This window comes from Vibrio hibernica, from assembly GCF_015223435.1.
Taxonomy (GTDB): domain Bacteria; phylum Pseudomonadota; class Gammaproteobacteria; order Enterobacterales; family Vibrionaceae; genus Vibrio; species Vibrio hibernica.
On sequence record NZ_VHKO01000002.1, the window covers coordinates 1 to 57671 of the forward strand.

At 39.8% G+C, this 57671-nt stretch carries 55 protein-coding genes (1 of these 55 running past the window's edge); 27 read left to right on the forward strand and 28 right to left on the reverse strand.

Features of this window, described 5'->3' with window-relative positions:
* Positions 1 to 201: 201 nt before the first annotated feature.
* From FH976_RS01280 to FH976_RS01295, 4 genes are all read right to left on the reverse strand, one after another.
* Positions 202 to 702: a YfbU family protein gene (locus tag FH976_RS01280; RefSeq protein ID WP_194089112.1), complete on the reverse strand. Its 501-nt coding sequence runs from the start codon at positions 700 to 702 to the stop codon at positions 202 to 204.
* An 88-nt stretch (positions 703 to 790) separates the two neighbouring features.
* Positions 791 to 1531 carry a pyruvate formate lyase 1-activating protein gene (gene pflA / locus FH976_RS01285; protein WP_194089113.1) on the reverse strand — a complete coding sequence of 247 codons (741 nt, stop codon included), beginning with the start codon at positions 1529 to 1531 and terminating at the stop codon, positions 791 to 793.
* A gap of 227 nt (positions 1532 to 1758) precedes the next feature.
* Positions 1759 to 4035 carry a formate C-acetyltransferase gene (pflB, locus tag FH976_RS01290; protein ID WP_194089114.1) on the reverse strand — a complete coding sequence of 759 codons (2277 nt, stop codon included), beginning with the start codon at positions 4033 to 4035 and terminating at the stop codon, positions 1759 to 1761.
* 596 nt (positions 4036 to 4631) lie between these two features.
* Complete coding sequence (locus FH976_RS01295; protein ID WP_194089115.1) at positions 4632 to 6308, reverse strand: mechanosensitive ion channel family protein; 1677 nt, start codon at positions 6306 to 6308, stop codon at positions 4632 to 4634.
* Positions 6309 to 6684: 376 nt separating this feature from the next.
* Here FH976_RS01295 and FH976_RS01300 point away from each other — a divergent pair, with 376 nt between their 5' ends.
* The 4 genes from FH976_RS01300 (at position 6685) to FH976_RS01315 (ending at position 9963) form a co-directional block, all read left to right on the forward strand.
* Complete coding sequence (locus tag FH976_RS01300) at positions 6685 to 7455, forward strand: ABC transporter ATP-binding protein (protein ID WP_194089116.1); 771 nt, start codon at positions 6685 to 6687, stop codon at positions 7453 to 7455.
* Between the two features lie 232 nt (positions 7456 to 7687).
* Entirely contained in the window at positions 7688 to 8458 is a 771-nt protein-coding gene (locus tag FH976_RS01305) for an ABC transporter substrate-binding protein (RefSeq protein ID WP_194089117.1), read from the forward strand.
* A gap of 78 nt (positions 8459 to 8536) precedes the next feature.
* Complete coding sequence (locus FH976_RS01310) at positions 8537 to 9283, forward strand: ABC transporter permease (protein WP_194950280.1); 747 nt, start codon at positions 8537 to 8539, stop codon at positions 9281 to 9283.
* A gap of 2 nt (positions 9284 to 9285) precedes the next feature.
* A complete protein-coding gene (locus FH976_RS01315; RefSeq protein ID WP_194089118.1) occupies positions 9286 to 9963 on the forward strand; it encodes an ABC transporter permease in 678 nt (225 codons plus the stop codon).
* 79 nt (positions 9964 to 10042) lie between these two features.
* On the opposite strand, the gene xthA is transcribed toward FH976_RS01315, so the two are convergent.
* The 6 genes from xthA to FH976_RS01345 all read right to left on the reverse strand — a co-directional run bounded on the left by xthA (position 10043) and on the right by FH976_RS01345 (position 16313).
* Positions 10043 to 10849 (reverse strand): exodeoxyribonuclease III, encoded by an 807-nt coding sequence (gene xthA, locus FH976_RS01320; protein ID WP_194089119.1) that lies wholly within the window; start codon positions 10847 to 10849, stop codon positions 10043 to 10045.
* Positions 10850 to 10973: 124 nt separating this feature from the next.
* Complete coding sequence (locus FH976_RS01325) at positions 10974 to 12134, reverse strand: ribosomal protein uL16 3-hydroxylase (RefSeq protein ID WP_194089120.1); 1161 nt, start codon at positions 12132 to 12134, stop codon at positions 10974 to 10976.
* Between the two features lie 148 nt (positions 12135 to 12282).
* Positions 12283 to 13653, reverse strand: coding sequence for an adenylosuccinate lyase (purB, locus tag FH976_RS01330; protein WP_194089121.1), 1371 nt, complete (start codon positions 13651 to 13653; stop codon positions 12283 to 12285).
* A gap of 88 nt (positions 13654 to 13741) precedes the next feature.
* Complete coding sequence (hflD, locus tag FH976_RS01335; protein WP_194089122.1) at positions 13742 to 14359, reverse strand: high frequency lysogenization protein HflD; 618 nt, start codon at positions 14357 to 14359, stop codon at positions 13742 to 13744.
* Between the two features lie 81 nt (positions 14360 to 14440).
* Positions 14441 to 15565: a tRNA 2-thiouridine(34) synthase MnmA gene (mnmA, locus tag FH976_RS01340; RefSeq protein WP_194089123.1), complete on the reverse strand. Its 1125-nt coding sequence runs from the start codon at positions 15563 to 15565 to the stop codon at positions 14441 to 14443.
* Positions 15566 to 15638: 73 nt separating this feature from the next.
* Entirely contained in the window at positions 15639 to 16313 is a 675-nt protein-coding gene (locus FH976_RS01345; protein WP_194089124.1) for a pseudouridine synthase, read from the reverse strand.
* Between the two features lie 243 nt (positions 16314 to 16556).
* Here FH976_RS01345 and FH976_RS01350 point away from each other — a divergent pair, with 243 nt between their 5' ends.
* Both FH976_RS01350 and FH976_RS01355 read left to right on the forward strand, forming a co-directional pair.
* On the forward strand, positions 16557 to 18800 hold the full coding sequence (locus FH976_RS01350; protein ID WP_194089125.1) for an NADP-dependent isocitrate dehydrogenase: 2244 nt from the start codon (positions 16557 to 16559) through the stop codon (positions 18798 to 18800).
* Between the two features lie 115 nt (positions 18801 to 18915).
* On the forward strand, positions 18916 to 19101 hold the full coding sequence (locus tag FH976_RS01355) for a hypothetical protein (protein ID WP_194089126.1): 186 nt from the start codon (positions 18916 to 18918) through the stop codon (positions 19099 to 19101).
* Positions 19102 to 19174: 73 nt separating this feature from the next.
* Here the strand turns inward: FH976_RS01355 and cspD are convergent, their stop codons facing one another.
* Positions 19175 to 19393 carry a cold shock domain-containing protein CspD gene (gene cspD, locus FH976_RS01360; protein WP_194089127.1) on the reverse strand — a complete coding sequence of 73 codons (219 nt, stop codon included), beginning with the start codon at positions 19391 to 19393 and terminating at the stop codon, positions 19175 to 19177.
* A 355-nt stretch (positions 19394 to 19748) separates the two neighbouring features.
* Here cspD and clpS point away from each other — a divergent pair, with 355 nt between their 5' ends.
* Positions 19749 to 20069 carry an ATP-dependent Clp protease adapter ClpS gene (clpS, locus tag FH976_RS01365; protein ID WP_194089128.1) on the forward strand — a complete coding sequence of 107 codons (321 nt, stop codon included), beginning with the start codon at positions 19749 to 19751 and terminating at the stop codon, positions 20067 to 20069.
* 76 nt (positions 20070 to 20145) lie between these two features.
* Positions 20146 to 22413 carry an ATP-dependent Clp protease ATP-binding subunit ClpA gene (gene clpA, locus FH976_RS01370; RefSeq protein WP_194089129.1) on the forward strand — a complete coding sequence of 756 codons (2268 nt, stop codon included), beginning with the start codon at positions 20146 to 20148 and terminating at the stop codon, positions 22411 to 22413.
* A 156-nt stretch (positions 22414 to 22569) separates the two neighbouring features.
* Here the strand turns inward: clpA and infA are convergent, their stop codons facing one another.
* The 3 genes from infA to aat all read right to left on the reverse strand — a co-directional run bounded on the left by infA (position 22570) and on the right by aat (position 24321).
* A complete protein-coding gene (infA, locus tag FH976_RS01375) occupies positions 22570 to 22788 on the reverse strand; it encodes a translation initiation factor IF-1 (protein WP_005600159.1) in 219 nt (72 codons plus the stop codon).
* Between the two features lie 116 nt (positions 22789 to 22904).
* Positions 22905 to 23597: an arginyltransferase gene (locus FH976_RS01380; protein ID WP_194089130.1), complete on the reverse strand. Its 693-nt coding sequence runs from the start codon at positions 23595 to 23597 to the stop codon at positions 22905 to 22907.
* 13 nt (positions 23598 to 23610) lie between these two features.
* The gene (aat, locus tag FH976_RS01385; RefSeq protein ID WP_194089259.1) at positions 23611 to 24321 is read right to left on the reverse strand and encodes a leucyl/phenylalanyl-tRNA--protein transferase; all 711 of its coding nucleotides are present in this window, start codon (positions 24319 to 24321) and stop codon (positions 23611 to 23613) included.
* 145 nt (positions 24322 to 24466) lie between these two features.
* Here aat and aroA point away from each other — a divergent pair, with 145 nt between their 5' ends.
* The 7 genes from aroA (at position 24467) to pyrF (ending at position 31315) form a co-directional block, all read left to right on the forward strand.
* A complete protein-coding gene (gene aroA / locus FH976_RS01390) occupies positions 24467 to 25747 on the forward strand; it encodes a 3-phosphoshikimate 1-carboxyvinyltransferase (RefSeq protein ID WP_194089131.1) in 1281 nt (426 codons plus the stop codon).
* Positions 25748 to 25950: 203 nt separating this feature from the next.
* Positions 25951 to 26631 (forward strand): (d)CMP kinase, encoded by a 681-nt coding sequence (cmk, locus tag FH976_RS01395; RefSeq protein WP_194089260.1) that lies wholly within the window; start codon positions 25951 to 25953, stop codon positions 26629 to 26631.
* Positions 26632 to 26798: 167 nt separating this feature from the next.
* Positions 26799 to 28469: a 30S ribosomal protein S1 gene (gene rpsA / locus FH976_RS01400; protein WP_194089132.1), complete on the forward strand. Its 1671-nt coding sequence runs from the start codon at positions 26799 to 26801 to the stop codon at positions 28467 to 28469.
* Between the two features lie 72 nt (positions 28470 to 28541).
* A complete protein-coding gene (locus FH976_RS01405; protein WP_194089133.1) occupies positions 28542 to 28826 on the forward strand; it encodes an integration host factor subunit beta in 285 nt (94 codons plus the stop codon).
* A gap of 201 nt (positions 28827 to 29027) precedes the next feature.
* On the forward strand, positions 29028 to 29315 hold the full coding sequence (locus FH976_RS01410; protein WP_194089134.1) for a LapA family protein: 288 nt from the start codon (positions 29028 to 29030) through the stop codon (positions 29313 to 29315).
* A 12-nt stretch (positions 29316 to 29327) separates the two neighbouring features.
* A complete protein-coding gene (gene lapB, locus FH976_RS01415) occupies positions 29328 to 30497 on the forward strand; it encodes a lipopolysaccharide assembly protein LapB (RefSeq protein WP_194089135.1) in 1170 nt (389 codons plus the stop codon).
* Positions 30498 to 30619: 122 nt separating this feature from the next.
* Positions 30620 to 31315, forward strand: coding sequence for an orotidine-5'-phosphate decarboxylase (gene pyrF, locus FH976_RS01420; protein WP_194089136.1), 696 nt, complete (start codon positions 30620 to 30622; stop codon positions 31313 to 31315).
* Between the two features lie 81 nt (positions 31316 to 31396).
* Here pyrF and FH976_RS01425 read toward each other — a convergent pair whose 3' ends face one another.
* Positions 31397 to 31816 (reverse strand): VOC family protein, encoded by a 420-nt coding sequence (locus tag FH976_RS01425; protein ID WP_228767311.1) that lies wholly within the window; start codon positions 31814 to 31816, stop codon positions 31397 to 31399.
* Positions 31817 to 31959: 143 nt separating this feature from the next.
* Between FH976_RS01425 and FH976_RS01430 the strand changes: the two genes are divergently transcribed.
* Positions 31960 to 32766, forward strand: a complete 807-nt coding sequence (locus tag FH976_RS01430) for an alpha/beta fold hydrolase (protein ID WP_194089137.1) — start codon at positions 31960 to 31962, stop codon at positions 32764 to 32766.
* Positions 32767 to 32769: 3 nt separating this feature from the next.
* Here FH976_RS01430 and FH976_RS01435 read toward each other — a convergent pair whose 3' ends face one another.
* The 7 genes from FH976_RS01435 to elyC form a co-directional block, all read right to left on the reverse strand.
* Positions 32770 to 33078, reverse strand: a complete 309-nt coding sequence (locus FH976_RS01435; RefSeq protein WP_194089138.1) for a putative signal transducing protein — start codon at positions 33076 to 33078, stop codon at positions 32770 to 32772.
* A 49-nt stretch (positions 33079 to 33127) separates the two neighbouring features.
* A complete protein-coding gene (locus tag FH976_RS01440; RefSeq protein WP_194089139.1) occupies positions 33128 to 33742 on the reverse strand; it encodes a CDP-alcohol phosphatidyltransferase family protein in 615 nt (204 codons plus the stop codon).
* Positions 33732 to 34391, reverse strand: coding sequence for an ATP-binding cassette domain-containing protein (locus tag FH976_RS01445; RefSeq protein WP_194089140.1), 660 nt, complete (start codon positions 34389 to 34391; stop codon positions 33732 to 33734). The genes FH976_RS01440 and FH976_RS01445 overlap by 11 nt, the downstream gene beginning before the upstream one ends.
* Positions 34388 to 36148, reverse strand: coding sequence for an ABC transporter permease (locus FH976_RS01450; RefSeq protein ID WP_228767306.1), 1761 nt, complete (start codon positions 36146 to 36148; stop codon positions 34388 to 34390). Before FH976_RS01450 ends, FH976_RS01445 begins: the two co-directional genes overlap by 4 nt.
* Before the next feature lie 41 nt (positions 36149 to 36189).
* The gene (locus tag FH976_RS01455; protein WP_194089141.1) at positions 36190 to 37347 is read right to left on the reverse strand and encodes an ABC transporter substrate-binding protein; all 1158 of its coding nucleotides are present in this window, start codon (positions 37345 to 37347) and stop codon (positions 36190 to 36192) included.
* A gap of 140 nt (positions 37348 to 37487) precedes the next feature.
* Positions 37488 to 38492 (reverse strand): HTH-type transcriptional repressor PurR, encoded by a 1005-nt coding sequence (purR, locus tag FH976_RS01460; protein WP_194089142.1) that lies wholly within the window; start codon positions 38490 to 38492, stop codon positions 37488 to 37490.
* Positions 38493 to 38869: 377 nt separating this feature from the next.
* The gene (elyC, locus tag FH976_RS01465) at positions 38870 to 39664 is read right to left on the reverse strand and encodes an envelope biogenesis factor ElyC (protein WP_194089143.1); all 795 of its coding nucleotides are present in this window, start codon (positions 39662 to 39664) and stop codon (positions 38870 to 38872) included.
* 113 nt (positions 39665 to 39777) lie between these two features.
* On the opposite strand from elyC, the gene cmoM reads away from it, so the two are divergent.
* From cmoM to mukB, 4 genes are all read left to right on the forward strand, one after another.
* On the forward strand, positions 39778 to 40563 hold the full coding sequence (gene cmoM, locus FH976_RS01470) for a tRNA uridine 5-oxyacetic acid(34) methyltransferase CmoM (RefSeq protein ID WP_194089144.1): 786 nt from the start codon (positions 39778 to 39780) through the stop codon (positions 40561 to 40563).
* 83 nt (positions 40564 to 40646) lie between these two features.
* Entirely contained in the window at positions 40647 to 41999 is a 1353-nt protein-coding gene (gene mukF / locus FH976_RS01475) for a chromosome partition protein MukF (RefSeq protein ID WP_194089145.1), read from the forward strand.
* 4 nt (positions 42000 to 42003) lie between these two features.
* Positions 42004 to 42774: a chromosome partition protein MukE gene (mukE, locus tag FH976_RS01480; RefSeq protein WP_228767312.1), complete on the forward strand. Its 771-nt coding sequence runs from the start codon at positions 42004 to 42006 to the stop codon at positions 42772 to 42774.
* Positions 42771 to 47231 (forward strand): chromosome partition protein MukB, encoded by a 4461-nt coding sequence (gene mukB, locus FH976_RS01485; protein ID WP_194089147.1) that lies wholly within the window; start codon positions 42771 to 42773, stop codon positions 47229 to 47231. Before mukE ends, mukB begins: the two co-directional genes overlap by 4 nt.
* A gap of 188 nt (positions 47232 to 47419) precedes the next feature.
* Here the strand turns inward: mukB and FH976_RS01490 are convergent, their stop codons facing one another.
* Positions 47420 to 47653, reverse strand: a complete 234-nt coding sequence (locus FH976_RS01490; protein ID WP_194089148.1) for a TIGR02647 family protein — start codon at positions 47651 to 47653, stop codon at positions 47420 to 47422.
* Between the two features lie 310 nt (positions 47654 to 47963).
* Between FH976_RS01490 and FH976_RS01495 the strand changes: the two genes are divergently transcribed.
* Together FH976_RS01495 and FH976_RS01500 are read left to right on the forward strand one after the other, a co-directional pair.
* On the forward strand, positions 47964 to 48869 hold the full coding sequence (locus FH976_RS01495; protein ID WP_194089149.1) for a manganese-dependent inorganic pyrophosphatase: 906 nt from the start codon (positions 47964 to 47966) through the stop codon (positions 48867 to 48869).
* A 97-nt stretch (positions 48870 to 48966) separates the two neighbouring features.
* A complete protein-coding gene (locus FH976_RS01500) occupies positions 48967 to 49356 on the forward strand; it encodes a DUF2750 domain-containing protein (RefSeq protein WP_194089150.1) in 390 nt (129 codons plus the stop codon).
* A gap of 113 nt (positions 49357 to 49469) precedes the next feature.
* On the opposite strand, the gene FH976_RS01505 is transcribed toward FH976_RS01500, so the two are convergent.
* From FH976_RS01505 to pspF, 5 genes are all read right to left on the reverse strand, one after another.
* Positions 49470 to 50258, reverse strand: a complete 789-nt coding sequence (locus FH976_RS01505) for a peptide ABC transporter ATP-binding protein (protein ID WP_194089151.1) — start codon at positions 50256 to 50258, stop codon at positions 49470 to 49472.
* Positions 50258 to 51250, reverse strand: coding sequence for a peptide ABC transporter ATP-binding protein (locus tag FH976_RS01510; RefSeq protein WP_194089152.1), 993 nt, complete (start codon positions 51248 to 51250; stop codon positions 50258 to 50260). The genes FH976_RS01505 and FH976_RS01510 overlap by 1 nt, the downstream gene beginning before the upstream one ends.
* Positions 51250 to 52137: an ABC transporter permease subunit gene (locus FH976_RS01515; RefSeq protein WP_194089153.1), complete on the reverse strand. Its 888-nt coding sequence runs from the start codon at positions 52135 to 52137 to the stop codon at positions 51250 to 51252. The genes FH976_RS01510 and FH976_RS01515 overlap by 1 nt, the downstream gene beginning before the upstream one ends.
* Positions 52124 to 53086: an ABC transporter permease gene (locus tag FH976_RS01520; RefSeq protein ID WP_194089154.1), complete on the reverse strand. Its 963-nt coding sequence runs from the start codon at positions 53084 to 53086 to the stop codon at positions 52124 to 52126. The genes FH976_RS01515 and FH976_RS01520 overlap by 14 nt, the downstream gene beginning before the upstream one ends.
* Before the next feature lie 165 nt (positions 53087 to 53251).
* On the reverse strand, positions 53252 to 54334 hold the full coding sequence (gene pspF, locus FH976_RS01525) for a phage shock protein operon transcriptional activator (protein WP_194089155.1): 1083 nt from the start codon (positions 54332 to 54334) through the stop codon (positions 53252 to 53254).
* A 190-nt stretch (positions 54335 to 54524) separates the two neighbouring features.
* Here pspF and pspA point away from each other — a divergent pair, with 190 nt between their 5' ends.
* The 5 genes from pspA to FH976_RS01550 form a co-directional block, all read left to right on the forward strand.
* Positions 54525 to 55193, forward strand: a complete 669-nt coding sequence (gene pspA / locus FH976_RS01530; RefSeq protein WP_194089156.1) for a phage shock protein PspA — start codon at positions 54525 to 54527, stop codon at positions 55191 to 55193.
* A 76-nt stretch (positions 55194 to 55269) separates the two neighbouring features.
* Positions 55270 to 55488, forward strand: coding sequence for an envelope stress response membrane protein PspB (gene pspB, locus FH976_RS01535; RefSeq protein WP_194089157.1), 219 nt, complete (start codon positions 55270 to 55272; stop codon positions 55486 to 55488).
* Between the two features lie 3 nt (positions 55489 to 55491).
* On the forward strand, positions 55492 to 55878 hold the full coding sequence (pspC, locus tag FH976_RS01540) for an envelope stress response membrane protein PspC (RefSeq protein ID WP_194089158.1): 387 nt from the start codon (positions 55492 to 55494) through the stop codon (positions 55876 to 55878).
* Between the two features lie 133 nt (positions 55879 to 56011).
* Positions 56012 to 56605: a DNA-3-methyladenine glycosylase I gene (locus FH976_RS01545; protein ID WP_194089159.1), complete on the forward strand. Its 594-nt coding sequence runs from the start codon at positions 56012 to 56014 to the stop codon at positions 56603 to 56605.
* Positions 56606 to 56898: 293 nt separating this feature from the next.
* Positions 56899 to 57671 carry the start of a BCCT family transporter gene (locus FH976_RS01550; protein WP_194089160.1) on the forward strand. Its footprint extends 1288 nt past the window's final position, so the window shows 773 of its 2061 coding nt (coding positions 1–773); it begins with the start codon at positions 56899 to 56901; its stop codon lies beyond the right edge, outside the window.

The window sequence follows — 57671 nt, forward strand, 5'->3', positions numbered from 1 at the left end:
ATTATTATGGTCTTATTTCTTTTTTATTTACGAATCATCACAGATTTTTAGTTGCAGATAGGTGGTTGAAAAATGTGGGGAAGGCGAATAAAAAAATGGCCTGTTAATGTATAACAGGCCATGCATGAGTTTAGTTAATTTGTACTATACCTAAGTGTTGAGTATAGGAGATAAGTCATCGCTATTAGGCGTTAAAACTTATTATGCGCTAAAGATTTGGGTAAGCTCTGTCGCCGATAAGTGGTATTGACGAGGGCAGTTACGCCATGTGAGCAGCATGCGTTTATATTTTTCAAGCATTGGCATTTGGGCATTAAAGTAATGGTCTGCTTTATCAAATTGAGGATATAAACCTTCTGAATCGACGAGGAAGCGAACGTAATTAACGGCTTGATGCTCGGTTGCAATGTCAAAGCCTAAAAACTGTAGACGACGTTGATCAACTTGAGCCTTTTCAGCATCGGTAAGCATGTTATTGGATTCTTGCAATGCGTGGTACATTTCCATTATGTCGATAATGACACGGCATTCGTTTTCTTCTATACGACCGTAGTGCTTGATCTGTTCACGCATTTGAAGCTCATAACCACGCTCAACAATCGTTTGTAGGCGTTTATATTTTAGGGCGTTCTCTGGTTCTAATTTTTCCATAATACTGTATTGATTTGAAAGAATTAGACGCTGTGCATTTGTCATTTCCATTGAGGACCTCGATATAAATTAAAAATTCTTTTATACAAAATACTAGTATCGCGGAATACCGATTTTAGTCGTGATCTACGATGTGTAATTAGTAAGAAACGTTATCGTGATATTTACTTAGAATGGCCACAACATTATCCATCATCTCTTTTGATGGAGGATTAACGCCCTCAAGTGGATAATCAAAACCTAAAGCTTCCCATTTATGAGCGCCAAGTTTGTGATAGGGAAGCAGCTCCACTTTTTCAATGTTGTCCATGTCTTTGATGAATTCACCGAGCATTTCAGCCGATTCAGCATCGTCGGTATATCCGGGAACAATCACGTAACGTAACCATGTTTTTTGACCAATTTTATGTAAGTAGCGAGCAAAATCTAATGTTCGGTGGTTGGAGACGCCTATTAGATTTTTATGCACGTCATCTTTCATCTGCTTAATATCGAGCATAACCAGATCCGATACCGCTAAGACTTCATCGATGACATCAGTATGCTTACGAATATAACCATTGGTATCAAGGCAAGTGTGAATCCCTTCAGCGTGAGCGGCTCGAAAAAGATCTCGGACAAATTCAGGTTGCAGCATTGCCTCACCACCAGAGCAGGTAATACCACCGCCAGAGGCGTTCATGAAATGACGATAAGATTTCGCTTCGGTGATGATTTCTTCTACGGTTACTTCTTTGCCACCATGCGTATCCCATGTATCTCGATTATGGCAATACATACAACGCATTAAACAGCCTTGAGTGAAGATGATGAAGCGGATCCCTGGGCCATCGACAGTACCACAAGATTCATAAGAGTGAATTCGACCAGTTGCTGACATTGGATTAATCCTTTGTAATTTTATGTGTTTATTTTATTACAAATGCTAGTTCTAAAATAGGGGAGTGAGAGGATAAACTGAGTTTCTTTGATCTAAGAGGTGTAATTATTTGAAATGAATGAATACAGTTAAGAAAGCTGAAATTTTACATGCAAAGGCGATAAAATTGCCCTACTCAGAAGAGCAGGGCTTTATTATTTTATCAATACTTTGTCTCTATTTTTAGACTATAGAGACTCGGTGAAAGTACGTGCGATAACGTCTTGTTGTTGCTCTGTTGTTAGAGAGTTGAATCGTACAGCGTATCCAGAAACACGGATAGTCAGCTGAGGATATAGCTCTGGATGTTTCACCGCATCTTGTAGCGTTTCACGGTTAAGAACGTTTACGTTAAGGTGTTGACCACCTTCAACAGAGGCTTCATGGTGGAAGTAACCATCCATTAGACCAGCAAGGTTCGCTTTCTTCGCTTCGTCCGTTTTACCTAGTGCGTTAGGGACGATAGAGAAGGTGTAAGAAATACCATCTTGTGCATCAGCAAACGGCAGTCTTGCAACTGAAGTAAGAGAAGCAACAGCACCTTTCTCATCGCGACCGTGCATTGGGTTAGCACCTGGAGCGAATGGAGTACCAGCGCGACGACCATCTGGTGTGTTCCCTGTTTTCTTACCGTAGACCACGTTAGATGTGATCGTTAGGATAGATTGCGTTGGGATTGCATCGCGGTATGTTTTAAGTTTACGGATTTTGCCCATAAATACAGATACAAGTTCACAAGCAATGTCATCTACGCGTGAGTCGTTGTTACCAAATTTAGGATAATCACCTTCGATTTCGAAATCGAGCGCTAGGCCATTTTCGTCACGAATTGGTTTCACTTTTGCGTATTTGATTGCAGATAGTGAGTCAACAGCAACTGAAAGACCAGCAATACCACAAGCCATTGTACGGCGAACATCACGGTCATGAAGAGCCATTAGGGACGCTTCGTAGCTGTATTTGTCGTGCATGTAGTGGATAGAGTTCAATGCTGTTACGTATTGAGTCGCTAACCAATCCATGAAGTGATCCATTTTTTCCCAAAGCTCATCGTAATCAAGAATCTCAGAAGTGATCTTGTCCATTTTAGGCCCAATTTGCACTTTAAGTTTCTCATCTACACCACCGTTGATAGTGTAAAGCATGGTTTTCGCAAGGTTTGCACGAGCACCAAAGAACTGCATTTGTTTACCAACAATCATTGGTGATACACAACAAGCGATTGCGTAATCATCCGATGCTAGGTCTGGGCGCATTAGATCATCATTTTCGTACTGGATAGAAGAAGTATCGATAGACACTTTCGCACAGAAGTGCTTGAAGCCAGTAGGAAGTCGCTCAGACCAAAGAACCGTAATGTTTGGCTCAGGGCTTGGACCCATTGTGTATAGGCTGTTTAGGAAACGGAAGTTACTACGAGTAACCAATGTACGGCCATCAAGACCCATACCACCCATTGATTCTGTTGCCCAGATTGGGTCACCAGAGAACAATTCATCGTATTCAGGTGTACGTAAGAAACGAACCATACGTAGTTTCATTACGAAGTGGTCAATCATTTCTTGCGCTTGTGCTTCGGTAATTTTACCCGCTGCAATATCACGTTCGATGAAGATATCTAGAAATGTAGATGTACGGCCAAGAGACATTGCCGCACCATTTTGAGATTTAACCGCCGCTAAGTAGCCGAAGTAAGTCCACTGAATCGCTTCTTGAGCCGTTTGTGCAGGCTCGGAGATGTCACAGCCGTAAGAAGCTGCCATTTCTTTAATTTGACCTAGTGCACGATGTTGCTCTGCAATTTCTTCACGAAGTTGCATAGTAGCCGTTAGATCTTCGCCTTTTTCAAAACGCTCTTGTAGAGATGTAAATTGAGCGAATTTATCTTTCATTAGCATGTCGATACCGTAAAGCGCGATACGACGGTAATCACCAATGATACGACCACGGCCGTAAGCATCAGGAAGGCCGGTTAATACGCCTGATTTACGACATTTCATGATGTCTGGAGTATAGATATCGAAAACACCTTGGTTGTGTGTTTTACGGTACTCAGAATAAATTTTAGAAATTTGTGGGTCTAAAGTGCGACCGTATGCTTTACAAGAACCTTCAACCATACGCACACCACCATTTGGGATGATGGCACGTTTTAGTGGTGCTTCTGTTTGAAGACCAACGATAGTTTCAAGGCTTTTGTTAATGTATCCAGCATCATGCGAAGTGATAGTAGAAATAACGGAGGTATCAAAATCAAGGGGAGCAAGAGTCTTGTTCTCGATTTTAATGCCTTCCATTACTTGAGCCCAAAGCGCATCAGTGGCTTCAGTACCCTCAGAAACTAGGAAAGATTCATCACCTTCATAAGGTGTATAGTTCTTTTGAATGAAATCACGAACGTTTACTTCGTTCTGCCAATCACCTTGTGCAAAACCTTCCCAAGCTTTAGCAAATTGCTCTGCCATGACATACCTACCTTTTTAGTAGAAAAAATACGTACTGTAATAGGGCACTAAAATGAAGTGAGTCTATCGCCTTAAAGCACCAGTACACTCTGATTAATAATAATACGAATAGATTACGCTGAGTTTCTATTCGTATTGTTACTATTGCGTGAACATCCTTGCTCAAAGATCGAGAAACGTATGATGGATTATCCTAACGGTTCTATTTAAAAAAAATCAAAAAATTACAAACTCTTAGCTTGAGTACATAGCATTACCATGTTAATTCGCACGTTTCAATCCAAACAAGCGTAGTGGTTATTGCTTAAATCGCAAGCGAGTTCACCGTGGCTTTTATCGATAAAATGTAACGTTGGTAACCGAATCTTTATAATTTTCTGCTTAACTATTTTAGATAAAATTACCAACAATGAGGTAGGTCAGTGTTGATCTGGATCACTTTTTTTTTAAACTCTGCATAAATAATAAAATATTTTTATAAAAGTTATAATTTTTTTTGATTTTTTGATTTTTGAGTAGAGAGATGAATGCAGTTGGTTTAGTGGCCTAGAAGCAATTGTTCTACCCCGTAAAGAGCAGAACAATAAAAAGACCGATTATTCTTTGTCAGTTTGTGCAGATTGAGATTGCTTGTTGTTCGCTTTATTAGATCTCACCATATGAACATGTAAATCTCGTTGTGGGAATGGAATGATAATACCTTCTTCATCAAAGCGTATTTTCACCGCACGCGTCACTTCACGTTTTACATCAATTAAATCATCGGTTTTCACCCAAGGGCGAACCACAAAATTAACGGAGTGATCGGTTAATGAATCGACTTGGATGATTGGTTCTGGTGTTTTTAATACACGTTCGTCAGCATCTAGTATTTCTTTAAATATAGCTTCTGCTTGTGGAATAGAGTCGCCATGACCAATGCCAAACACCATATCGACGCGACGTACTTTCTCAAATGTCCGATTAATAATGACATCGCCCCATATTTTTGAGTTAGGAATAAGGAGTACTTCATTATCGAAGGTTCGAATTGTCGTGTTCACTAAGCTTACTTTGCTGACTTTTCCTTCTACGCCAGCAGCGCTAACCCAATCACCAACATCAAATGGTCGGTAAATGAGAACCATGATCCCGGATGCAAAATTAGAGAGCGTATCTTGCAGAGCAAAACCAATGATAATACCTGCCACCCCAAAGCCTGCCAAGATTGGCGTTAAATCTAATCCAACTTGTGCCAAAGCGATTAAAAAAGCGATGGAATAAATTAACTTGGCGGTTATTGAGACTAAAAATTGTTGCATTAAATAGCTAAGCTTTAAGTGGGTTGTTTTGACCACGCTGCTCACCAATCGGTTGGTACCTTTAGCGAGGATATGCGCAATAGTTAAAATTAAAATGAACATGAAAGTATTGAACAAAAGATTTGGACTATTAATAACAAGCCACTTACTTACCTTTGTACAAAGGGTGGATAGAGTAGAGGTGACCATGCCCCAGCTGAGGAAGTCATGGGTAATTGCGCCTGTGGCGGTGAACAACTGCTGTTTAAAACCAACGGTATTGAGACCAAGTGGTTCAGCAATTTCAATGTAGCTATCAAGCATCTTGCTATAAGTATCAATATTACGTTGGAGGTAATTCAGTTCCAGATCAAATTGACCTTTTTGATCGGCCGGGACTTTATCCAATTGTTTATTTAAGGCTAATTGACGGTTTAATGAGTAATGCAGCGATGCAGATGTGAACTTAGCTGCATTATTGACTTGGTGGCGAAATAACGACATCACCAAGGTATTATCTTCACCCAGTTTACCTAACCATAAGTAGTTTTGATATTGAAAACCATGCACTTTTGCAAGCGCTTGGCGGTGTTCATTTAATGGTATTTGCAGTAATAATCGGTCTTCTTTACTCGCGTCATGGACACCTTTTTGTAATTTGGTAATGGTGCGATCTAAATACGCCAAATATTTGCTGTCATAATTTATTTGTTTATGCATTTGTTCAATTAAAAACGGGGTATTGCGATCCTTTTTGTCCATCGCATCCGATAGACTACTGCGTAACTTATTATAATTCTCGAAGAGTTCTAACTGAAATATCGAAAGTTGTTCACCACTGGCCTTTTTTGCTTGTTTGGCTAGTTCCTCAATATTTTTATTTTGTTCAATGATTTCTTGTTGATAACTAGGGGGATTGACGACAAGATTGGCCCAAGTGAAAGTACTTAAGCAAGATGAAAAAGCTAAGAAGATAAGGTAGAAATAGCGCATAGGTTGTAAAAGCCAATCAATAAAGAGCAATGGCCGTTATTATTGCTAAGTTTATAAGAAACGCAACCTAGAGGCCGTGAGTTTAAAGTCAAAAACAGATGAGTAACAAATTGAATGACGTCAATATGATGAAATAAAGCGCCATTCGTTATTTTCTTGTTACGTTCTTGTCGTTAACTATGAATTCGTGTTATTGAGTACTCTAACAATTGATTAACTTATGATCGCAATCAAAATATTGACTACTAAAACGATTCGTTAAGCTTACTTGCAGTTCGAATTATATTCCGATTTTGGTTTCTAGACTAAACTGCATATATACTAATAGCCTTATCCCATTAATGGATGGTGGGGAAAATACAAGGAGCTGTGGCGGATGACAGTTGTACCCGCATTAGATATAAAAAATCTTCATAAAACTTTTGGTCAAAATGAAGTACTCAAAGGGATATCTTTATTTGCCAATCAAGGCGATGTCATTTCTATTATTGGCTCTTCCGGCTCAGGCAAGAGTACCTTTTTGCGCTGTATTAATTTGCTTGAAACACCGACTTCGGGCGAAGTTTGGGTAAAGGGTGAACTAATTAAAATGAAATCGAATCGACAAGGTGACTCTTTACCTGTCGACGAAAAGCAAGTGCAACGTATTCGTTCTCGCCTTGCGATGGTGTTTCAAGGTTTCAATTTATGGTCACATTTAACTGTACTCGAAAATGTCATTGAAGCGCCTGTTCATGTCATGGGTATTCCAAAATCAGAAGCCATTGAAAATGCAGAGTTACTTTTAAAAAAAGTGGGGCTGTATGATCGTAAGAATTACTATCCCGGTCACTTGTCGGGAGGTCAGCAACAACGTGCGGCCATTGCTCGCGCTTTAGCGGTTGATCCTGAAGTAATGCTATTTGATGAACCAACCTCTGCTTTGGATCCTGAACTCGTAGGCGAAGTGCTAGGTGTAATGCGTGATTTGGCCGAAGAAGGCCGAACTATGCTAGTGGTGACGCATGAAATGTCATTTGCGCGAGATGTATCCAATCATGTCATGTTTCTGCATCAAGGAATTGTGGAAGAAGAAGGACATCCTGAAACGTTATTTAATCACCCCGAATCAGATCGCTTTAAGCAATTTATATCATCGGTTTATTGATGACATTGTCTTAATTGTTTTTTAAGGTGATAAATCATTCAACGTGATGCTTGTATACCTAAATTATTTTGAGTGTATAGCTAAGTTTGAGCATATAACTAACTAACGAAGTAAGACGGGTATAGCATCACGTTAAATAACAGGTCGAAGACCTAAACATGCAACAACATAATAAAAATACATGACGCGCTCAAATATGAAGAGCATAAGTAATAATCACAGGAGTATGGATATGAAAAAGTGGTTTTTAGTCGCAGCTATAGCAGCAACAGCTGTATCAGGGCTTGCACAAGCCAAGGATTGGAAATCAGTGCGTTTTGCGACAGAGGGAGCTTACCCTCCGTTTAATTACACAAATTCTGATGGCACATTAGGCGGCTTTGATGTCGATTTAGCTAATGCTATTTGTAAAGAAATGCAGGCGAAATGTCAGGTTGTCCCGCAAGATTGGGATGGCATCATTCCTGCTTTATTAGCTCGTAAATATGATGCGATTATTGCAGGTATGTCGATAACAGAAGAGCGTAAAAAGAAAGTCGCGTTTACTCATAAATATGCATTAATACCCAATAAGTTTATTGCTAAAAAGGGTGCTGATATTAAATTCACCAAAGAAGGCTTAAAAGGCGTGAAAATTGGTGTTCAGCGTTCAACTACTCATGATCAATATATTGAAGACAACTATAAAGACATCGTTGATGTAGTTCGTTACGGCACTTTTGATGAAGCGTATCTGGATCTTGAAAGTGGACGAATCGATGCCGTATTTGGTGATGCTTCTGCACTTCAAAGTGGCATGTTAGATAAAGTTGAAGGTTATGAATTTACTGGTCAATCTTTGACTGATGAGAAATGGTTTGGTGATGGTTTTGGTATAGCGGTTCGTAAACAAGATCAAGATCTTGCAGACCAAATTAATAAAGCCATTGATGCATTACGTGCGAAAGGCATTTATCAACAAATCGCGGCTAAATATTTTAGCTACGACGTTTACGGTAAATAATAGACGTTCTTTCATTTAAAAGCCGCAATACCGATTAATCTTACAAGGGTATTGCGGCTTTTCAAAAATTAGATACTTATGATATTCGATTTTTTACAAGGCTATGAAGATACAATTTTAAAGGGAGCACTGGTAACGATTGAAGTTGCGGTGTTATCTTTATTGGTTGCTGTGGTGTTAGGTATGTTGGGTGCGCTCGCCAAATTATCGCCTTATCGTTGTGCGAGAATGGTCGCGACCGCCTATACAACCATCATCAGAGGGATCCCAGATCTTGTGTTGATGATGTTGATTTTCTTTGGCGGTCAGATCTTGCTTAATAATTCGTTGTATGCATTAAATGAGCACATTAATTCTTGGATGACGAGTTATAACCCCGCTCATGAATGGACGGGATATTTACCTGATTATATCGATGTGAGTCCTTTCGCTGCGGGTATATTAACGATTGGATTTATTTTTGGTGCTTATATGGCTGAAACATTTCGTGGTGCCATCATGGCGGTCGATAAAGGTGAACTGGAAGCAGCAAAAGCATACGGCATGAATGGCAGTTTAGCATTTAGACGTATTTTATTACCGCAAATGATTCGTCATGCTATTCCAGGTTTTGGCAATAACTGGTTAGTACTACTGAAAACGACGGCTCTCGTCTCAATTATTGGTTTAGAAGACATGGTCCGAGTTGGCGCGTTAGCGGCTGGTTCGACCAAAATGCCGTTTACCTTTTATATGACAGTGGCGGTTATTTTCTTATTTTTTACCAGCATTTCAATTGCGCTACTTAGGCTCTTGGAACGCAAATATACGTTACATACGAGGTAGGCATGGATTTTTCAGTGATTGTTGATAGCTTGCCTTTATATGTTGGTGGCTTGTGGACTACATTTTGGTTAGTAGGTTTATCGCTAATTATTGGTTTATGCATTGCCATTCCTGCCGCTCTTGCAAGAACCAGCTCGAATGCTTTTATTAATTTTCCAGTGTGGTGTTATAGCTACTTTTTCCGTGGAACGCCTCTTTTGGTTCAGCTATACCTTATTTACTATGGTATGAATCAATTTATGCACGTTAAAGATACCCTATGGGAACATGCTTGGTTTTGCGCCTTAGTGGCATTTGTGCTTAATACTGGAGCTTATACAGCGGAGATCGTTGCTGGTGCTATTCGTGGATTAGATAAAGGCGAGATTGAAGCGGCGAAAGCGTATGGAATGTCCAATATTAAAATGTATCGTCGTATTATTTTACCGAGTGCATTACGAAGGGCGCTTCCGGCTTATAGTAACGAAGTGATTTTTATGCTGCATGGCTCGGCTATTGCTGGGATCGTGACAATCATGGATATCACAGGTGTGGCTCGCTTAGTGAATTCAAGAACCTATGCCCCGTTTGAAGCTTTTTTTACGGCAGGGATCTTCTATATGATTTTAAGTATGTCGATTATTTATCTATTCAAATTGACAGAAAAAAGGTTGCTCGCTTACACGAGACCATTGAGCTGAAACCCTTTTTTGAACATAAAAACGCCGGCTTAAATTTTGTATTTAGCCGGCGTTTTTTTAGGTGTTTAGCTTGGCAGACTTATTTAAACTCAGACCAGATTGGTGCGTGATCGGATGGTTTTTCAATGCCGCGCAACTCATAATCAATCCTAGCATCAATACATTTCGCAGCAAGGCTTGGCGTGGCTAAAATCACATCAATACGTAGGCCGCGATTATCATCAAAACCACGTGAGCGATAGTCAAACCATGAGAATTGGTCATCCACTTGTGGGTGAAGATTGCGGAAGGTATCTTCAAAGCCCCAATCTAATAATGTTTTAAGCCATTCTCTTTCTTCTGGCTGGAATGAACACTTACCAGATTTTAACCAACGCTTTGCATTAGGCTCACCGATACCAATGTCTAAATCAATCGGACTAATGTTTATATCACCCATTATGATCACTTGTTCATCATTGGTATGAGTAAGGTTGAGGTGGGTCATCAAATCTTTATAAAACTGGCGTTTATAAGGGTATTTAGTTTCATGATGAATACTGTCACCCTGTGGAAAATAGCCATTCATTACGGTGGTTTTTTGTCCTGACTCATCTTTCAATGTCACCATGATCATACGGCGTTGGTGCTCGTCTGTATCAGTCGCAAACCCACGTTGTACCGAAATAGGCTTTTGCTTACATAACATAGCCACGCCGTAATGTGCTTTTTGGCCATGGAAATAAACGTGATAACCCATTGCTTCAACGGCTTCTAAAGGGAAGGCTTCATCATGCACTTTGATTTCTTGCAGGCCAATCACGTCTGGTTGATGCTTATCAATAATAGCTTGTAATTGGTGAAGGCGGGCACGCAGGCCATTTATATTAAATGAGATTGCTTTCATTGGGATTCTACTTTCCTTTTAGAGTTTGGAACATCTTAAAGCGAAGCGGGGAAAAGTAAAAGTGGGCAAACCGATATTGTCCGGTTTGCCCACTTAATTGAATGGTTAATCAGCAGAAATTGGCTTATTCAGTAAACCAGTAACCAAGATTGAGTAACTTGATCAGTAGCTGTATTGCTTCTGGAAATGCGGTGATCTGATTAAGAATATCTGCATTTATTTCATCTTGTTCTGTTAAACAAGGTACAAAACTGAGTAAGCTTTCATCTAAGGTAAAAACTTCACCATTGATAAATAGAGTCAGTGGTAGGTTTTCATGATAAAGCACTCGCAGACCTTGAACTTTAAATAAGCTATCACCTGATTCAATGTGGAGCATTAAATCATCCGCCGTCCAGTCTTCTTCTGGTTGAAGCATATTTAATTGATGGCGAGATTGGCTTAGCATACAACCTAAAAAGGACTCTAATAACTCCGGTTGCTGCGTTGCTTTTTGTAGCATGTCTACCATTATTTCAGCATCTTTCGTCTGGATCATACCATGGCGTTCTTGTGCTTTTTGATCGGGATTATGCAAATGTGTATCACCAATATCACAGGCTAAAACGTAATCAGCGAAATTGCTGAGTAGCTCTTGTTCCTTGGGTGAGCGATAACCGACCGAGTAGCTCAGTGAGGCTTCTAAAGCATATCCATCATGGGGAAAGCCCGGTGGAATATATAGGATATCGCCGGGTTCCAGCACATCATCAATAATGGCATCAAAAGAATCTATCTGGCGCAGTGCTGAATTGCGACAAACCTCTTCATATTGTCCTTCATCTTTTGCACCTACACGCCAATGACGCTTACCTAAACCTTGGCAGATAAAGACATCGTATTGATCGATGTGAGGGCCAACGCCACCATTGGGCATAGCAAAGCTCACCATTAAATCATCAAATAACCAGCCGGGCATGGTTTTGAAAGGGGCCAGCATTTCATTGACTTGTGGATGCCAATGGTTTGCCGCTTGTACTATCAAGGACCAATTACTTTCTCCCAGCTCAGCAAATTTATCCTCAGAAAATGGGCCATGCTCTGCTTGCCAATCATCATTCAAATTAGAGATAAAGCGTGAGTCAATTTCTTCTTCCATTGCAAGACCGGCTAATTCATCTGGGCTGATTGGATCAACAAACCCTTCTTCTTGAGTGTTAAAGAAGAGACCACCTTTAATGATAATCGGTTTTTTCTGCCAATATTCAGCTAGAAATTCAGAGAAAGAAAATGATAATTGATACATGGATTAGCCTTAGGGGAAGCAAACAGGGCGCGATTGTATCAGAAAATTAATAAAAAAGGAGAGGGCTTATGCGGAGTCGAAGTGAACAATAAAAAGCAAAAAGGGCTAGCCGAAGCTAACCCTTTGCGGTTTTCTATTGAGAGTGTGATTAAAGCTGATCAGTTAACTTAATTGCATCACCAATGTAGTTAGCGGGTGTCATCAGTTTAAGACGTGCTTTTTCATCTGCTGGGATTTCTAGACCATCAATAAATGCACGCATGCCTTCGCCATCAACACGTTTGCCGCGAGTTAGTTCTTTTAACTTCTCGTAAGGTTTTTCAATGCCGTAACGACGCATAACGGTTTGTACTGGTTCTGCTAATACTTCCCAGTTTTTGTCTAGTTCCGCTTCAAGTGCTGCGCGGTTGACTTCGAGTTTGCTAATGCCACGCATAACAGAAGAATAAGCGATTAATGCATAACCACAACCGACACCTAAGTTGCGAAGAACTGTTGAATCAGTAAGGTCGCGCTGCCAGCGAGAAATAGGCAGTTTTTGAGCCAAATGACCAAAGATAGCATTGGCTAAACCAAGATTACCTTCCGAGTTTTCAAAGTCGATTGGATTGACTTTATGCGGCATGGTTGAAGAACCAATTTCACCAGCAATCGTTCTTTGTTTAAAGTGACCTAATGCAATGTAGCCCCAAATATCACGATCAAAATCGATTAAGATGGTATTAAAGCGTGCAATGGCATCAAACAATTCAGCAATGTAATCATGCGGCTCGATTTGAGTCGTGTACGGGTTCCAGTCTACACCTAGAGATTGAGTAATAAACTCTTCGCTAAATGCATGCCAATCAAGTTCAGGGTAAGCCGAGATGTGAGCATTGTAGTTACCTACTGCGCCATTAATTTTGGCTAGAATTTCAACATTAGCGATTTGCTTGAATTGACGCTCCATGCGATACGCCACGTTCGCCATTTCTTTACCCATCGTTGAAGGTGAAGCAGGCTGACCGTGTGTACGAGACAATAAAGGAATGTCACGGTATTCAACCGCAAGGCCTTTAATAGCATCAATGATGGTACGAATTTGTGGCAAGATTACTTCGTTACGTGCTTCTTTAAGCATTAATGCATGTGAAGTGTTGTTGATATCTTCAGAAGTACAAGCAAAGTGAATGAACTCACTAACCGCATGCAATTCAGGCATTGCTTCAACTTTTTCTTTCAGGAAATATTCAACCGCTTTTACATCGTGGTTGGTGGTTGCTTCAATGGTTTTGATACGATTAGCATCTTCTTCAGAGAAAGTGGCCGCTAAGTTATCAAGAAATTGAGTTGCTTCATCACTAAATGCTGGGACTTCTGAAATTTCAGTGGTCGCTGCAAGCTTCTGTAACCAACGGATTTCAACAATAGTACGATACTTAAGTAAACCGTACTCACTGAAGATTTCGCGTAACGCAATCGTTTTACTTCCGTAACGGCCGTCTACCGGTGAAACAGCAGTCAATGCTGACAGTTCCATGTGGATCTCCTGAATTAAATTGAGTGTGTTTGAATGTGAAATAAATGAGGTATTTTTATCATCATATTTTGTCTAAGCATCTAAGCATCTAAGCTCTTGCTAATAAAATTTTAGCTTGCTCGACCATTTTCTTTCGACCTAACAATAAATGACGACGTTTACCACCGACCTGGCGCCATAACACGGCGCAGCGCATGCCAGCTAATAAAAGGGCTCGAACTTTATGTTGATTGGTGGTTTGTTGTAATATGGCTGGCGTTCCTGCGATTTGAATTCGAGGTCCAACAGGGCTGATGACATCTAAATAGACACTGGCAAGATTACTGATCATTTGATGATCGAATAAATCATAATGTTCAGTTTGGCGTGAAACTGTTTCTAAACGATCGCCAAGTTGTGCCATGGCATCAGAACGGGCATTTAATTTCCGTTCAAGCGACATAACACTAATGATATAACGGGTCGCTTCAGTGCCATTAGGACTACTATCAATACCTTTAATTAAAGTCTCTAAACCAAGTTTTAAATTGGACTCATCGCCGAACACATCTAAAGTGCTGCTTGGATTCATATTGACAATCGTTTTTAGCGTGGCTTCAAATGCGTCGTTATCACAATGTCCGTTTTTAGCTATCTGTTGAACAAGCGCAACGGCTTGGCAAATTCCAGCGAAAGCGATGGTACGGTCATAAAGGGTTTGAGCCACGGGTGATCTCCAGAACGATGAATAACAAATTAATTACGATGATATAAATAGGGCCTCCGTAATGGAAGCCCAATGAATGACTTAAATTCGAGCCTCGATGATACCACCACCAAGGCACACTTCGCCAGAGTAGAACACCGCCGATTGACCGGGTGTTACGGCAACTTGTGGTTCATCGAAAATGACACGTATGTTGGTGTCATTAATCGGTTCAATAGTACAAGCAATATCTTGCTGGCGATAACGCGTTTTTACTGTGCAACGTAAGGACTCGGTGATTACTTTACGATCGACCCAATCTAGTTGAGAGGCAAGTAATCCGGTTGATTTTAATAATGGATGCTCACCACCTTGAACTGCAATTAATACATTACGTTTCAAATCTTTTTCAGCAACATACCAAGGATCTTCGTTACCACCGCCGCCTTTTTGACCGCCAATGTGTAAGCCTTTACGTTGACCAAGCGTGTGATACATCAAACCTTGATGCTCACCAATAACTAAACCTTCTGGCGTTTCAATTTTACCCGGTTGGGCTGGTAAGTAACGGGATAAGAATTCAGTAAATTTACGCTCGCCAATAAAACAAATACCTGTGGAATCTTTTTTCTTGGCCGTGATCAGGTCTTGTTCTTCTGCAATTCGGCGTACTTCTGGCTTCTCTAGTTCACCAACTGGAAACAAACTGCGTGCAACTTGTTCATGGCTGAGTGTATATAAGAAGTAACTTTGATCTTTATTGCTATCTATACCGCGTAACATTTTAGGTTTTATACCTGCCGCTTGTTCTTCTGCTGTTGGAAAAGTGCGGCGAACGTAATGACCCATCGCGATAAAGTCAGCTTCAAGCACTTCATCGGCAAACTCTAGGAAAGCTTTGAATTTGATTTCTTTATTACACAGAATATCAGGATTTGGGGTACGGCCTGCTTTGTATTCGGCTAAGAAATATTCGAATACGTTATCCCAATATTCAGCGGCAAAATTGATGGTATGCAAATGGATACCAAGTTTGTCACACACAGCCTGTGCATCGGCAAGATCTTCTGCCGCGGTACAATATTCTTCGTTATCATCTTCTTCCCAGTTTTTCATGAAAAGGCCTTCAACCTGATAGCCTTGCTGTTGAAGAAGGTAAGCTGAAACGGAGGAATCAACACCGCCGGACATTCCGACAATGACTTTCTTTTGGCTGTTATCTGACATCTATGAATACCACTTAATTTAACTGGGCGAGATTCTAGCAGAAACTTATCGGTGGTTACACCTTTCTTACTAGTTATAAAACTTGGTATTTACCGGGCTTTAAATCCCCTAAATTCCATTCTCCAATCGAATAACGAATTAATCTAAGTGTTGGAAAACCAATGTTGGCGGTCATTCTACGGACTTGGCGGTTTCTACCTTCAATAATACTGATTGCAATCCAAGTGGTTGGAATGGCGGCGCGAAAACGAACTGGTGGGTTTCTTTCTTCAATATCCGGGGCTGGTATTAACTCAACTTTGGCAGGTAAGGTCATTCCATCTTTGAGTTCAACGCCTTGACGAAGTTTATCTAAGTCAGGCTCACTTGGTGTACCTTCTACTTGCACCCAGTATGTTTTTGGTGATTTAGATTGTGGTTGCGTGATTTTGGCTTGTAATACGCCATCATTGGTCAGCACCATTAAACCCTCACTATCACGATCTAACCTACCAGCAGCGTAAACTTCCTTTATATCAATAAAATCAGCTAATGTTTTACGTCCTTCACCATCCGTAAATTGGCTGAGTGTGTCGTAAGGTTTATTAAAAAGCAGCACAACACGTTCTGAATCTGAGATTTTTTTTGGTTTAATTTCTTGACGTCTGTAGCTCTGATTTTTATGTATAGAACCCTTTTTAAACTTAGATTGTGTTTTAAACGAACTTGAGGTTTTGGCTTTATTTGATGTGCGAGAAGGGGCTGTCATGTTAACTACCTTGCAAAAATGTAAACAAACTGGATGAGTAAGTTTTAAAAATCTCAGATTTGATCTAATATGGAGCGCACTGAAAATGAAGATTGTACAGATAATAGAAGCAGAAACGAATTTTGTTTAATTTAATGCGTTTTATTATTGATAAAAACCGGAGAGAGGATTAAATCCATCTCTTCTACAGTCACGCAGCCAACTCCCAAAATTTCGGCTGTTCAAACTCTATAGGGAAATTCAATGTCTACAACTAATACTAGTCAAAAGCAGCCTACCATTATCTATACCATTACGGATGAAGCTCCAGCTTTGGCGACACATTCATTATTACCCATCATTCGAGCTTTTACGGCATCTTCAGGTATCGCTTTTGATACTCGCGATATCTCATTAGCTGGTCGTATTATCGCAAACTTCCCTGAATACTTAACTGAAGAGCAACGTATTGGTGATGCACTAACTGAGTTAGGCGAATTAGCGAATACCCCAGAAGCTAATATTATTAAATTGCCTAATATTTCAGCTTCTATCCCGCAATTGCGTGCAGTAATTAAAGAGTTACAAGCGAAAGGTTATGCGCTTCCAAATTATCCTGATGAACCAAAAACAGATGAAGAGCGTTTAATCCAAGACACTTATGGCAAGATTAAAGGTAGCGCAGTAAATCCAGTATTACGTGAGGGTAACTCCGATCGTCGAGCGCCACTTTCTGTTAAAAATTATGCTAAGAAAAATCCACATTCGATGGGAGCTTGGGATAAAAACTCTACTTCTCATGTAGCGAGTATGGGACACAATGATTTTTATGGTAGCGAAAAATCCACCACGATTGATGGTGCGACTTCTGTTCGTATCGAGCATGTGGATGCTGCAGGAAATGTTGAAGTACTAAAATCCGAATTTGCTTTAAAAGATAAAGAAATTATTGATGCTGCTGTATTAAATAAATCGGCATTGGTTGAGTTTTTTGAGAAAGAAATTACGGCCGCAAAAGAGCAGGGTATTTTACTTTCATTGCACCTAAAAGCCACCATGATGAAAGTATCGGATCCTGTTATTTTTGGCCATGCTGTAAAAGTATATTATAAAGATGTGTTTGCTAAATACGGTCGCTTGTTTGAAGAGCTAGGCATTGATGTGAACAACGGTCTAGGTGATGTTTATAGTAAAATTGAATCATTGCCAGCGGATCAAAAACAAGAAATTGAACAAGCTATCCAAGCTGTTTATTCAACACGTCCGGCGTTAGCGATGGTGGATTCGGACCGCGGTATCACCAACCTGCATGTTCCAAGTGATGTAATTGTCGATGCCTCTATGCCAGCGATGCTACGTTCTTCTGGTAAAATGTGGAATAACGATGGTCAATTACAAGATACGAAAGCGATGATTCCTGACCGTTCATATGCAGGTGTTTACCAAGCTGTAATTGATTTTTGTAAATTACATGGTGCATTTGATCCAACCACGATGGGTAGCGTACCTAACGTTGGCTTAATGGCACAAAAAGCAGAAGAATACGGCTCTCACGATAAAACTTTTGTGGCGAAAAAGTCGGGAGTTATTCGTGTGGTTGATACAAATGGTACGACACTCCTAGCACAAGATGTGCAAGAGGGTGATATTTTCCGTATGTGCCAAGTGAAAGATGCACCAATTTTGGATTGGGTGAAACTTGCAGTGACTCGCGCTCGCGCAACTGGCGTTCCTGCAGTGTTCTGGCTAGATGAAAATCGGGCGCATGATGCAGAGCTTATCAAAAAAGTGAATGCTTATTTACCAACATTTGATGTAGATGGCCTCGACATTAAGATACTTGAACCAGTATCTGCGACCAATTATTCACTTGAGAGAATTAAAGAAGGGTTAGATACCATATCGGTTACTGGTAACGTATTACGTGATTACTTAACCGATTTATTCCCAATTCTGGAACTTGGTACATCAGCGAAAATGCTATCAATCGTACCGCTTATGAATGGTGGTGGCTTATTTGAAACGGGTGCAGGTGGCTCTGCTCCTAAACACGTTCAACAAGTTGAAAAAGAAAATCATTTACGTTGGGACTCATTAGGCGAGTTCTTGGCTCTAGCTGCTTCTTTAGAGCACTTAAGCACCGTTACTGGAAATGCTAAAGCAAAAGTCTTAGCCGATACTCTCGATAAAGCGACAGGCCAATTCCTTGACGAAAACAAGTCACCTTCGCGTAAAGTGGGTGAGTTGGATAACCGAGGTAGCCATTTCTTCCTTGCGTATTTTTGGGCTAAAGCGTTGTCTGAGCAATCTACAGATGCCGATCTTGCGAAGCAGTTTTCTTCGATTGCAGGTGAACTTGCGCAAAAAGAATCGACTATTGTTGCTGAGTTAAATAATGCTCAAGGTGCGCCGGGTGATTTAGGTGGTTATTACTTTGTTGATGATGCAAAAGTGTCTAATCTAATGCGTTCTAGTAAAACTCTCAATAATATTATTGATAATATTTAATGTAAGAAAATATTATTGACCAAGTATCAAAGCGACTTATAATGAGTCGCTTTTTTTATAAGTTGAAATATATATTTAACTAATGTGTGAGGATTTCCCATTAGTTGCTAGAATTGTGACCGTTGCCGATGTATTTGAAGCCTTAACAACCAGTAGTCGTACTTACAGATATGCTTATAGTTTTAATAAAGTAAAACAGTATATTATTGATGAACGCGGTAAGTCGTTTGATTCTATGATAGTTGATGCTTTTTTAGCTCTGACACCAGAATGGAAACAACAATTGAAAGTTCTTAGTTGAATGTTAAAGAAACAAAAAAGCGACTTAAGTGCCGCTCTTGAAGGTGATCAATGTTTGATAGGATCTTTTAAAATTATTTACTTTGATCATCAACAAGCATAACTAAGCTTGCATGAGAACCTTTAGGACCCTTTTCAACTTCATAGGATACTTGTTGTCCTGCTTTTAATGTGCGGTAGCCATCCATCTTAATGGTTGAATAGTGGGCAAAGATATCGCCTTCTTCTCCTTCCGGGCAGATAAATCCAAATCCTTTGGCATTGTTAAACCATTTAACTGTTCCTGTAGCCATGCTGTACGTCCCTCATGCTTTTTACGATGATAACGGTTAATTTTTTAACCCCTCAGAACACAATCTAGCCAATCACAGGCAACAGTCAATAGTTTTGAGTGATAATTGCTCTCCTAATAACAAAATACGAGATACATATTTAACTTTTCATTAACTGTTGATCTTGTGGTTATTATCAGTACAGATAGATAAATAAATGTTTAGGTGATTTTTTAAACAAAGTGGCGGTAATGTTTTGTGAATAGCAATCTTTTATTTGCAGGGATACAATTGGTGCATTAGTCTCTAAATTAGAAGACGATTTGATTCGCTTATGAGTAAGCTGTCGAAATGGTAAATAAAGTAGAATTTTATAATGAGTAATAAATATCAATGGTCTTCACCAGATTTTGACCTTCTGGAAAGTGAAAAAACGAAGGTAAAACCACCGGCGATGTATCACGTAATTTTAAATAACGATGATTATACTCCGATGGATTTTGTGATTGAAATTTTGAATCGATTTTTCTCCATGGATTTGGAGGGTGCGACACAAGTGATGTTGAAAGTACATTTTGATGGTAAGGCAATTTGTGGCACTTTTACTGCGGAAGTTGCAGAAACGAAAGTTATGCAAGTTTCTATGCATGCTAGACAAAATGAACATCCTTTGCTGTGTACTATGGAACAGGTGTAAACAACCTGGCTAAGACTTTACTTGATAGCTCTTTTATAGAGTCTAAATAGACTAAGTTGTTTTTGGGGAGGTAGCTATGCTAAATAAAGAATTAGAAACAAGCTTGAACACTGCATTTGTAAGAGCAAGACAAAAGCGCCATGAGTTTATGACAGTAGAGCACCTTTTACTGGCTTTACTCGATAACCCATCAGCCAATGAAGCTTTATCTGCATGCCAAGCCGATATTGAAATATTACGTCAAGAACTTGATGCCTTTATCGATCAAACTACGCCTTTAATTATTGAAGCTGATGAAGAACGTGAAACTCAACCAACACTCAGCTTTCAACGTGTGTTGCAACGCGCCGTTTTCCATGTTCAATCATCTGGCCGCAGTGAAGTGGCAGGAGCCAATGTTCTTGTTGCTATTTTTAGTGAGCAAGAATCGCATGCGGCTTATTTACTGAAAAAAAATGATATTAGTCGTTTGGATATTGTTAATTTTATTTCCCACGGAATAAGAAAAATTAATGATGATACGAGTTTAAATTCGAGCGGTGCTTTTAATGAAGAACAAGCACCTGAGAGCAACTCGGATGAGCGCCTTGATAATTTTGCAACTAACTTAAATGAAGTGGCTAAAAAAGGTCAAATAGATCCTCTTATTGGCCGTGATGCTGAGCTTGAAAGAACCATTCAGGTTTTATGCCGTCGTCGTAAAAATAATCCATTACTTGTTGGTGAGGCTGGAGTCGGTAAAACGGCGATTGCGGAGGGGCTAGCCTGGCGGATAGTGGAGGGCCAAGTGCCGGACATTATTAAAGACAGTGTCATCTATTCATTGGATATAGGCTCATTACTTGCTGGCACGAAATATCGTGGTGATTTTGAAAAACGTTTTAAAACTATTTTAAAGCAGCTTGAAAAAGAAAAAGGCAGCATTTTGTTTATTGATGAAATTCATACCATTATTGGTGCAGGAGCGGCATCAGGTGGTCAAGTTGATGCGGCAAATCTCATTAAACCATTATTGAGTAATGGCAAGTTGCGTTGCATTGGTTCAACAACCTATCAAGAATTCAATACGATTTTTGAAAAAGAAAGGGCACTTGCTCGTCGTTTCCAAAAAATTGATATTTTAGAACCTTCTATTGATGACACGACTAAAATTCTTATTGGTTTGAAATCTAAATACGAAGAGCATCATGAGGTTCGTTTTACTAATAAAGCTTTACGAGCAGCCGTTGAACTTTCGGCTAAATATATAAATGAACGTCACTTGCCAGATAAAGCTATCGATGTAATGGATGAAGCGGGGGCTCGTTGTCGTTTGGCTCCTGCTAATAAGCGTAAAAAAACAGTGAATGTTGCAGATATTGAATCGATTGTTGCCAAAATGGCTCGGATACCAGAAAAATCGGTATCGTCTTCAGATAAAGAAGTGCTATCAAAACTAGACCAACGTTTGAAAATGTTAGTATTTGGACAAGATCCAGCGATTGATGTTCTATGTGAAGCGATAAAACTTACTCGAGCAGGGTTAGGCCATGAGCATAAGCCTGTTGGTTCGTTTTTATTTGCAGGTCCTACAGGGGTTGGTAAAACTGAAGTAACGGTACAGTTAGCTAAATTGATGGGTGTAGAGCTGTTACGTTTTGATATGTCGGAATATGGCGAGCGCCATTCTGTTAGCCGTTTAATTGGGGCGCCTCCAGGTTATGTTGGTTACGATCAAGGTGGTTTGTTAACTGATGCGGTGATTAAACATCCTCATTCGGTTGTGTTACTCGATGAGATAGAAAAAGCTCACAGTGATATTTTTAACCTGTTACTACAGGTAATGGATAATGGTACTCTGACGGACAATAATGGCCGTAAAGCCGATTTCCGTAATGTTATCTTTGTGATGACGACTAATGCTGGGGTGAAAGAAACAGAACGTCAGTCGATTGGTTTAATTCAGCAAGATAATAGTCATGATGCAATGTCCGAGATTAAGAAAATATTTACACCTGAATTTAGAAACCGTCTAGATAATATTATTTGGTTTAACAGTTTGAGCGAAGATATGATTCATCAAGTGGTAGATAAATTTATTGTTGAGTTGCAAGCGCAATTGGATGTGCGTGGTGTTTCAATGGAGGTCTCGGAAGCGGCTCGTCATTGGTTAGCTCATTTGGGTTACGATAAAAATATGGGCGCGCGCCCAATGGAACGTGTAATTCAAGATAAACTTAAAAAACCACTTGCTAATGAATTACTTTTTGGCTCATTAGTTGATGGAGGGACAGTTAAGATTGGCTTGAAATCGGGTGAACTTGAGTTTATCTATTCAAATCAAGAAGAGGCTGTACACGGGTAGTTGACTTGGTGGTTATATCACGCGTAACTTGGGCTAAGGTTCAAGTTACGCTAAAAGCAGAGTATAGATATAAAAAACCGAAGCATATGGCTTCGGTTTTTTTATTAATTCAATCTGGTAACACATTAAGCTATCAAATTGTCATTGTAATAATGATTAACGAGCACGGAAGACGATACGACCTTTAGAGAGATCATAAGGCGTCATCTCTACAGTCACTTTGTCACCCGTAAGAATACGAATATAGTTTTTACGCATTTTACCCGAAATATGAGCCGTTACTACATGGCCATTTTCTAATTCAACACGGAACATGGTGTTTGGTAATGTATCAAGGACAGTGCCTTGCAGTTCAATTACGTCTTCTTTTGCCATTTAATCCTCTTACCGAAACTTGGCTTATTTTTAACTGCGAGAAATGCAGTTTAAATAGGGGTAATTACACTCAAGCACATTCAAAATAGTGCCTGAGATCAAAGTTGTTGCGTATTCTACCCTTGCCAACGTTGATTTACTAGCTTTTGATGGTGGTGAAAACGAACTTTGTAATTCATCGCTGGGCAATCATCTACTTGATAGCCTAAATAGAGCCATTGCTTTTGTTGTTTTTTACATTGTTCTATTTGCAATAAAATACATAGTGTTCCTAACGATAGCGGGTGATCTGGCTGGAAAAATGTATAAAAGGCACTAAGGCTATCGGAAAGAGTATCAGTTACTGCCACGGCAATTAATTTATCTTCCTGATAGACATGCAGAAATTGTATATCCATCCAGCTAGCACGGGCAAACTGATCAAAAGTACTTTTATTCGCAGGGAACATGCTTCCTGTGCTGTGTCGTTGAGTAATATATTGTTCGTATAAATTAAACCAAAGTGGATCTAATTCAGTTTGAAAAGACCAACGTAATCTTGTTGACTTATTCATGAGGCGTTTTTGGCTTTTCGATAAACGAATGTCATTTACGGCGAGTCGTATTGACTGGCAAGCATTGCATTCATCACAATAAGGTTTGTAAATCATATTTCCACTACGGCGAAATCCATTGGATAGAAACATCTCATAATGTTCAGGTGTGTGACAATCCTCATCCAGAACTACAGCAATTCGTTCTTGTTGGTCGGGTAAATAACTGCATGCATGATTTTCTGTTAAACCCATTCTTATTTTAGTGGTTGTCATAATGGTAAATAGCTTATTTATTTAAAGTGATAGTACGCGGAGCAAATGCACCGCTTTTTATTGGTTTAAACTTTAATTGATCTAGTTGCTTAATGAATAGATCACGAGACACGATATCTACGCCTAAACTTAGTAAATGATCGTTTTCAAGTTGGCAATCAATAAGCTCTCCTTGTATGGTTCGAAAATATTCACATAAATGCCAGAAGGCAACTTTAGATGCGTTTGACTCTAAAGAGAACATGGACTCCCCACAAAAAACACGGCCAATGGCTAGCCCATATAAACCACCGACCAATTCAGTATCACGCCATACCTCGATAGAGTGGCAGTGTCCTAAATCAGCTAAATTTTTATAAGCTTGCTTCATCTCTGATGTGATCCATGCTTCATCGGGAGAGCGAGTAGATGAACATAATTCAATGATTTCTTTAGTGACGCTATTTAACGTTACTTTATAACCTGATCTTTTAAAGAATTTTTTTAAACTTTTAGATGGAGTAAATTCAGATGGTTTTAGTATTGCTCGGTGTGAAGGGCTCCACCATAAGATAGGATCATCTTGAGAGTACCAAGGGAATATACCATGTTGATAAGCGTCTAAGATTCGTTTGGGAGATAAGTCTCCACCGAAAGCTAGTAATCCATCAGGATCATGTAAGGCTGTTTCAACCTCTGGGAATGGCGTGATTGGACTTTCAATATAAGGTAAATGGATGGTCATATTGTAAACTTCGGTTGGAACATAAGTTGAAGATATTACAGATATTAACATGAGTAAAATACTCTTATGCCAACAGGCTCTAGCCTTGAATGAATTTTTTAGTTAATCTGCCATTAATTTTTATTTGTAAGGGACGTTGTTACGCATGGAAACACTAACACTACAGCCGATTAATAAAATATCAGGGGAAGTTAATTTACCCGGTTCAAAAAGCGTTTCAAATCGCGCTTTATTACTAGCGGCGCTTTCAAATGGCAAAACACGCCTTACTAATTTACTCGACAGCGATGATATTCGCCATATGTTGAATGCTTTGTCATTGTTAGGTGTTCAGTATGAATTGTCTGAAAATAACACCGTTTGTGATATAGAAGGCCTAGGTGGTGCATTTATTGCTACAGAGTCGCTCGAATTATTTTTAGGCAATGCTGGTACCGCAATGCGCCCACTGGCTGCAGCTTTATGTTTAGGTCAAGGTGAGTTTATTTTAACGGGCGAACCAAGAATGAAAGAACGCCCGATTGGTCACTTGGTCGATGCACTGAGAACAGCCGGCGCTGATATTCAATACCTCGAAAATGAAAATTATCCACCGTTAAAAATTACGGCTACAGGTTTAAAAGCAGGAACCGTTCGTATTGATGGCTCCATTTCAAGTCAATTCTTGACAGCATTTTTAATGTCAGCGCCACTTGCTGATGGTGAGATCCAAATTGAAATTGAAGGTGAGTTAGTTTCTAAACCTTATATTGATATTACTTTGGATATTATGGCGAAATTTGGTGTTCATGTTGAAAATAATAATTATCAAACGTTTGTGATCCCTGCAAATCAAGTTTACCAATCTCCGGGTGAATTCTTAGTAGAAGGTGATGCTTCATCCGCATCATATTTTCTTGCAGCAGCGGCAATCAAAGGTGGTGAAATTAAAGTCACCGGTATTGGTAAGAATAGTATTCAAGGCGATATTCAATTTGCTGATGCGCTTGAGCTGATGGGCGCAGAGATAGAGTGGGGCGACGATTATGTTTTATGCCGCCGTAAAGAGCTTAATGCTATTGATATGGACTTTAATCATATCCCAGATGCAGCTATGACCATTGCAACAGCAGCACTATTTGCAAAAGGTACGACGAGTATTCGTAATGTCTATAATTGGCGAGTAAAAGAAACGGATCGATTGGCTGCAATGGCGACAGAATTGCGTAAAGTAGGGGCTAAAGTTGAAGAAGGGCATGATTATATTATTATCACACCACCTCAAAAACTTATTCATGCTTCAATTGATACTTATGATGATCACCGCATGGCAATGTGTTTCTCATTAGTGGCTTTGAGCGATACAGCTGTAACGATTAATGATCCTAAATGCACATCAAAAACATTTCCAACTTACTTTCAAAAATTTAATGAATTAAGCCAGTAGTAATGAAATAGTGGCTAACTAAGAGAGTTACTAATATGAAGAGCTTTATAATTGAGGCTCTTTATTTTTAATTATGATGTTAAAACTTAATTAAACATGAAGTGTTACTAACTTTTCGCTATAATTTACATCTACTAAGTTTGTAAACTTTTACTTTTACTTTTACTTTTACTTTTACTTTTCTATTTCTCCCGGAGATTTTTATTTTGTCTCAACATCCGGTTATTACTGTCGATGGTCCTAGCGGTGCAGGTAAAGGCACATTGTGCATGTTACTTGCGAATAAACTTAATTTTCATCTTTTAGATTCAGGTGCTCTTTATCGAGTGCTGGCTCTAGCGGCCATTCACCATGGCATCGATACCGAGTCAGAAGATGCACTCGTCCCTATCGCAACACATCTTGATGTACAATTTATTGCTGAAGGTGATTTAGTTAGAGTCATTTTGGAAGGAGAGGATGTTTCTAAAGAGCTTCGTAAAGAAGAGACCGGAAACGCCGCTTCTAAAGTTGCCCCTTTACCGCGTGTAAGAGAAGCTCTATTACGACGCCAGCGTTCTTTTAATGTAAAGCCTGGGTTAGTTGCTGATGGCCGCGATATGGGTACGGTTGTTTTTCCTCAAGCAGAAGTGAAGATTTTCCTGGATGCGAGCGCTGAAGAGAGGGCACAGAGACGACTTAACCAGTTGCAACTTAAAGGGTTAAGTGGTAACTTTGAGCAACTTTTGTGCGACATTCAAGAGCGTGATGATCGCGACCGCAATCGAGTGGTTGCTCCTTTACGCCCTGCGGATGATGCTTTAGTGATTGATTCTACCTCGATGTCTATTGAACAAGTGGTAGATCAAGCGCTAAAATTTATAGAATCTAAACTCATTAAGTAGCTTTTGGCGTGAGTGGTTTTTATTTGAGTATTATCTCATTAGACACTGCTTTTAGTTAAATACTTGATGATAAGGACTGTCGGTCGCAAGGATGATGACTGGCTAATTTATCAACCCCATGCGGTAGGATACCCATGGACGTTTAATTAAATGAAGATCTTATTATAATGACTGAATCTTTTGCTCAACTCTTTGAAGAGTCGCTAAACGAACTAGAATTCCGCCCAGGTACTATTGTAAAAGGTACTGTTATTGCTATCGAGAACGGTTTCGTTCTTGTTGACGCAGGCCTTAAATCTGAATCTGCTATTCCAGCTGAACAATTCAAGAGCGCTACTGGCGAGCTTGAAGTAGTAGTTGGTGATGAAGTAGATGTAGCACTTGATGCGGTTGAAGATGGTTTCGGTGAAACTCAACTTTCTCGTGAGAAAGCTAAGCGTCACGAAGCGTGGATCGTTCTTGAGAAAGCTTGTGAAGAAGCTGAAACCGTTGTTGGTATCATCAATGGTAAAGTTAAAGGCGGTTTCACTGTTGAATTAAACGGTATCCGTGCTTTCCTTCCAGGTTCTCTAGTAGATGTTCGCCCAATTCGCGATACAACTCACTTAGAAAACAAAGAGCTAGAGTTCAAAGTAATCAAGCTTGATCAGAAACGTAACAACGTTGTTGTTTCTCGTCGTGCTGTTATCGAATCTGAAAACAGTGTTGAGCGTGACGAACTTCTTGAAACTCTACAAGAAGGTACTGAAGTTAAAGGTATCGTTAAGAACCTTACTGACTACGGTGCATTCGTTGATCTTGGCGGTGTAGACGGTCTACTTCACATCACAGATATGGCTTGGAAGCGTGTTAAGCACCCATCTGAAATCGTAAATGTAGGTGATGAGATCCTAGTTAAAGTTCTTAAGTTTGACCGTGAGCGCACTCGTGTTTCTCTAGGTCTTAAGCAACTTGGCGAAGATCCATGGGTAGCAATTTCTAAGCGTTACCCAGAAGGTCACAAACTAACTGGTCGTATTACTAACCTAACTGATTACGGTTGCTTCGTAGAAATCGAAGAAGGCGTTGAAGGTCTAGTACACGTTTCAGAAATGGATTGGACTAACAAAAACATTCACCCATCTAAAGTGGTTAATGTTGGCGACGAAGTTGAAGTTATGGTTCTTGAGATTGACGAAGAGCGTCGTCGTATCTCTCTAGGCTTGAAACAATGTAAAGCTAATCCTTGGCAGACTTTCGCTGAAGCACAAGCTAAAGGCGATAAAGTAACTGGTAAGATTAAGTCTATCACTGACTTTGGTATCTTCATCGGTCTTGACGGTGGTATCGACGGTCTAGTTCACCTATCTGACATTTCTTGGAATGCTCAAGGTGAAGAAGCGGTTCGTGACTACAAAAAAGGCGATGAAATCTCTGCAGTTGTTCTAGCAGTTGATGCTGATCGTGAGCGTATTTCTCTTGGCGTTAAGCAAATGGAAAACGACCCGTTCAATGCATATGTTGCAGACACTAAGAAAGGTACTCTTGTAAATGGTACTGTAACTGCAGTTGACGCAAAAGGTGCTACAATTGAACTAATTGAAGGTGTTGAAGGTTACATCCGTGCTTCTGAAGCAGCGCGTGATCGTATCGAAGATGCATCTCTAGTGTTCAGTGTTGGTGATAGTGTTGAAGCGAAATTTACTGGTGTAGACCGTAAAAACCGCGTAATCAACCTATCTATCAAAGCGAAAGATGAAGCTGAAGAGCAAGAAGCAATGGCTACTGTAAACAAGGTTGATGAATCTTCGTTTGGTAATGCTATGGCTGACGCATTCAAGGCTGCTAAAGGCGAGTAATACTGCCTATAGAAGGGAGCCATTACGGCTCCCTTTTTTTGATAAAGTTAGAGTAGAATGAGGGAATCACCTATGACTAAGTCTGAATTAATTGAAAGGCTCTGTGCCGAGCAGACACACTTATCATCTAAAGAAATTGAAGATGCTGTAAAGGATATCCTTGAGCATATGGCCAATAAATTAGAAGATGGTGATCGTATTGAAATCCGTGGTTTCGGAAGTTTTTCTCTACATTATCGAGAACCACGCGTGGGGCGTAATCCTAAATCGGGTGAAAAAGTTGAATTGGAAGGCAAATGCGTTCCTCACTTTAAGCCAGGTAAAGAATTACGTGAGCGTGTAAATAGCAGTATTTAAGATCGTAAATAAGATGATGAAAGCGGCACGCCAATTTGGCTGCCGCTTTTTTATGATCATTTATTCAACTTAAGGCTGATAACATGACCAAAGTTAACCTTTTTCAATAATATTTACTCGTTTCAAACGATTGGGAATGGAGTGTGGTTCCAATTTACTGCATAATTAGAACTATTATCTGGATGTCTATGAGGTCTGATTATGAAAGTGATAAAAATAATAATAGTGATTGCATTGTTTCTTATTGCCCTAGCTCTAGGGGCACAAAACCAAGAAATAGTAACATTTAACTATTTAATTGCTCAAAATCAATTACATCTCTCGACATTGCTTGGTGGTGTTTTTATTGTTGCTTTTGGCCTCTCATGGCTAATTTTTGGTAGCCTGTATTTCAAGTCGAAGTTAACGATTGTCCGCTTAAAAAAGCAATTAGCAAAAAGCAAAAAAACAGTCACCACGCCATCATCTCTACCCGATATTAAAGGTTAGGTTTATTCGTTAATGCTAGAGCTACTTTTTCTATTATTACCCATTGCTGCCGCTTATGGCTGGTATATGGGGAACCGTAGTGCTCGACATGATAAGCAAGAACATTCTCATCAGATCTCTCGACAATACGTCAAAGGTCTTAACTTGCTGTTGTCTGAGCAATCAGATAAAGCGGTCGATCAGTTTATTGAATTGCTTCAAATTGATGATGAAACGATTGATACCCACCTTGCGTTAGGGAATCTTTTTCGTCGCCGTGGAGAAGTTGATCGTGCTATTCGTATTCATGAGAATTTGATTTCTCGTGAAGGGTTAACCATTGACCAAAAAAATCTCGCCTTACAACAATTAGCTAAAGATTATATGGTCTCTGGCTTTTTTGATCGTGCTGAAAAAATATTTGAACAATTGGTAGAAGAACCTGAACATAAAGAGCAAGCTTTACAGCAGCTTGTCACTATTTATCAACAAACTCGTGAATGGAACAAAGCCATTAAATATGGTGATGCATTAGTGGCGATGGGCAAGAAAAGAGTTCGCCGAGACTTAGCGCACTTTTGGTGCGAACTGGCGATGCATGAAATTAGTTTAACTAACACCTCAAAAGCTATTTTATACTTTAAACGAGCATTGACGGAAGATCCTAAGTGCGTACGAGCAAATATCGCGTTAGGTAACCTTTATCTTGAAGCTGAAAATTATAATCAAACAATAAAGTGCTTAGAGAAGGTTCTTGAGCAAGATATCGATTTTACATCTGAAGTTTTACCGACATTATCGGATTGCTATTATCAGCTTGATAATGAAGCTGGCATGTTGGAATTTTTACGTAAGTCTATAGAGAAAAAAGCAGGCGTATCTTCTGAGTTAATGCTTGCTCAAATGGTAGCAAAGCATGATGGAATAGCATCAGCACAGACTTTACTAACGAAACAATTAATCAAAAATCCTACAATGAAAGGCTTTTATCGATTAATTGATTATCATATTGCGGAAGCTGAAGAAGGGCGAGCAAAAGATAGCTTAACCACTTTACAAGAAATGGTAGGGGTGCAGATGAAAGCAAAACCACACTATCAATGTCAAAAATGTGGTTTTGCAACCCATGCTTTATATTGGCATTGTCCTTCCTGTAAAAGCTGGGGACTAATCAAACCAATTAGAGGTTTAGATGGTGAATAAGTTGATCTTAGTTAGCTTTGTAAATGAAGATTAAACCGCGAAACAGTTGGCCGTTAATGGATTGATTTTCTTTTAGCGGCCAATTCTTTATCTATTATATGACGAGTAATGCAGGAGTTAAAATGTTAGACCCTAAAGTAATTGTAGCCCTAGACTATGAGAACCAAGTTGATGCCTTGGACTTTGTCGATAATATTGATCCTGCGAGTTGTCGCTTGAAAGTGGGCAAAGAAATGTTCACTTTATTTGGTCCAGATTTTGTGCGCGCATTGCATCAACGTGGCTTTTCTGTTTTTCTTGATTTAAAGTTTCATGATATTCCGAATACCTGTTCGAAGGCTGTTAGAGCTGCAGCGGAGCTAGGAGTGTGGATGACAAACGTACATGCTAGTGGCGGCGAGCGTATGATGGCTGCTTCGCGTGAGATTTTAGAACCTTATGGCAAAGATCGCCCATTACTAATTGCAGTGACTGTACTAACAAGTATGGAACAAAGCGATCTTACTGGCATTGGATTGAATGTTAATCCTCAAAATCAAGTAAAGCGCTTAGCGACATTAACTAAAAATAGTGGTTTAGATGGTGTTGTATGCTCAGCTCAAGAATCACAGGTATTGAAACAAGAACTAGGAAAGGATTTTAAACTTATTACTCCTGGTATTCGCCCAGAAGGAAGTGATGCAGGCGATCAACGCCGGATTATGACACCTTATGATGCGATGCAAGCAGGTTCGGATTACTTGGTTATTGGTCGTCCGATTACGCAATCGTTGAATCCAAATCAAGTGCTGATTGATATTAACGCCACGCTCAATTAATTCTATTATCTTCCTTTTTTTATTTTATATTTCTCGGTGGTAGGCATTATGGCTTCACACCGAGATTAATTGGACTCATTATTATAAGTCGTTATTCCTTTCACTTGGAATATCGCTCAGGTATTCAACGAATTCGACCTCAAACCCAGCGGGATCGATAAAGTATACATTACGACGAAATGGGTTTTCAGTTCCTGGTTTTGCAATCATGTAACCCGCACTTTCTAAACGTTGTATTGTGGCCGTAAGATCAGTCATTACATATGCAAAATGCGCTAACCCTGTTTGATGACCACTTAAATCTCGATTTTCACCCACACCATTATCACTGAGCGCAATATAATAATAGTCATCACCAAAATGAAGCCAATGTCTTGGTTTTCCATTCCATTCGCCATCACTTTCACTACGGATCTTCCAGTGTGGGAAGGCTGCTTGATAAAAATCTAGCATTGCCGATACGTTATTTACAACTAAATTTATATGCTCTAAATACATCATTTCTTCTTCCATGGATAGTGAATGTTGGATCAGCATAAACCCTCAAGTAAGGTTTAGGTAAAGGAATTATTTGCAAACATTTTGACGAACTCTAATTGAGTTTAGGTATGGTATACTTACAGTTCAAATTTAAGAGGAAAACCATGAGTCAGAACGTTCTTTTTCACAAAGCTTATCTACATCCAACCAATATAGAATGGGTGGTATTTGTGCATGGGGCGGGTGGGAGCTCATCAATATGGTTTAAACAGCTTAAAGCTTACCGTGAGCATTTTAATATTCTTTTAATTGATTTACGTGGCCATGGCCGATCTAATAAATTGATTAAAGATATTATTTCTAAAAATTATTCTTTTAAAGATGTGACCTTGGATGTAATACAAGTTCTGGATCATATGCGTATTGATTCTGCACATTTTGTCGCTATGTCTTTAGGTACTATTATTGTCCGTAATTTGGCGGAATTAGAGCCAGAGCGAGTTAACAGCATGGTCCTTGGCGGAGCAATAACTCGTCTCGATGCTCGCTCCCAAGTATTAGTTAAGCTCGGCGATGCTTGTAAGCATTTTTTGCCTTACATGTGGCTATATCGCTTATTTGCTTATATTGTGATGCCGCAATCGAACCAAAAAGAATCGCGTCACTTATTTATTAATGAAGCTAAAAAACTATGCCAAAAAGAGTTCAAACGTTGGTTTAAACTTTCTGCGGATGTAAATCCTATGATGCGTTATTTCCGTGAGCGTGAGCTTTCGATACCAACATTATATTTAATGGGAGAGATGGACTACATGTTTATTCGTCCGGTTAAAGATATGGTAAATAAGCATCAATTAAGTTGGCTACACGAAATTCCAAATTGTGGCCATGTATGCAATATAGAAAAACCGAAAGAATTTAATTTACATTCTATTGCTTTCATTCAAAAATATAGTCACCTGAACGTTTAATTATTACTTTTCTCTCTCACAATTCCAGCATATAGAGAATTGAGGTTCGACTATTTCACCACATGAACTACATTGCCAATTAATGCCACCTTCACTTTCTTCAGATTCATAATCTTGAATAATATTTCGTGCTAGAGTTTCATCTTGTGCATTTAGCAGCCAAATATAAGGGTCAGTTTCACTAGTTAGTGGGATTTCACCTTTTAGACTAAATAAATCTTCAGCGTAAACCTTAGCTTCTACACCTTGGCTTTGTAATAATCCACATACAATATGGGCTTCGATTGGGGTGCTTGCGCTGTAGATCTTCATGATACGTTTCCTTGTTTGTATTGCTTTGGTTTAGATCGAAAAATTTATTTTAGTTATGACTTTTCAATGTGTTAAATCCGGACCAAATTCTATTCGCTGTAGTGATAAAACATAAAGCCGCAAATACTAGAGCATAAATGACAAAATGCTGTGGCCATAGACAGCAAATAATAAATAGAGCGATAGTTTCTGTGCCTTCCGTTATTCCTGCAATGTAATACAGCGATTTATTTTGATACGTCGGATTTTCTATTCCTAATTCTGCCGCCACAGAAGCAAAAGCTAAAAAACTGCTTCCTGTCCCTACAAATGACACAATGAGTAATGCACCTGCAATCGCATTTTGATCCGGGTTTGCAAGGATGAAACCAAGAGGGACCAAAGCGTAAAAAAGGAAATCTAAGCTTATATCTAAAAAGCCACCAGCCTCAGTGATTTTGCTTTGTCTTGCAATCGCGCCATCGAGACCATCACATATGCGGTTAATAATAATAAAAATCAGCGAAAGAATGTAATGTTCAAACCATAATGCTGGCACCGTTAATATACCAATCATAAAGCCAATAATCGTGATCTGATTAGCCGTGATATTACACTGAATAAGCAGGTTAGCACCAAACTCTAAAGGCTTCTTAATATATGGGATGATATGTTTATCCAGCATGCTTAGGATCCTTTGAAAGGTGTGTCCAATCGATAATTGAGTCAGATGATGGTGCATCTGAAGGATCGTGAGTCACTATAAGGGTAGGGATTTGGGATTTTTTTAGCTGCTCAAATACCCAGTAGCGAAAGCTGGTACGCGATTGCGCATCCAATTGGTTAAAAGGTTCATCCAGCAACGCGGCTTTGGGCTTGGCTTGTAGCATACGCAGTAAACTGACTCGAGCCCGCTGCCCACCGGATATTTGCTGAGGCATTGCATTGGCAAGTTGCTCTAATTCGACTTCTTTCAAGCACGATAAGGCTTCTTGTTTACGATGTGCTTTTTTGAACGAATCTGGAAGCGCAATGGCAATGTTTTCCCAGATATTGAGATGAGGAAATAGCATGTCATCTTGAAATAATAACCCAACTTGTCTCTGGTGTGCTGGCAGTGAAGCGATGTTTTTTCCGTCAAGAATGAATTGCCCTTGGCAGCTAAAATCAGACGTTAAGTGTCCCGCAATGGCATTGAGTAGTGTCGATTTTCCACAACCACTTGGCCCCATAATGCTGATTACTTCTCCGGCTGGAATAGTTAAATTTAAATTTTGGCATAAGATCATGCCATCATTACTTTGGATTGTTATCCCATCTAACAATAAACTCATTTAGAACACCTTTTGGATAAACGTTCTTGTGACTTAAATAAACTTGAAGAAGATACGGTGGCATTCCGATAATGATTACGCCATTTATTCGCTGTAAACGCTAAAGTAAAAAATAAGAAGGGTAATATGGCTTGCCATAAAGCATATAGCGCCATGATCCGGCGATCATGTCCACTCGATAACGTGACCGCTTCTGTTGTGAGTGTCGTAATACGTCCCGCGCCTAGCATTTGGGTCGGTAAGTATTGAGCCAAGCTAACGCTAATTCCCACGGCCCACGCAAAAATAATCGCATTAAATAAAATGGGCATCTTCACTTTAAACCACGCTTTTATAGGTGATAGTCCTAAGCTGTGCGCCGTTTGTGTCAGTTTCGTTGGAAAGCTTTTCCATGGACCATCTAATGCCATATAAATATATGGGAAAACAAAGAAGCAATGTGCCCAGAGAACCCAAAGATAATAAGGTGAACGATCAAACCACAATGTCACTATTTGTATCCCAAAAAGTAAAGACAGTTGTGGGACTAACATTGGTAAGGCAATAATATACATGGGCAGAGATAAACGATATTTGTGACGATATTCATGAGCAATAATGGCTAAGACCAATGCACAGAAGCTACTGATTAAAGCAATATAAATACTGCTTAGTAAGGTTTGTTGTATATAAGGCCATTCACTGGTCCAAAAATGTAAACTCCAGTTTGAAGGCCATAAATCAGGAAATGACCAACGTTGAGCAAAAGTCCAAATAAGCAATACTGGAATCGTGGCGATACTTATAAAGCCAATGATGGAAAATAATAGCTTAGCTAAAGTTAGGTGAGGAATAAAACGCTTACTTGAATGTATTTTAGATAAATATGACGATGTACTTGAGGCTTTATGACCGCGGCCTCTAATAAGCCAGTTTCGTTGGTAGCTTAAAAAGTACTTTTCTAGCCCCCATAATAATGCGATTAGTAGGCTACATAGGATAAAGAGAATAAATGTACCCGCGGCGGCTCGAGGGAGTAAATTGAGATCGGGTTGATTAAACCATTGCCAAACCAGGACGGCAAAAGTCGGTGGGTTGGTTGGACCTATGATCCAACTAACATCGACGACAGATGCTGAATAGGCGATCACGGCAAATAATGGAAAACGCATATGTTTCCACCATTGAGGAAAAATCAAACGTTGCCATGCTTGAGTCGTTGAATACTGTAAGCTGTGTGCAACATGCAATGTTTGCTGGATATTAAGATTCTTTAGAATTGGAATACTCATTAGCAATAAAAAGGGTGTTTCTTTAATCGCAAGTGCAAGTGATAAACCAAGTGCATATTCATCGGGAACGGATACCCAATGAAGATGGTATTGTTCTGGAATAATGGTAACAATGAGTCTTGTTAGCCAACCTGTATTTGAAAATAAAAATAAAAAACCGATGGCAAAGGCGACATGAGGTAGTGCTAATAATGGTGCGAGTAATTTTTCTATCCGCTTCCAAGATTTTGTTCCCCAATAAGTGTGTAAAATGCTAAAGCAAACTATTAAGGCCAGTAAAGTACTCAATAAGGCACTCAATAATGACAAAGCTATTGATTGCCATACTCCAGGCCAGTTAAAAATCTGAAAAAAAGCATTAGTATTAAAACTATAGAGGTTTAATACTGGAATGTAGTTGAAAGCTGGCAACACCATACCAAGCATGCCTGGTAACAATGGTAATATGGCAATGAGTAAAACCAATAAATAACCAATTCTCAGCATGCTGCCCCTACGCCTAATTTTTTTTAAAGTAGCCAATCTAGCTATTGACCATATCGAGTTAGCCAAGCTTGCTCTAACGCGCTTTGCCAGCTAGGGTGAGGTTCATCAATCGATGGAAATAATTGAGTTTTAGCTGCATTTCCGCTAAGTTTTTGTGGCAACAATACGGATGGATCACCCCATATATTGGGATCGCCTTTATGAGATTGAGCCTCAGGGCTAAGTAAAAAATTAATGACGACTAAAGCGCCTTCTTGGTGGGAAGCATTCCAAGGTATTGCTAAGAAATGGATATTAGATAAAGCGCCAGACTGCCATGCGTATGTCTTGGTTGTATTTGCTAATTTATCTGAGGCTTGAGCTGCGAAGACTTCATTTGGATTAAAAGTTATCGCTATATCAATTTGTCCATCATCGAGCATTTGAATAAGTTCCGGCTGGCTAAGAGGAAACTGTTTGCCTTGTTTCCAGGCAACTTTGTGAAGTTGATCTAAATAGGCCCAAAGTGGCGCCGTTACAGTATCAAAATCAGCGTCATTAACGGGTTTGGTTAAGGTTTTCTTATCCTCTGTTAACTCGAAAAGTATCGCTTTTAAAAAACTCGTACCATGAAATTGAGGGGGCTTGGGATACGTAATCGTACCAGGATGAGCTTGAGCATAAGCTAATAAAGCTTTCGCGGAGATCGGTGGATTAACGAGTTTTTTCTTATCGTAAATGAAAACTAATTGACCTATACCCCATGGTGCTTCTAAGCCTAAAGTAGGCTCTGAAAAATCATTTTCGATAGGCAGATTTTTGTCTACAAATTTCCAGTTAGGCAAGTCATGTATAAAGGGGCCAAAAAGTAATTGGTTTTGCTTCATTGACTTAAAATTTTCGCCATTTATCCAAACCATATCAACACTGCCAGATTGATTTTTACCAGCCGCTTTTTCGGCAATTAATCGAGACGTAGTTTCGGCAATATCGGTCACTTTTACATGATGAAGGTTTATGTCGTATTTTTGTTTTACTTGGTCACTAACCCAGCGTAAATAATCATTAATTTCTTGGCTGCCGCCCCAAGCATTAAAGTAAACATCTTGTCCTTTGGCTTTTTGCGTTATCGTTTTCCAATTTGATGCATCGTTAGAGTGCGCCATTAATGAGAATATGGAGGAGAAAGCCAATAAGTATCCAAGTAAGAAATGTTTCATAACTATCCTTGTATTATTTGGGGTGTATAAGCAACAGACCTTTAAAAAGTAGAAAAACATTCAACCTTTATTATTAATATTACATCTAATCTAAGATATAAAAAAACCAGCGCATGCGCTGGTTAAAAAAGGATAATCCTTTAATTGAGTTTTTTCACTGTAGAGCGTTCTACTAACTCTGGAAACATTTCAAAAACTTGCTTGGCATGGTCTTTATCTTTGATGCGCTCAAGTAATATTTCCACGGCAGTTTTGCCTACACGACGCTTAGGTTGGTGAATGGTTGTCAGTGGTGGTGAGAAGTAGGCAGATAAATCAATGTTGTCATAGCCAATGATTGAAATGTCTTCAGGTATTTTCATTCCCTTTTCTTGTAAACGACTCATTAGACCTAGTGCCATAATGTCATTGAAACAAAAAACAGCGCTTGGTTTTTTATCCATGGCTAAAATTTTATCGGCTGCGATCACAGCAGTATCACACTCAAAGTTCCCTTCAAGTAGCCAATCATCTGGCAGTGTTAAACCGGCTTCTGCTAGTGCACGTTTACAACCTGCAATACGTTCTTTACAAGCCATTTTTTCAAAGTGTCCACTAAGGCAGGCAATATCGGTATGACCATTATTAATTAAATAACGGGTGGCTAGGTAACCACCTTCTTCTGAGTTGTCGATAATTTTATCCGCTTTTGATGTTTCAGGGCCCCAGTCCATCACCACTTTCGGAATGTCTGGATGTCCATCTAGCATGATACGAAGTTCATCATCTAAATCCGAACACATGACTAATAATCCATCGACACGCTTACCTGCAAGCATGCGAATATAATCACGTTGCTTTTCAACCAAGCCACCTGTATTGCATAAAATCAGCGTATAGCCTTGGCGATAGCAATAGCTTTCCACACCTTCAACGACTTCGGCAAAAAATGGATTAGTGGATTGAGTCACAAGCATGCCGATGGTATTTGTCGTATTGCATTTTAAACTACGCGCAACCGCACTTGGCGCATAATTTAGCTCAGTGACCGCCGCCATTACACGTTCTTGAGTCGCTTCTGCAACAAAACGTGTTTTATTGATGACGTGTGAAACCGTGGTGGTGGACACTCCTGCGATACGTGCGACATCTTTAATGGTAGCCATAATGTTTTCCTTAGTGCCGACAGAAGTGGGCGAATCGATATTGAATGTAATAGGTGCCGATATATATTTTTGTAATATTTGGATTACAGGGTAAGTGAATATAGATCTGGCCGAATAATAAAAATGTAATTTCTTTAATAATCAAGTAATTAATAAATCGTTTCTATTTTTTGAAGCAGGGATTTTAGTCTTAATTTTTACAACTAACAATCATCAATGTTCTTTTTCTTATTATAAATATGGCACAGTAAAATAACCGTTTTGATAAATACGATATCGTTTGCGTTAATAAGAATAAACAGGACTGAAATAATTATCATCAGGTTAAGGTTTTTATAGTCATAACTCGATGATAATTAACGATATGGTAAATAAATTTATAAGCTTGTCGGTTCTGATGGAGTGGGCTTATCGGTTAAACTATTACGGATCACTTGCCACCAAAGGCCAAGTCGTTCATGCCAATAACGTTCGCTTTGCTCTAAGTATTTTGATTGTGGTGTGAAACGTTCCCAAGCTTGATTGATATTATCTACGGCTAAATAATTAGTTGGTGCAGGGATGGGATCTAAATTAGCACTATGGAAGTCATTTAATGCACGTTGCATGTGACTGGCTGATGTCACTAGTACTAAACGCTTTGTTCCGACAAAGCCCGCGGCTTGATGGGCCTCTTCCCATGTATCCTTAGCACTTTCTAATAAAATGATATCAGGTTTTGCTATCCCCAAAGACACCGCGATGTTAGCCATTAATCTTGCATTACTGATAGAAGAGCCTGCAGAGTAACCAGATAGAATTAATTTAGCGCCAGGGTACATTCTTAAAATTCGGATACCTTCTACAAGTCGCATTAAGCCAGTACGTGACAACTCTGAAGTCAGTGGAATTTGATCATCCACCGAATGCCCACTGCCTAATACCATTACATAATCAATTGAGCCTTCAACGGCCAGAAATGCTTTATATTGCCGCTCAGTAGGTTTTAATAAGCTGGTGGAAATGGGTTGAAATGATAAAAGGAAAATTCCTAATAAAGAAATAAATGTGAATATGCAGCCCGTTCCACGTTTGGCAGTAAACATGATCAAAAAGAGACCTAAAAAACCAATAATTAACAACGCAGGTAGCGGCATCATAAAAGATGACACTATTTTTTTTAACTCAAACATAATGGGATAGTCCGAAAAATAATCATTTGATAAATAAAAGTCAGTAATTCCTTTATTCCTGTATCTGCTATGACAGAATACACGCAAAGTTCCGTTATCTTAAATTAAAAACCATGAATAAAGACCGAAATTTCGATGATATTGCGCGTAAATTCGCCAAAAATATATATGGTTCAGCGAAAGGTGAAATTCGCCAGACCATTATTTGGCAAGATATGGAACAAATTTTAAATAAATTAGATGCATCCTCAAAAAAACTAACCCTTTTAGATGCCGGTGGCGGGTTGGCTCAAGTATCACAAAGAGTCGCACAGCGTGGTCATCAAGTCGTCTTATGCGATATTTCAAGCGAGATGTTAGAACTGGCAAAAGAAGACATCAAAGCAAATAAAATCGATCAGCAATTTACCTTTATTCATTCGCCATTACAAAACTTAACTGCTCATTATGATAATCCTGTTGATTTAGTTTTATTCCATGCAGTCATGGAATGGTTAGAAAACCCGAAAGATGTTTTGCAAGCCGTTCTCGAGAAAGTAAAGCCTGGTGGAATGGCCTCAGTGATGTTTTATAATCATCATGGGTTAGTTTTGAAAAATGTAACTTGTGGTAATATTCCCCACATTTTGCAAGGTATGCCACATCGTAAACGATTTAAATTACAGCCGCCAAAAGGACTTTATCCGCATGATGTATACCAGTGGATAGAAAGTGCAGGCTTTAAGATTGAAGGAAAATCAGGTATCCGTTGTTTTTCTGATTACATTGGTGATCAGCAATATATCGGCGATTATCAATTTGAAGATATCGTGGCATTAGAACAACAATTATGTCGAACAGAACCTTACCTTTCATTAGGGCGTTATATTCATGTGTGGGCTCAAAAACCGTTAGCATAAGTATCTCTGCAGATGAGTACTAAGGCGGAGTCAATTATTTACCTTCTAATGATTATTAAGAAATTGCATAAACAGGGACAAGAATGAGTGAAATAACTCAAGATGCTGTGAGCTTAAATGTTAGCCAACAGCCATTAGATGAATTAGTCAGTTGGGTTAAACAACATGATTTTTCTTTGGATCTCACCACAGAACGATTGGCATTTTTAATTTCGATTGCTGTGTTAAGTCATGAAAAATTAGATGAAGAACTTGGTGAAGGTGAATTACACGATTCATTTAAAATCGTTACCCGCTTGTTTGAAGAGACTGGAGAAGCGTCCGCTTTTCGTGCCAATAACGCGATTAATGAGTTAGTTTCTCAACGACTGATCAGCCGCTTTGTCAGCGAAATGACCGATGGCGCTAGTATTTATCGTTTATCGCCACTTGGTATGGCAATTACCGATTATTATATTCGTCATCGTGAATTCTCAAAACTCAAACTGTCGATCCAGCTATCGCTAGTGTCGGATGAAATGTCAAAGGCAGTAGAGTCCGCCCAAGAAGCAACCACGACTGCTCAATGGCAGAAGAATGTATACGGTGTATTAAAATATTCAGTCAGCGAGATTTTTGATCGCATCGATTTAAATCAGCGTGCGATGGACGATCAACAGATCGAAATCAAACAACAAATTGCAGAGTTATTAAATCAAGATTGGCGTGAAGCCATCAGCAGTTGTGAAAGTCTGTTATCTGAAACCTCAAGCACGTTAAATGAACTACAAGATACGTTGCAAGCCGCCGGTGATGAACTTCAGACCCAATTGCTTGATATTCAACAATTGATTTATGGGCAAGAAGGCTTAGATCTTATTGATGCGATCTTATTCTCGCTACAAACGAAACTCGACCGCATCATTAGCTGGGGTCAGCAAGCAATTGATTTATGGATTGGTTACGATCGCCATGTGCATAAATTTATTCGAACTGCGATTGATATGGACCAAAACCGCGCCTTTAGTCAGCGGTTACGTCAGTCTGTCACTGATTATTTTGATGCGCCTTGGTACATGGTGTACTCCGATGCAGAACGCCTGCGTGATATGCGCGATGAAGCGATGCTATTGCGTGACGATGAAGTGACCGGTTTTGTTCCCGATGAAGTGGAATATGAAGAATTAAGCGTGGTTGATGATGAACTCAGCCTGCGCGTAGAAGCGATGTTAAAAGTCCATCAAGAAACAGGGCAAGCCATCGATCTCGGTTTGGTGTTGCGTGATTATTTATCTCAGCATCCTACCACTCAACATTTTGATTTAGCCAGAATGGTGGTCGATCAAGCGGTAAGAATGGGGTATTCCGAATCGGATTACCAAGCGATTCAACCGGATTGGCAATCAATTAATAATTTTGGCGCAAAGGTACAAGCAAATGTCATCGATAAATACTGATTATATGGCGCCAGAAAGCGCAGACTCCTCTTTTATTAAAGGGCATGAGAAAGATGTTTACATGCCTGAACAATTAATAAAAGCACTCTCGAATCCATTATTCCCAGCACTTGATAGCATGTTGCGTGCGGGTCGTCATATCTCAAGCGATGATATGGATAATCATGCATTCTTGATGGATTTTGATATTGAATTGGCGACATTTTATCAACGCTATAATGCTGAACTTGTACGCGCTCCAGAAGGTTTTTTCTATTTGCGCCCACGTTCTACCTCATTAATTGGGCGTAGCGTTTTATCTGAACTTGATATGCTGGTGGGTAAAATTTTATGTTTCTTATACTTAAGCCCAGAGCGCTTGGCGCATGAAGGTATTTTTACCAACCAAGAATTGTATGAAGAATTAATTAGCTTGGCGGATGAGAAAAAACTGATGCGTTTAGTGACAAATCGTGCCGCTGGCTCCGATCTGGATAAAGAAAAGTTATTCGAAAAAGTGCGCACCTCGCTGCGTCGTTTGCGTCGCATTGGCATGGTGTTGCCTGTCGGTGATGATAATAAATTTCGTATTAGTGAAGCCGTATTTCGTTTCGGCGCTGATGTGCGTATTGGCGATGATGCTCGTGATGCACAGCTTCGTTTGATCCGTGATGGTGAAGCAGTGACAGATTTAAGCAAGGTGAACTCTGAACAAGATAGACAAGATACTGAATCAGAAGAAACGTCAGCTTTAGCGTTAGATACAGACGAGCAACAACAAGTAGGTGACTTATGATCGCACGAGGTAAATATCAATCACTCACGATGATCAACTGGAACGGTTTTTTTGCCCGTACTTTTGATATCGATGGTTTAGTGACGACACTTTCTGGCGGTAACGGCGCAGGTAAATCCACCACGATGGCGGCCTTTATTACCACGCTTATTCCCGATCAAAGTCTGCTGCATTTTAGAAACACTACCGAAGCAGGCAGTTCACAAGCCTCACGCGACAAAGGTCTATTTGGTAAGTTGCAACCAGGCAGCTGTTACGCTGCTTTAGATGTAGTGAACTCTCGTAATCAACGTTTATTATTTGCAGTACGCTTGCAGCAAGTGGCAGGGCGAGATAAGAAAGTTGATATCAAACCTTTCTTGATTCAAGGCTTGCCGAGCAACGTTAAGCCGACCGATGTATTGATTGAAAACTTAGCCAATGGTCAGGCTCGCGTGCGTGGATTCAATGAATTGAAGGATGTGGTGGCAAAATATGAAGGCGTAATCCTAAAAGCCTTCACATCGGTGTCGGATTATCACGGCGTCATGTTTGAAATGGGCGTATTACCGAAGAAACTGCGTAATACCAGCGATCGTTCTAAATTTTACCGTTTAATTGAAGCGTCACTTTATGGTGGTATTTCCAGTGCGATCACTCGTTCATTACGAGACTATTTATTACCGCAAAATGGTGGTGTAAAAAAAGCATTCCAAGATATGGAATCGGCGCTGCGTGAAAACCGTATGACATTAGAAGCGATTAAAACCACGCAAACTGATCGTGATCTATTCAAACACTTGATCACAGAATCAACCAATTATGTCGCGGCCGATTACATGCGGCATACTAATGATCGTCGCTCTAAACTGGATCAAGCGTTGGTACTGCGCAGTGAATTAAATCAATCGAGCACGACATTACGCTCTCAAGCGCATTTGTTAACGCAAGTTCAAGCTGAACTCGAACAATTGGTGGAGCAAGAATCTGGTCTTGAGCAAGATCATCAAGCGGCCTCTGATCATTTGCAATTGGTACAAACTGCGTTGCGTCAGCAAGAAAAAATAGAACGTTATCAAGAAGACTTAGAAGAGTTAAATGAGCGTTTAGAAGAACAAATGATGGTGGTGGAAGAAGCCGCTGAACAGGTCGCCATCGCAGAAGAACAAGCTGATATTTCAGAACACGAAGTGGATAGCTTAAAATCGCAACTGGCCGATTATCAGCAAGCGTTGGATGTGCAACAAACGCGTGCGTTACAATATCAACAAGCGGTGCAAGCACTAGAAAAAGCGCAGACATTGACTGATAACACACAGTTAAGTGCAGATATCGCTCAAGCTGAGTTATCCAGTTTAAAGCAACAAGAGAGTGAACAAACGTCAACCTTGCTTTCACTTAAGCATAAATTGGATATGTCATCCGCCGCTACCGAGCAATTTGAGCAAGCATTAGCTCTAGTGGAAAGTGTGGTTGGAAAGGTGGCACGTACCGAAGCGCTGCCTCAAGCTAAACAAGCGATCCAAAAAGCGCAGCAAGCCGAGCAATGGTTGCAAAATGAATCTCAATGGCGCGCGCAACATCGCGATCTTGAACGCAGCTTAAACGAACAAGCACAAGCCGCCAATTTGGTGGAGGTTTACCAAAAGCAACATCAAGTTCGTCTTGATGATGAAATGGTATTAGAGCAAGAGCGTGAACGTCACTTAGATGTGATTGAAAGCGTAGAAATGGCGCAAGAAGATCTGCGCGATGTGCGGGGTGATTATCGTCGTAAACAACAAGATGCTGAACAGGATATTCAAACCTTACAAAAACAAGCGCCGGCTTGGATTGCGGCCAATGAAGCATTAGAAAAGATTCAGCAGCAAACAGAGGCACCATTAACCGATAGTCATGCGGTGATGACGCAAATGCAACAAGTGCTGGAGCAAGAAAAGCAACAATCATTAGCGAAAGAACGTTTAGCGGTTCGTCGTGATGAGCTTGAGAAAAATATTGAGCATTTGTCGTCGCCATCTGGTTCGAACGATCCTCGCTTGAAAGGTCTGGCGGATACGTTAGGTGGCGTTTTATTGTCTGAAATTTATGATGATATTGCGATTGAAGATGCGCCTTATTTCAGTGCGATGTACGGCCCATCTCGTCATGCGATAGTGGTGTCTCATTTAGATGGCATTAAAGACAAACTGCTGGAATTGGATGATTGTCCAGATGATTTATACATTATCGAAGGCGATGTTGATGCGTTTGATGATGGTGACTTTAACGCCGATGAACTTGATGGCGCGGTGTGCGTTCAGTTAAATGACCGTCAGCTACGTTACTCTCGTCTGCCTGAAACGCCATTGTTTGGTCGTGCGGCTCGTGAACAACGTCTAGAGCTTCTACGCGCAGAGCGTGATGAAGTAGCAGAAGAATATGCAAAGGCCGCCTTTGACTCACAAAAGCTACAACGTTTATACAGCAGTTATAACGAATTTGTGTCCAAGCATATTCATGTCGCTTTTAATGCCGATCCTGAACAACAACTGACGGATGTTCGTGATGGATTGAATCAAGTCCTTCGTCAACTGGCTGATTTGGAAAATAAAGAGCAACAACAGCGTAGCCAACTGCAAACCAGCAAACAAGCAATCACGAGCCTGAATAAATTAGCGAGTGCGATGCATGTTATTGCTGACGACACTTTAAATGATCGCTTTGATGAGTTAGAAGAGAAGCTTGAACATTTAAGTGAATATAAGCGTTTCATACAGCAACACGGCAAAGCAGTTGAGCAACTGGCTCAGATTGTCTCGGCATTAGAAATCGATCCAGAACAATTTGATGCACTTAAAGCGAACTACGAGCAAGCAGATGAGCAATTGCAAACGCTAAAAACTCAGATATTTGCCGTGGCGGATTTACATGAACGTCGTCATTATTTTGCTTATTCTGATTCGGTTAACTTGCTTGATCAAAGCAGTGAGTTAAGTGAACAACTAAAAATAAAATTGACGCAAGCGGAGCAAAATAAACTTCGTGGCCGTGAATCTTTCAAACAAGCTCAAGCGCAACTTAACCAATATAATCAATTGCTCGCGTCGCTTAAATCGTCACATCAAGCGAAATTAGAAACGGTACAAGAGTTCAAACAAGAGCTACAAGATTATGGTGTTACACCTGACTTTGGCGCGTTAGAGCGTGCAGAAGAGCGTAAAACCGCCTTGCATGAACGTGTGCAAATTTCACGCCAGCGTAAGAGTGAATTTGAACGCACGCTCACGGCAACTGAGCTTGAAATGAAAGCGCTCACCAAACGCGTGAAAAAAATCGAAAAAGATTATCAAGACCTGCGTAAATTTGTCGTTAATGCTAAAGCTGGCTGGTGTAGCGTTATGCGAATTGCACGTTTAAATGATGTTGAACGCCGCTTACATCGTCGAGAACTGGCCTATTTATCCGATAATGAGCTACGTTCTATGTCCGATAAATCATTAGGTGCTCTGCGTTTAGCGGTTTCAAATAATGAGACGTTACGTGATGCATTACGCCTGTCGGAAGATAATGCTCGCCCTGAAGGTAAAGTATTGTTTTACGTGGCGGTATATCAGCATCTTCGTGAACGTATTCGCCAGGATATCATTCGCACTAACGATCCCGTTGAAGCGATTGAAGAAATGGAAGTGGAGCTAGCGCGTTTAACCGAAGAGCTGACCTTGCGTGAAAATCGTTTGGCGATAAGCTCGGGCTCTGTTGCCAGCATTATCAAGAAAACCATTCAGCGAGAGCAAAACCGTATTCGAATGCTTAACCAAGGCTTATCTAACATTGCCTTTGGTCAAGTGCGAGGCGTGCGGTTGAATGTCGGCATTCGCGAAAGTCACGAAACGCTATTGTTGGGCTTGGCTGAGCAGCAAGATCAGCATCAAGACTTGTTTGATAACCCACGTTTAACCTTTTCTGAAGCGATGGCGAAATTGTTCCAACGAGTTAATCCGCATATCGATATGGGTCAACGTTCGCCACAGATTTTAGGTGAAGAATTACTCGATTATCGTAATTACCTAGAATTAAGCATCGAGGTTAATCGTGGCTCAGAAGGGTGGTTACAAGCAGAATCTGGCGCGTTATCAACGGGTGAGGCAATTGGTACCGGGCAATCTATTCTATTGATGGTCATTCAAAGTTGGGAAGAAGAATCTCGCCGCTTACGCAGTAAAGATATTGTGCCGTGTCGTTTGCTCTTCTTGGATGAAGCGGCCCGTTTGGATACCAAATCCATCAATACCTTATTTGAGTTGTGCGATCGTTTGGATATGCAATTACTCATTGCTGCGCCAGAGAATATCAGTCCAGAAAAAGGGACGACGTATAAACTGGTACGTAAAGTGTTCAAAGATCATGAACATGTACACGTTGTCGGTCTTCGTGGTTTTGGCAATGCGCCCAAGGCACAAACGGATGAAAGTGAAGTACTGGAAACCGTCGAATAAGATTTGGTATAACATCGGAATAAGCGCTTCAGTATTTACTGAGGCGTGGATGTTAACCCATTAAATTTAGACTTATACAGTTAACATAAAAAGCGGTCGCTTCACTTGTAATACGACAGTGAAACGACCGTTTTTTTTATTAACGAGTAGAAATAAACTAACGAGTAGAATTAAATCAACGAGCAGAATTAAGCAGACAACATATGCAGTAATTTCAACGCATGTTCAGACGCTTCAATACCTTCATCCGTTAAGTAACCACCATCAGACAGTGTGCATAAATTCTTTTCAAATAGGCTTTTTACGGCAGCTTGTAATTCAGGCACTGCATCACCGCGAACCTTGATCCCAGTTTGTAGGCTTTTTGGGTCAAATTGCAGTAATAAGTTTAGCTCAGCAACATTCTCAATTTTAAATTTCATAGTATTTCCTTAGCTTTAATCATGTTTATACAATAGGTTGCAACCTTATAATTTGGCAAGCAGTAAAAAGTGCTTTTGGTGGTTTGTTCACTCTAAATTATGCTGAGTGATGATTATTACAGCAAAAGAAGTTTGAGCATTTTTGGTGAATATCAATTTGTCATAAATGACAGGGTTTATTTTGCCGACAAGCGATGACAAATTTTGAAATTCAGGTAAAATATCTTCCCAAATTATCTTTGATAGCTTGAGTCGAGTGTTCAATCTCTCGCACTGAGGCTGCCTTATCAACGTTGTTATAGGAATCCCCATGATCCAAGTAGTCGGCCATAAAAATCCAGATAGTGACAGCATTTGTAGCGCATTAGTTGCGACCGAACTTTTAAAAGCTCGTGGCTTAGAAGCAAAAGCGGTGCGTCAAGGTGAATTGAACCGTGAGACTCAATATATTCTTGAGCAAGCTGGTGTAGAACAACCTGAAATGTGCATGGGTGTGGCAGGGCAGAAAATTTGGTTGGTAGACTATACCGATCTTGCACAAGCGCCAGATGATATTGCAGAAGCTGAAGTGGTGGGTATTGTTGATCATCACCGTTTGGGCGATGTAATGACGGTTAATCCATTAGAAGCGTGGATTTGGCCAGTAGGGTGTACTTGTACGATTCTTTTTAATCTATTTAAAATGGAAGAAACCGAAATTACAAAACCGCTAGCGGTACTTATGATGTCGGCTATTCTTTCTGATACGGTTGGTTTTGCTTCTCCAACGTGCACTCCAAAAGATGAAGTTGCAGTAAAAGCACTGGCTGAAATTGCAGAGATTGAAAACTTAGACGAATTTATTAAAAACCTTCTTATTGCTAAAACGGATATAGATGGTCTGACGGCTGCGCAATTAGTTGAGAAAGATTTAAAAGCCTACCCATTTAATGGCCGTGACGTTGTCGTTGGCCAAGTTGAGCTAGCGACAATGGAACAAGTTGACGGCATGCTGGATGACTTAAATGCAGATCTTGAGCGTCGTTGTCAAGAAGATGGTTTAGCATTTGCCGCGCTTATGTTGACGGACATCACCACCAGCACTACAGAGCTTTTGTTTAAAGGTGAGTGGGCCGCTAAACTTGAGAAGCATGTGAAAAACGGTTCTTTAATGATGGAAAATACATTAAGCCGTAAGAAACAAGGTTGGCCTTGGCTGCAAGGTGAGCTGGTTTAATCTATTCTTCACATTTGAATATATAAATGAATGAACAAAAAGGTGAGGGTGACTCGCCTTTTTTATTGTCTTTTAGTCCCAATAAATGAGATGACTTATGTCTGAAGCGTTAGATACAGCAACAATCGAATCGATTAATAATTACGATAGTGAAAAACGTTTTCAATATTGCGTTAAAGAAGTGGTCGCGAATCGTCAAATTTGGATCCTTGTGGATGAAGATGGCTGCGTGATGTTGAATACGGAAGATGAAGATTGTGTTCCTGTCTGGCCAAATCAAGAATTTGCACAAGCTTGGGCGACGGGAGATTGGGAAGAATGCAAACCAGAAGCCATATCATTGAATAAGTGGCACAGCCGTTGGAGCCATGGATTAGCAGATGATGATTTATCGGTCGTTGTCTTTCCCAATTCGGATCAGGAAGGTGTGATCGTTTTTCCTGATGAATTTGATTTTGAGCTAAAAAAACAAGCTCAGAAGCGCTAAGCGAATTGATATGACTGATTGAGATATGAGAATAGGCTTAATTAGGTCGTAACTGATTGTTATTAAATTTAAATCTGACAGGGAGTATTTAAAACCCTCCCTGTTGAGATGAATTATCTAATATGATTTGGCGCACTATGGAAGTGGTTGTCAATTAATTTCTGGCTAATTGGGTGCTGAGGATTATCAATAATTTTTAATGTGTCACCCGATTCGACCACTTCACCTTCATGCATTACGATTAATTTATCCGTAATGTGTTTAACTACACCAATGTGCTGAGATACGTACACAAACGACAATCCCATCTCTTCTTGTAGCTCTAGAAATAGATTGATGATCTGCGATCGCATTGCCATATCTAATCCATTTAATGCTTCATCTGCAATGATTACAGAAGGTTGAAGCACAATCGCTCGAGCAAGACAAACACGCTGTTTTTGGCCTGTGGCAAGCATTTGAGGATAGAAATAAGCATGCTCTGGCAGTAAACCGACTTTAAGTAGCGTTTCTTTTACTCGCAACATCCTAGCTTCTGGTGACATTTGCGTGTTGCGTTTTAGTGGCCCTTCTAAGATTCGTCCAATTTGAATGCGAGGATTTAATGAAGTATTTGGATCTTGAAAAATCATTCGTATTAATTTGCATCGAGTCGAATAATCTTTATTAAATAATCGTTCCCCATTAACAAATATTTTTCCATGACTTGGTTCAATAACGCCTGCTAGCATCTTAGCTAAAGTTGATTTACCGGAACCATTTTGACCGATGATACCTAACGTTTTTCCAGCTTCTAATGTAAAGGAAATCGGTTTAACTGCTTGTTGTATTTGGCGGCGAAAAAAGCCTGAACGAGTGACGAAATTTTTTGATAAATCGATCACTTCTAGTAGTGCACTCATTATGATTTATCCATGTTTAGTGGGAAGTGACAGCTATATTTATGCGATTTTATTTTCACTCGCTGTGGAACATTAACACATTCTGTTTGTGCATAAGGACAGCGAGGACCTAAGCGACAACCGATTGGCAAGTGCTGTAAAGGTGGGATAGAGCCTGGTAATGAAGGTAAACGGCTTTTATGTGGGATCCACTCGTTAAAATCTGGCATCGCATGCAACAGTGCGACGGTATAAGGGTGCTTAGGTGCCTTAAGGAGATCTTGGGTTTTTGCGGACTCAACCGATTGGCCACAATACATAACCGTAATTTGTGTCGCCCATTGAGTAATGGTATTTAAGTCATGCCCAATCAGCATTATAGTGAGATTGTTGACTTGATTCATTCGACTGAGTAAACGCAATATTTGAGACTGCGTAATAGGATCGAGATCATTAGTCGGTTCATCCGCAATCAATAATTTAGGCTTAGAGGCAATGGCCATCGCAATCATGATTTTTTGGCACTGACCATCGGTAAGCTCATAAGGATACGAATCCATGACTTGACGATGATCTTTAATTCCCACTTTATGCAATAATGCTTTGGCTAATTTATGGCGCCAATGCCAACGCTGCCACCACTTACCTTCAAAAGCAGAAGAAGGAATGGATTCACGCAGTTGATGACCGACTTCTTCTGATGGATCCAAACAACTGCTGGCCTCTTGATAAATAACAGAAATATCACGAGCGATCACTCGGCGGCGTTCTTTTGCTGATAGCTGTAAAAGATCGATTTTTCCGAGTCTCATTCTATCCGCTGAAATGATCCAATTATCTTTGGTTAGCCCTACAATGGCTTTAGCCACCAGACTTTTGCCTGAACCTGACTCACCAACTAAGCCACGAATTTCACCTTCATTTAAAGTTAAACTCATTCTATCCACGGCTTTGACTGTGCCGTGTGGCGTTTCTATTTCAATGGTGAGGTTACGAATATCTAATAATGGCATTATTCTGTCCCCGCACTGAGCGAATCACGGATGCCTTCGCCCATTAAGTTGATCACAATGACAGCAAACATAATAAATAAACCGGGTAAGGTTACTGTCCACGGAGCAATATAAATAAGATCAACGGCTTGACCTAACATGGTCCCCCATTCAGGCGTTGGATCTTGAGCACCTAAACCTAAGAATCCAAGGGCACTAATATCGAGAATTGCCATGGATATCGCCATGGTTATTTCGGCCGCAATGATAGTTGATAGGTTGGGTAAAATTGAACTCCATAAAAGATGAAAAGCATTAGCACCATCTAAGCGAGCAGCAATGTTGTAATCTTTGGCAATTTCAGCATTAACGGCTAGGTAGATAGAGCGAATAAATCTTGGGATCAACGCCAAACAAATAGCTAATAAAATATTGAACTCGCCGGTACCAAGAAAAGCGACAAAAATAATGGCTAAAAGAAGTGTTGGAATAGACATGACGGTATCAAGTAAGTGGTTTAATGTGCTCGAAAGCAAACCTTTAGTCATACCTGCAAAAATACCGATGGCGCAACCAATAATCGTCGCGATAAAAGTAATGAGAAGACCATAGCCAAAAGTAAGCTGAGCACCAATTAATAAGCGTGACAAAATATCACGACCAAAATTATCCGTACCGAGAAAATACTCAACACTGCCGTTATGGCTCCATGATGGTGGTTGGAGTATATGGTGTGTTTGTGTGAATGGGTCATGTGGAGCAATCCAGCCAGCAGATAATACAATCAGCACTAAAGCACCAAAACACCAAAGGGCAAACATGGCTAAGCTGTTGCTGCGGTAACTGCGCCAAAATCGTTCAAATTGACTTGGGATATGTTGTTCTTGATAGATGTTATTTGACAACATGCCATTGCTTCCTTATTAGTGGATTCACAAGAGCACCCAATAAATCAGATAATATATTGGCCATAAGTACAAAAGTTGCCACTGTAATAACACCCGCTTGAATGGAAACGTAATCATTATTATCTAACGCTTCTAGTAACCAACTTCCAATACCTGGCCAGTGAAAAATAGATTCCGTGATAATGGCATAAGTCAGCATACTGGCTAGTTGAACACCGACCTTAGGGATAATCGGTGGGATAGCGTTACGCAAAACATGCTGAAAAATGATTTCAAAAGAAGATAACCCTCTTGTTCTAGCGGCTCGAATGTAGTTTTGCTTGCGAATATCGGCAACGGAAGCTCTCATAAGCCGGATAACTTCTGTGGTCGGTGGCAGTGCTAATACTAGACATGGAAGAAGTAAGTGGATAGCGATACTACGTAAGGCTTCCATTCTCATCGGGTCATCACTTAAAAGAGTATCGAGAACAGCAAACCCGGTAACATAGTCAACGTGATAGGCCAAATCATACCGCCCTGAAACAGGTGTTACCCCCATATTTAGCGAGAACACCATGATCATCATAAGTGCAAACCAAAATATGGGTACTGAATAGCCGACCATTGAACTAAAAGAAATAATGATATCGGTTGGCTTTCCTTCTCGCATACCGGCAAGTGTGCCGATCGGAATACCAATTGCTAAAGCTAGAACCATCGCAAAAAAACAGAGCTCTAAAGTAGCAGGAAAAATGACTTTTATTTCTTCAATAACAGGAACGCCTATATCATTAGTGCCTAAATCCAGTTGCAACAGTTGCTGTAAATACTCTAACCAGCCTTGAAAAAAAGACTGCATAGCCGCTGGTGATGTAGAGTCAAGTCGCAAAATACTAAAGCCAACTAAGCTGATAATAAGTAGCGTAATAATAAATAAGTTAATTCGTCGTAACGTATAAACGAACATCGATGGGTTCCTTACTACGAGCCTTATAAACCTCAATAAGTTTAGGGCGGACAAGCATAGTTTATGGTGGATTTTTGCGTATCAGAGATCATAACGAATTTCGTCTTGATTGTCTCGAATTGTCATCGTCTATATTACGTTTGTAGGTTCTAAACATTCGAGTAATTATAAGGTTTTAGGCGAAATGTTATGTTTTTTCAACATGCCACGTAATTGGTGGTAACTGACTCCGAGTAACTGCGCAGCATTTCTCTGGTTAAACTTAGCATGTTCTAAGGCTAAATTGAGTAATTGAACATCTTGTTTTGCTTGCCATTTCTTATAGTCGATAGGGAATTTTATATTTTCAATCTTTTGATTTTCATCATGATTAATTGTGGAGTTACCCTTTAATATGGCTGTATGTTCAACCTTTTCATCCAGGACTTCAATCTTTGGGTTTTTTAGTGAATGATGGGTGACAGTGTCACTATTTTGATGTGGGATGATAAAGGGATTGAATATGATGTCATTGATCGGAACTGCGCTATGCCCATGTTGATAAACGGCTCGCTCAATGACATTTTTGAGTTCGCGAATGTTTCCTGGCCATGAATAGGTCATTAATGCTTGTTGAGCTTTTGGGCTGAAACCTGAGAACATATCAAAGCTGAGCTCTTGGCACATTTGAATCGCAAAATGCTCCGCTAACAACAAAATATCATCTACACGCTCACGCAGAGGTGGAAGGTGTATTACATCGAAGGCCAGTCTATCTAATAAATCGGCGCGAAATTTCCCTTGTTGTGCGAGTTCAGGAAGATTAGCATTGGTTGCGCAAACGACGCGAACATCCGCCATTAAGGTTCTACTGCCCCCAACACGTTCATATTCACCATATTCAATCACTCGTAAAAGCTTTTCTTGCACACTCATTGGAGCCGTTGCGAGCTCATCTAAAAATAATGTGCCTTGTTCTGCGCGTTCGAATCTGCCTTTATGTTGATTTTTGGCTCCAGTAAAGGCGCCTGATTCATGACCAAACAATTCAGAATCAATTAGCCCCTCACTAAAAGTTGAGCAATTTAAATTGATTAAAGGCTGTCTCCAACGCTTTGAAAGGTAATGCAAACGCTGAGCTATTAGTTCTTTTCCTGTTCCTCGCTCTCCAATAATAAGAATAGGACGTTCTATTGCCGCTAATTGGGAGGTTTTATCTAATGCTGCTAGAAAATGAGCAGATTGTCCGATTAAATTTTGAGGCTTCATCTTTTTCACCTAGAGTTATTATCAATAAATAATGATTTTGACTAATAGTTGATTAAATTAATCATATCAGTTATTTGGTGAAGAACAGACATAAAAGTATCTAATTGATTTTTAATAGAAAATCCTATTGGCATGAATTGTGTATTAGTTAAAGTATCAATTCGCATTAATTTATAGAAAGGTACATATCATGGGTATATTTTCACGTTTCGCCGACATCGTTAATTCCAATATCAGCGCCCTATTAGATAAAGCCGAAGATCCTGAAAAAATGATCAGGCTGATCATTCAAGAAATGGAAGACACACTTGTTGAAGTTCGTACTCATTCCGCCAAATCACTTGCCGATGATAAAGAGCTTTCGAGACGTATTTCACTTTTACAAGAACAAGTGAAAGAGTGGCAGGCTAAAGCAACGTTAGCACTGACTAAGCAAAGGGATGATTTAGCTCGGGCGGCTTTGATTGAAAAGCAAAAACTGGAAGACATTCTGAAAGATTTAGCTAATGAGAAAGCATTATTATCTGAATCGATCGACAAATTAAGTTCAGAAATTAGTAAATTGGAAAGTAAAATTACGGAAACCCGCGCACGTCAGCAATCAATTATAACGCGTAAACAAACGGCCACTCATCGTCGTGATATTAAAAAACAACTGAATACCGGGAAAACGGAACAGGCGATGTCTAAATTTGCTCAATATGAGCGTAAAATTGATGAATTAGAAGCCGAAGCCGACAGCTATGATTTAGGCACAAAAGGGAAAAACTTGGATCAAGAATTTGCAGAATTACAGGCTGACGATGATATTGAAAAAGAATTGGCTAAGTTAAAACAGAGTATGCAAGATAATTCGTGATTCGTAACTTGGTAATATGTTTCACTTTAACTCTGTATGATTTAATTAAATCGGCTTAAAAACTAGGAGCAAAAGTATGATGGCCTTTCTTGCCACGCCATTAGTGGTATTTATGATTTTCGTCGCCCCTTTATGGCTCATTTTGCATTATCGCAGTAAGCGTAAAGTATCAAATGGGTTATCATGTGAAGAGCTAGAACAACTTAAGCAACTCGCGACAAGGGCAGAAGCTATGCAAGCGCGAGTCAAAACGTTAGAAAAAATATTGGATTCAGAAGCACCGAACTGGAGATAATTAATGTCGAAGAAATCATTTTATCGAGAACCCACGACTGGAAAAATTGCAGGTATTTGCGCCGGCATTGGTCGTTATTTCGGGATTGAAGTGTGGTGGATCCGTATTCTGGCTGTCTCCATCTTTTTATTGGGCGGCAATTTGTTAGTGGTTTTTGCTTATATCGGTGTTTGGTTGATGATTGATAAGCGTCCCATTTCCTTATATGAAGAAAACCATGCCGAAGATCATACTTTAAAAAGTAAACCGTGGCAGGCCGGAAAAGTACCGTCTGAATTATTGGCGGATCTGGACGCAGAGTATCAACAAATTGAAGGCAAGCTTAGAAAGATCGAAGCCTATGTGACCTCTGATGCCTATAAAGTGAATAAAGAATTTAATCAGCTGTAATTACGGTATTTATTATAAGCAGTATAAAAAGATTCCTGAAATCCGCTATGAACTGGCCCCCAATAGTTGGACAACCAACATTGGGGGTTATTTATGTCTAAATACAGAACAGCTTAATTGGGAGCCTTTGATAATGGAAGCACAAGATACAACATGCGGCTGGGCGATGAAGCACGATAACGAACGCGAGTATCACGATCAAGAGTGGGGCGTCCCGGTTTATGATGATAGGAAGCTGTTTGAATTTATATGTTTGGAGGGAGCACAAGCGGGATTAAGTTGGCGTACCATTTTGAATAAGAGAGTCGGTTATATAGCCGCTTTTGAAGATTTTGATATTGAAAAATTGTCTAAATATGATGAGCAACGTGTACCATTTATTATTGAAAACTTTGATGTGGTGAAACACAAAGGAAAAATAACGTCAGTGTTTTCTAATGCCCGTGCTGCGATTGAATTACAAAAAGAATATGGGTCATTATCGGCTGCTTTGTGGCAATTTGTTGATGGAAAACCGCTTCAACCTCAACGCCAAAGCATAGATCAAATTCCTGCGATAAGTGATGAATCTAAAGCGTTAAGTAAATTTTTAAAAAAACGGGGCTTTAAATTTATGGGGGAAACCATTTGTTATGCTTTCATGCAAGCCGTTGGGATGGTCAATGACCATGTGGTTTTGTGTCCTTGTTACCAGAAATGTAAAATTTTTGATCCTGTAAAAAACTAAATAGTCCTGAAAAGAGATAAATATTAATAGATGATTTTTATGTTGCAACAGTGTTGATTGTCATTGGCCCTGCGGATGTCTTCCATATCGATGTTTCTCTTGTATATTTATTATCAATATTTTAGGTCAATAAGTAATCGCTTAATTTCATTAGGGTTATATTTTTTCCTTTGGGGTAGAAATTAACAACCGCTCTTTGTATGCTAACTTCATGTTGCAATTTTTTACTCAATATTATTAAACGTAATTGGATGTTGAGTGGGGATTGCATTTTTTGTTATTAGGAGAACAATATGGACGTGAAAGCAGAAAAAAGGTCCTCGACGGTATTAGTTCCCGTCTTTATACCCGCAGTTATTGTAATTGCATTAATTGTTATTGGAACCATAAGTAATCCAGCACGAGCAGGTGTTTTTTTCTCAGATATTTTATCGGCCGTTACGACTAATTTTGGTTGGTTTTATATGTTGTCTGTGGCGATCTTTTTGGTCTTCATTATTTGTGTCGCAGTCAGTAAGTGGGGTGAAATTAAACTGGGCCCAGATCACTCAGAGCCCGAATACAGTTTTCCTGAGTGGTTCGCGATGCTATTTTCAGCAGGATATGGTATAGCACTACTCTTTTTTGGTGTGGCAGAACCGGTGCTTCATTATGCATCTCCGCCAACCGGGGCTGCATTAACGGTTGATGCTGCTCGCCAAGCTATGCAAATCGCCTTTTTTCACTGGGGTTTTCATATTTGGGCTATTTACGGTTTCGTGGGCTTATCGCTTGCATACTTTGCCTTTCGTCATGGTTTACCATTATCAATGCGTTCGACTTTATACCCAATTATTGGCGATAAAATTCATGGTCCAATGGGGCATACGGTTGATGTTTTCGCCATTTTAGGCACACTATTTGGTATTGCGACCACATTGGGCTTATCGGTAACACAAATTAATACGGGTTTGAATTATCTGTGGCCGGAAATCCCGATTAATAACACCGTACAGATAATTGCGATTACGGTAATAACCCTTTGTGCGATGGCTTCTGTCGTTGCGGGTATGGATAAAGGGGTTAA

What these genes read in the sequence shown, in the direction of transcription:
- FH976_RS01450 (WP_228767306.1), bottom strand. Translation starts at nt 36,148, where the DNA reads ATGCTGAGAATTGGTTATTTATTGGTTTTACTCATTGCCATATTACCA.
- FH976_RS01405 (WP_194089133.1), top strand. Translation starts at nt 28,542, where the DNA reads ATGACTAAGTCTGAATTAATTGAAAGGCTCTGTGCCGAGCAGACACAC.
- FH976_RS01410 (WP_194089134.1), top strand. Translation starts at nt 29,028, where the DNA reads ATGAAAGTGATAAAAATAATAATAGTGATTGCATTGTTTCTTATTGCC.
- FH976_RS01345 (WP_194089124.1), bottom strand. Translation starts at nt 16,313, where the DNA reads ATGACAGCCCCTTCTCGCACATCAAATAAAGCCAAAACCTCAAGTTCG.
- FH976_RS01500 (WP_194089150.1), top strand. Translation starts at nt 48,967, where the DNA reads ATGTCTGAAGCGTTAGATACAGCAACAATCGAATCGATTAATAATTAC.
- xthA (WP_194089119.1), bottom strand. Translation starts at nt 10,849, where the DNA reads ATGAAAGCAATCTCATTTAATATAAATGGCCTGCGTGCCCGCCTTCAC.
- cspD (WP_194089127.1), bottom strand. Translation starts at nt 19,393, where the DNA reads ATGGCTACAGGAACAGTTAAATGGTTTAACAATGCCAAAGGATTTGGA.
- mukB (WP_194089147.1), top strand. Translation starts at nt 42,771, where the DNA reads ATGATCGCACGAGGTAAATATCAATCACTCACGATGATCAACTGGAAC.
- FH976_RS01315 (WP_194089118.1), top strand. Translation starts at nt 9,286, where the DNA reads ATGGATTTTTCAGTGATTGTTGATAGCTTGCCTTTATATGTTGGTGGC.
- FH976_RS01310 (WP_194950280.1), top strand. Translation starts at nt 8,537, where the DNA reads ATGATATTCGATTTTTTACAAGGCTATGAAGATACAATTTTAAAGGGA.
- FH976_RS01510 (WP_194089152.1), bottom strand. Translation starts at nt 51,250, where the DNA reads ATGCCATTATTAGATATTCGTAACCTCACCATTGAAATAGAAACGCCA.
- FH976_RS01350 (WP_194089125.1), top strand. Translation starts at nt 16,557, where the DNA reads ATGTCTACAACTAATACTAGTCAAAAGCAGCCTACCATTATCTATACC.
- FH976_RS01495 (WP_194089149.1), top strand. Translation starts at nt 47,964, where the DNA reads ATGATCCAAGTAGTCGGCCATAAAAATCCAGATAGTGACAGCATTTGT.
- pspB (WP_194089157.1), top strand. Translation starts at nt 55,270, where the DNA reads ATGATGGCCTTTCTTGCCACGCCATTAGTGGTATTTATGATTTTCGTC.
- FH976_RS01445 (WP_194089140.1), bottom strand. Translation starts at nt 34,391, where the DNA reads ATGAGTTTATTGTTAGATGGGATAACAATCCAAAGTAATGATGGCATG.
- FH976_RS01455 (WP_194089141.1), bottom strand. Translation starts at nt 37,347, where the DNA reads ATGAAACATTTCTTACTTGGATACTTATTGGCTTTCTCCTCCATATTC.
- purB (WP_194089121.1), bottom strand. Translation starts at nt 13,653, where the DNA reads ATGGAACTGTCAGCATTGACTGCTGTTTCACCGGTAGACGGCCGTTAC.
- pflA (WP_194089113.1), bottom strand. Translation starts at nt 1,531, where the DNA reads ATGTCAGCAACTGGTCGAATTCACTCTTATGAATCTTGTGGTACTGTC.
- FH976_RS01440 (WP_194089139.1), bottom strand. Translation starts at nt 33,742, where the DNA reads ATGCTGGATAAACATATCATCCCATATATTAAGAAGCCTTTAGAGTTT.
- mukE (WP_228767312.1), top strand. Translation starts at nt 42,004, where the DNA reads ATGGCGCCAGAAAGCGCAGACTCCTCTTTTATTAAAGGGCATGAGAAA.
- aat (WP_194089259.1), bottom strand. Translation starts at nt 24,321, where the DNA reads ATGACCATCCATTTACCTTATATTGAAAGTCCAATCACGCCATTCCCA.
- pspC (WP_194089158.1), top strand. Translation starts at nt 55,492, where the DNA reads ATGTCGAAGAAATCATTTTATCGAGAACCCACGACTGGAAAAATTGCA.
- rpsA (WP_194089132.1), top strand. Translation starts at nt 26,799, where the DNA reads ATGACTGAATCTTTTGCTCAACTCTTTGAAGAGTCGCTAAACGAACTA.
- mukF (WP_194089145.1), top strand. Translation starts at nt 40,647, where the DNA reads ATGAGTGAAATAACTCAAGATGCTGTGAGCTTAAATGTTAGCCAACAG.
- FH976_RS01325 (WP_194089120.1), bottom strand. Translation starts at nt 12,134, where the DNA reads ATGTATCAATTATCATTTTCTTTCTCTGAATTTCTAGCTGAATATTGG.
- FH976_RS01425 (WP_228767311.1), bottom strand. Translation starts at nt 31,816, where the DNA reads ATGATGTATTTAGAGCATATAAATTTAGTTGTAAATAACGTATCGGCA.
- elyC (WP_194089143.1), bottom strand. Translation starts at nt 39,664, where the DNA reads ATGTTTGAGTTAAAAAAAATAGTGTCATCTTTTATGATGCCGCTACCT.
- FH976_RS01380 (WP_194089130.1), bottom strand. Translation starts at nt 23,597, where the DNA reads ATGACAACCACTAAAATAAGAATGGGTTTAACAGAAAATCATGCATGC.
- FH976_RS01435 (WP_194089138.1), bottom strand. Translation starts at nt 33,078, where the DNA reads ATGAAGATCTACAGCGCAAGCACCCCAATCGAAGCCCATATTGTATGT.
- clpS (WP_194089128.1), top strand. Translation starts at nt 19,749, where the DNA reads ATGAGTAATAAATATCAATGGTCTTCACCAGATTTTGACCTTCTGGAA.
- FH976_RS01300 (WP_194089116.1), top strand. Translation starts at nt 6,685, where the DNA reads ATGACAGTTGTACCCGCATTAGATATAAAAAATCTTCATAAAACTTTT.
- FH976_RS01545 (WP_194089159.1), top strand. Translation starts at nt 56,012, where the DNA reads ATGGAAGCACAAGATACAACATGCGGCTGGGCGATGAAGCACGATAAC.
- FH976_RS01490 (WP_194089148.1), bottom strand. Translation starts at nt 47,653, where the DNA reads ATGAAATTTAAAATTGAGAATGTTGCTGAGCTAAACTTATTACTGCAA.
- pflB (WP_194089114.1), bottom strand. Translation starts at nt 4,035, where the DNA reads ATGGCAGAGCAATTTGCTAAAGCTTGGGAAGGTTTTGCACAAGGTGAT.
- FH976_RS01305 (WP_194089117.1), top strand. Translation starts at nt 7,688, where the DNA reads ATGAAAAAGTGGTTTTTAGTCGCAGCTATAGCAGCAACAGCTGTATCA.
- FH976_RS01505 (WP_194089151.1), bottom strand. Translation starts at nt 50,258, where the DNA reads ATGAGTGCACTACTAGAAGTGATCGATTTATCAAAAAATTTCGTCACT.
- infA (WP_005600159.1), bottom strand. Translation starts at nt 22,788, where the DNA reads ATGGCAAAAGAAGACGTAATTGAACTGCAAGGCACTGTCCTTGATACA.
- FH976_RS01280 (WP_194089112.1), bottom strand. Translation starts at nt 702, where the DNA reads ATGGAAATGACAAATGCACAGCGTCTAATTCTTTCAAATCAATACAGT.
- FH976_RS01515 (WP_194089153.1), bottom strand. Translation starts at nt 52,137, where the DNA reads ATGTTGTCAAATAACATCTATCAAGAACAACATATCCCAAGTCAATTT.
- pyrF (WP_194089136.1), top strand. Translation starts at nt 30,620, where the DNA reads ATGTTAGACCCTAAAGTAATTGTAGCCCTAGACTATGAGAACCAAGTT.
- clpA (WP_194089129.1), top strand. Translation starts at nt 20,146, where the DNA reads ATGCTAAATAAAGAATTAGAAACAAGCTTGAACACTGCATTTGTAAGA.
- purR (WP_194089142.1), bottom strand. Translation starts at nt 38,492, where the DNA reads ATGGCTACCATTAAAGATGTCGCACGTATCGCAGGAGTGTCCACCACC.
- mnmA (WP_194089123.1), bottom strand. Translation starts at nt 15,565, where the DNA reads ATGTCAGATAACAGCCAAAAGAAAGTCATTGTCGGAATGTCCGGCGGT.
- lapB (WP_194089135.1), top strand. Translation starts at nt 29,328, where the DNA reads ATGCTAGAGCTACTTTTTCTATTATTACCCATTGCTGCCGCTTATGGC.
- pspA (WP_194089156.1), top strand. Translation starts at nt 54,525, where the DNA reads ATGGGTATATTTTCACGTTTCGCCGACATCGTTAATTCCAATATCAGC.
- FH976_RS01520 (WP_194089154.1), bottom strand. Translation starts at nt 53,086, where the DNA reads ATGTTCGTTTATACGTTACGACGAATTAACTTATTTATTATTACGCTA.
- pspF (WP_194089155.1), bottom strand. Translation starts at nt 54,334, where the DNA reads ATGAAGCCTCAAAATTTAATCGGACAATCTGCTCATTTTCTAGCAGCA.
- aroA (WP_194089131.1), top strand. Translation starts at nt 24,467, where the DNA reads ATGGAAACACTAACACTACAGCCGATTAATAAAATATCAGGGGAAGTT.
- FH976_RS01430 (WP_194089137.1), top strand. Translation starts at nt 31,960, where the DNA reads ATGAGTCAGAACGTTCTTTTTCACAAAGCTTATCTACATCCAACCAAT.
- cmoM (WP_194089144.1), top strand. Translation starts at nt 39,778, where the DNA reads ATGAATAAAGACCGAAATTTCGATGATATTGCGCGTAAATTCGCCAAA.
- FH976_RS01295 (WP_194089115.1), bottom strand. Translation starts at nt 6,308, where the DNA reads ATGCGCTATTTCTACCTTATCTTCTTAGCTTTTTCATCTTGCTTAAGT.